Raw genomic sequence first — 57,671 nt, 5'->3', positions numbered from 1 at the left:
TCCCGTCCCCGGTTTCATCGGCGCAATCACTACATTAATGCCTTTATCTTTCATACGCTGAATGATTGGCAAAGGCGTGCCCTGATTGACGATCACTACGTCGAATTCTGCGAGGTTGGCAAAACTGTGCAGCGCGCGGCGTTCGAATTTGGTGTGGTCGATCAGCAGGATTCTTTTCTCGGAAGAGTCAAACATCGCGCGCTTTGTCTCGACCATTTCCGCAGATTGGTGATAAACGCGATCGTCGATAATCGCCGACATGCTGACAAAAAACATATCCGCCTGCAGATTGCCGATCTCTTTGCGCGTCATCTGGCCCATAAACGCATTGCACCAGTTATAAAACTGTCCGCCGAGGCCCATCAGCGTGATGTCGCGCATCTCTTTCAGTTCGCTCATCACGGTCAGAGAATTGGTGATCACCGTCAATGGCGCTTTGGATGGCAGATAGCGCGCCATCTGCAATACGGTGGTGGAGTCGTCAACGAAAATCGCCTGACCCGGTTCGATATAACCGGCCGCTACCTCGGCCAAGGCGCATTTTTCTTCTAACTGGCGGGTAGAACGGTAAACGTCGCTGGACTCGATCAGGCTAGTGGCCGTTGCCGATACCACGCCGCGTGATTTTCTTAGCAGTCCACGCTCGACCAGTTCGTCGATATCGCGGTGGGCAGTCATCAGGCTGATACTAAAACGATCGGTGATATCTTCTATACGAATCGCCCCTTCGGCCATCACCGCTTCGACGATCAGTTGGCGGCGCGCGAGCTGTCTGGCCTGGCGGCTGTCGCTGGGCAGTACTTCCGCCATGAAAACATCGACAGCATTATTTTGAGGAGCCTGAGCCATAGTGATATCCAAAAGACGTATTAACGTCACCCCTGACCATGTACCCGCCGTGGGTGTCCTGTAAAAACCGAGCCTATTACAGCGCTGATTTACCGGTTTGGCAAATCAGCGGAGTAAAAAAACCTGACAGATTGGAATGTTAAGCGCCTGAGCCGTGATTATTCGGACAGTTTAAATGCCGAAGTATATTTCGCCGCGTTGTCTTTATTAATCAACACGCAGTCGAAAAGCTGTTTCTCTTGTTTCGCCCCGGTTTTGCCGGTTTTCAGGAAGGTATCAGCCTCATCAATGGCTTTGGCGGCAAATACGGCCACTGGCTGCATTACGGTATATGCCAGAGTTCCGGCTTTAACCGCGTCAACGGCATCAGGCGAACCATCGAAAGCGCCAACTTTAACCTGATTCAGCTTGCCGGCTTCTTTCAAAGCGGCGATTGCACCCAGCGCCATTTCGTCATTACCGCTGATTACCCCTTTAATATCAGGATGAGCCTGCAACATTGACTGCATTTTGTTGTAGCCTTGAGTACGGTCCCAGTTGGCCACTTCTTTGGCAACCTGTTTCAAATCAGGATACTGCGACAGCACGGTGTCATAACCGTTGGCGCGGGTCGCGGCGTTGTTGTCAGACTGAGAACCCAGCAGCTCGACATAATTACCGCTGTCGCCGACCGCTTTAACCCATTCCTGAGCACCCAATGCGGCACCTTGCGCATTGTTGGAAACCAGCTGCGCCTTGGCCAGACCGCTCTGGTTTAGTTCGGCATTAATCACAAACACCGGTATGCCGGCGGCGATAGCTTTTTTAACCGATCCTACCGAGCCGTCGGCGTTGGCTGGATCAAGAATGATCGCTTTCGATTTGTTGGTGATCGCAGTATCAATCAGCTGGCTTTCGGTATTGGTATCGCCTTTGTGTGCGCTGACCGTCGCGGAATAGCCCAATTTTTCAGCCTGCGCTTTGGCAACCTGCCCCTCGGTGTACCAGTAAGGGTTGGATGGGTCGTTGACAATAATGGTCATCAGTCCTTTCGCCGCCCAGGAAGGGGTAGCGAACACGGTCATGGCAGCGACGGCGGCAATCGCAAGGTAACGCTTACTGTTATGGAACATGTGAGATACTCCAGTGTTGTAGGGTAGATTTTTGTCTTTTTATTAATGACTTATTACTTGCTACGTCTTCCGTATTGCAGGGTGTTGAGCAATACGGCCAGTACGATAACCGCACCGGTGAACACGGTTTGCCAGTAGGCTGATACGCCGATAATCACCAGGCCGTCGGAAAGGAAGCCGATAACAAACGCGCCGAGCAGTGTGCCGCGCACGTTGCCGCGACCGCCGGTCAGCGCTGCACCTCCTATCACTACGGCGGCAATCGCGGTGAGTTCATAGGTAGTCCCTGCGGTCGGGCCTGCGGAGGTCAGCTGGGAAGAAAGCACCAGCCCGGCAATTGCAGCACACACGCCGGAGAGCACGTAGACGATAATTTTGACGCGTTTAACCGGCACACCGGAGAGATCAGCGGCGCGTTCGTTACCGCCTGATGCGTACAGCCAGCGGCCAAACGCGGTGCGGCTAAGCAGAAAACCGCAGGCCAGCGCGATAACACACAGGGTCAAAACGCCGATAGGAATGTTGAAGATGCGGTTGAAGCCGAGCCAGTCAAAACCGGTATTGCCTAGCGCCTGTTCGCCTGAAAGTTTGTTGTAAGTCAGGCCGTTAGTCATCAACAGGGCAATACCGCGTGCAACATATAAAGAGCCTAAGGTTGCCACGAAAGCCGGAACGCGAAACACTGCGACCAGCACGCCGTTAACCAGCCCAACCACCGCGCCCAATGCAATGGTCAGGATGACTACCGCCCAGACAGGGAAATAGAGGATAACCCCGAAGGCTTGAAGGTTGACGCCTTGCATCAGAAAACCGGCAAATACTCCGGCTAAACCCAGCGTGGACCCCACCGACAAGTCAATGCCGCCATTGAGGATAACCAGCAGCATACCGATGGCGGGCAGCCCGAAGATGGCAACGTGCGAAGCCATCGTCAGGAAGTTGGCTGAATCGAAGTAATTCGGTGACATAAACGAAAACACGATGATTATCAGTACTAAAGCAAAGAATGCGCGTCCTTCCAGCAGCAGCTTGGCGATGCTGAAACCGCGATGGGCCGATTTTTTCCTGGCCTTCTCCGCCGGAGCCGGCGCGGTGTTAAGGGCATGGGTTCTGTTGTTCATAATTTTCGCTTCCCCTTATTTGTGAAGCCATATTCTGTTGGTCAGGCAACCAGCGATTCGCCCGAGGCGGCCATAATCTGTTCTTTGGTAGCACTGGCATCGAAGATGGCCGAAATATGCCCCTTGCTCATCACGATGATGCGATGCGCCACGCTCAAACATTCGCCCACTTCAGAGGTGGAATAAATCACCGCTAGCCCTTTTTTGGCATTCTCGGCCAGTAGCCTGAAAACTTCGGCCTTGGCACCGATATCAATCCCGCGGCTGGGCTCGTCAAGCAAGACAACTTTCGGATGCGTCGCCAGCATCTTGCCGATCACGACTTTTTGCTGATTCCCGCCGGACAGCGAGCCAATAGTGGCCTCGCCGCCGGAGGTTTTTACCGTCACATTACGAATGGAATCATTGACCAGCTGTTTTTCACGTTTGGGCGACAACACCATTCTTTTTACAAATTCCCCGATGCTGGCAAGAGACAAATTTTCACCGACACTCATGGTCTGAATTAGCCCATCGCGCTGACGGTCTTCTGGCACCAGTGCCAAACCGTTCTCAATTCTGTCGGCGATACTTAAACCTGAAATTTCTTTATTATTTAAAGTAATACTGCCTTTTTCCGCGTGAGTTCGGCCCGCGATACATTCCATCAACTCTGTGCGTCCTGCGCCCATCAGGCCATAAATACAAACAATTTCTCCGGCCCGTACTTCCAGTGACAGGTTGTCGACCACCTTGATTCCGGTCGGGCCTTTCACTGTCAGATCTTTCACCTGCAACGCCGGTTGCCCAAACTCGTAGCCGGTCGGAGGTGAACCGAGATCAAAATGCTCACCCACCATGTTGCGGACAATCCACTGCAAATCGATATCTTCACGTTTGGCATAGGCGGTCATCACGCCGTCACGCAGCACCACTGCGCGATCGGTGATTTCCAGCGCTTCTTCCAGATGATGGGAGATGTAGACGATCGCCACTCCTCGACTGGTGAGATCGCGAATGATCTTGAACAGGACTTCAACCTCTACCGCACTGAGCGCCGAGGTGGGTTCGTCCATAATCAAAATCCGCGATTTAACCGCCAGCGCGCGAGCGATCTCGACGATCTGCTGCTGGCCGAGGCGTAAGTCTTCTACCAGGGTCAGGGGGTCGATTTCCTCTTCCAACTCATCCATCAGTTCACGGGCGATTCGCTCTTCTTCGGCGAAATTCACCCCAGTGGCCTGATGCAGCTCACGGCCAACGAAAATGTTGTCGCGCACGTTCATATTCGGCGAAAGGTTAAGCTCTTGATGAATGATTGAGATCCCGCATTCACGCGCCTGATTGGTCGAATTGAAGATAACCGGCTCGCCGTTGAGCAAGATTTGTCCGGAGCTTGGCGTAACAACGCCAGACAAAATCTTCATCAGTGTCGATTTTCCAGCACCGTTCTCGCCAAACAGCGTAGTCACCTGGCCGCGTCGAATATCAAAATCCACATCTTTCAGAGCGTGGGTTGAACCATAAACTTTGCTGATATTGCGTGCCGACAGCACTATCTCGCCCCCGGTGAGGCTGGCTAATAACTTTTCAGTATTCATTGGACAACCATCTCCACCGGCGTTACCAGCCAGTTTTTCGGATTAAGCAGGCGGAAAACGCCAGTGACTTTGACGGTTTTTCCGCTGAGATTGGCGGTATCGATTTTGCTTAACACCACTTTTTTCATCTCGCGGTTAATACCCGAACCGGCATTTTGATACTCAATCTGGTTTTTGAAATCGCCAAACTGGATGGTGCCGGTGGCGTCGCGCAGGTCTGTGCCGTTAATCGCCGGGCCGGTTTGCAGACGGATTTTGAGATCATCCGGCAGTCCTGCGACCTTCACCTGATAAATTCCCGAGGAACCTGCGCCGACCACGCCGGTGAATGAAACTGAAAAAACCGGCAAAGCGTCGCCGACGCCGTATTTGGTTTTCGCTGCATTGGCATCAGCGTTTAGCGCCGTGGCCAGCGTGGCAGCATCCACCGCGCGGCCCATGACGCTTTTCTGAATTTCAGGAAACGCTTTTTCGCCGTATTTATCCGGTGCAAAAGCCTGTTCGGCTGCATCTTCTGCGGAACCGATTTTTACCACTTTCGTATTCAGGCCAATGGTAACCAGCAACGCCAGTGTGACGGCCAGCGTCACACCCCACCTTTTTAGGGTTCTTGGGCTGACCTGATGTGAAAAGGTGGAAAGGGTAGACATAGCATTGACCTCATAGTGACTGCCTGGTTTAAGCTAAATCACACAGTTAGTGTGATTAATATCATATCTAATCGCGTCTCATTGGCGGTGTAATGTTATAAGCTTGACAATAGTTAACATTAAAAATGTTGCCGCACCTACTTTCTGTCAATCGTTTCCGAGACTTTTTTTCTGGTAGGAGATCTGGATCTCTTTCCTGTTCATCAGGCTATTCAGCGCCTGCTGGTTATTAGACAATAAAGACTTTCCCACCAAATGTGATCATTTATGCAACAAAAATGTGATCGACAACGCTAACTTTAATGAAAAATTTTATTTGATATGAAATTTAATTCATTCTCTATGTTAGCTTAGTGATATGTTTGTTTTCCCCTTCAAACCTCGGGAGTAATACATGGATAACCGCGACATTATTCTCGGCATAGACTCCGGCACCTCGGTGGTAAAGGCCGTCGCGTTTGACCTTGAGGGTCAACAGTTAGGCTGTGCATCGGTCAGAAATACCTATCAACGTGGCGAAGACGGTTCGGCGTTACAGTCAATGGATCAAACCTGGCACGATTGCGTTGGCGCAATTCGCAAACTGGGGGATGACATCGAGAATCTGGCTTCGCGAGTGGTGGCTTTGGCCGTTACCGCGCAGGGCGATGGCACCTGGCTGGTGGGCAAAGACAACCGTCCTGTGGGGGACGCGTGGATCTGGCTCGATGCCCGCGCTGCCGAAACGGTGACTCGGCTCGAACGTTCCGAGCTTTCGCGTCAGCGATTCAGCGCCACCGGCACTGGGCTTAATACCTGCCAGCAGGGCGCGCAACTGGCGTATATGAATGTTCACCATCGCGAGCAGCTGGACAGCGCCGAGTCGGTAATGCACTGCAAAGACTGGCTGTACCTTAATCTCACTGGCGTGCGTGCGACGGATCCTTCCGAGGCCTGCTTTACCTTCGGTAATTTTCGCCATCGTGATTATGAGCCGGTAGTGATCGACGCTCTGGGGCTGAGCGATCGCCGTTATCTGCTGCCAGAAATTGTTGATGGTTCACAAATAACACACCCGTTAACGCCTGAGGCCGCCGAGGCAATCGGACTGCGCGCGGGAACGCCGGTGTGTCTTGGCTATGTCGATATGGTGATGACAGGGCTGGGCGCAGGAGTGCATACCGGCGCAGCCGGAGCCGGGAATAACAATACGGCGTGTTCGATTCTGGGCTCGACCGGCGTACACATGCGCTCGGTACATTCCTCCGAGGTTATCCTTAACGCCGAGCAGACCGGTTATGTCATCACGCTGCCGATTGCCAATCAGGTTACGCAGATGCAAACCAATATGGCTGCCGCACTCAATCTTGACTGGTTATTAAATATGACGCTGACGCTGATTGAAGAGTTTGGCGGCACGGCAGATCACCCGACGCTCGTGAAGCATCTCGATCAGTGGTTGAGCAAAACTCACGCCGATGGCCTGCTTTATCATCCTTATATTTCGCTGGCCGGGGAGCGCGGTCCGTTTGTTAACGCCGATGCCCGCGCCAGCTTTATCGGTTTGCGCTACAGCCACGGTTATGGCGATTTGCTTCGAGCAGTCATTGAGGGGATTGGCATGGCGGCGCGCGACTGCTATCGGGCCATGTCCGACGTCGCCCCGCACGAGCTTCGGCTGTCCGGCGGCGCAGTACGTTCGGCGCAGGTGCGACGGATCCTTTCAGCCTGCATTGGCACGCCGGTGAGAGTCAGTGGGCGCGATGAGGCTGGCGCAGCGGGCGCGGCAATGATGGCCGCAGTGGCTATTGGCGCGTATTCCGATATGGACAGCTGTATTGCCACTTGGGTTACGCCGCTGCTCAGCGCGGTAGAAGTGCCGCCGCCAGAGCTTGCCAGCCACTATGATCGGCTGTTTGAAACCTATCGGCAAACTCGGCAGGTTCTGCCGCCAGTGTGGTCCGAATTGCAGTCTATTAATCAGGCGGCACAGCGTCGCGCCTGCAAGGAGTAACCGATGAATGATATTGAACACTACGACGTAGTGGTGATTGGCGGCGGAATCAACGGCGCCGGGATCGCCCGCGATGCAGCGGGGCGAGGGCTGTCGGTATTGATGTGTGAAAAAGACGATCTGGCTCAGGGCACTTCCTCACGCTCCGGCAAGCTGGTACACGGCGGTCTGCGTTATCTGGAATATTACGAGTTTCGGCTGGTCCGTGAGGCGTTGATCGAGCGCGAGGTGCTGCTTAATTCTGCCTGCCACATTATCTGGCCGATGCGCTTTGTGTTGCCGCACAGCCCGCAGGACCGCCCGGCTTGGCTAGTCAGGCTCGGACTGTTCCTTTATGACCACTTGGGAGGGCGCAAAAAATTGCCCGGCACCCGCACGTTGAATCTGGATCGCAGCCCGGAAGGCACACCGCTGCTCGACAGCTATCACCGCGGTTTTGAGTATTCCGACTGCTGGGTCGACGATGCACGGCTGGTGGCGCTCAACGCATTGGGCGCGAAAGAAAAAGGCGCTACTATTTTGACGCGCACCACCTGCGTGTTTGCCAAACGCAGTCAGGACAAGTGGGAGGTTGCGCTGCGTGATGAGAAAAGCGGTGAGATGCGCACGGTGTTTGCCAAAGTATTGATCAACGCTGCGGGACCGTGGGTGCTGGATATCGTCAAACAGGTGACCCATACCACCAGTGCGCGCAACGTGCGGCTGGTTAAAGGTTCGCACATTATCGTGCCGAAATTCTGGGATGGGCAGCAGGCCTATCTGGTGCAAAACCACGACAGGCGAGTGATTTTTATTAACCCTTACGAGGGCGACAAGGCGCTAATCGGCACCACCGATATTCCTTATAAAGGACAAGCCGAAGACGTCGAGGCCGATGAGAGCGAAATCCAGTATCTGATGGACGCGGTAAACCGTTACTTCAAAGTCAAGCTGCGCCGCGACGATGTGATCCGCCATTACTCTGGTGTGCGACCCTTGTTTGACGACGGCAAGGGCAATCCATCCGCCGTAACCCGTGACTATGTGTTTGATCTCGATACCCAGGGCGGCGCACCGCTGCTGCACGTATTTGGCGGTAAAATCACCACGTTCCGCAAGCTGGCCGAGCACGCGATGCAAAAAGTGGCGAGCTTTCTGCCGAACATGGGGCCGGATTGGACCCGTGATAGCGTGCTGCCGGGCGGTGAAATTGAAAACGCCGATTTCGAGACGTTTACTCAGAAGCTTAAAAATGATTACCCGTGGCTGCCACAGCCGTTACGCAAACATTACAGCCGACTGTACGGTTCGCGCACCAGCAATTTGATTGGCGGCGCGGTTTCGCTTGCCGAGTTAGGGCAACATTTTGGCGGCAATTTGTATGAAGCCGAGGCGCGTTATCTGGTCAACAGCGAATGGGCGCAGCGTGCCGAGGATATTCTCCTGCGCCGCACCAAGCACGGCCTGCACCTGACTCGTGAACAGGCCAGGGCTTTCGAGCAGTGGTTCGAGCAAAACCTGCTTTCACATCCGCCGATTATTTTGCAGGCCAATGTAGGCTAGGAGGAGGCAATATGGCACTGACTCTGTCGTTAAACACCAATCCGCTGGTCAATCGCTTTGCCGAACCAGAGGATTTGATTCACACCGTGGCGCGCGATATCCGCATTCGCGACTTGCAGCTCACCCACGAGTTTATCAATCCATCGTGGCCAGCTTCGACCGTGCGTAACCTGACCCGTCGAATGAAAAATGCGATGGACGAGACCGGAGTCAGAGTGACATCAGGCATGACCGGGCCTTACGGGCGACTGAATCATTTTGGCCATCCCGATGCCGACGTGCGCCGCTATTACATCGATTGGTTTAAAACCTTTGCGGATATCATCGCCGATCTGGGCGGTAAGTCGGTGGGTTCGCAATTTGCTATCTTTACTTATCAAGATTTTGACTATACCGAGCGGCGTGAGGCACTGCAAAATAGGGCGCTGGAATGCTGGTGGGAAGTGGCAGAGCATGCCAAAGCCGCAGGGCTGGACTTCCTGTTCTGGGAGCCGATGAGCGTAGGCCGAGAATTTGGTGAGACGATTCAGAGCAGCCTTATGTTGCAAAAATGGCTGACTGAAGCCGGATTGCCGATCCCGATGTGGATGATGGCAGATATCGATCACGGCGACGTAACTTCTGAAAATCCAGGGGATTACGATCCCTATATCTGGGCTGAAGCGGTACCTCGCTACTCGCCAATCATTCATATCAAGCAAAGTATGTTAGATAAAGGTGGTCATCGCCCCTTCACTGCGCAGTATAATGCGCATGGCCGAATTCAACCCGAGCCGTTACTTAAAGCGTTTGCCCGCGGTGGCGCACGAGACAACGAAATCTGTCTCGAGCTAAGTTTCAAAGAGCGTGAGCCAAATGATCGACAAGTGGTCGCGGAAATTGCCGAAAGTGTGGCATTCTGGGCGCCGCACATTGATACCAGCAGCCAGCATCTATTGCTTTAACGGCGTAGTATCGTGGATGATAAGGGCGATACCCTTGATTATAATGATGATATCATCGAACCTTTACTGGAGTTTTTATGACCGCCCCAATTAAGATTGCCTATATTAAAGCTAACTGGCATGCCGATATTGTTAACCAGACGCTGGTAGGCTTTAAGCAGTATCTTGAGAGCAATCAACAGGCGTATGAGCTTGAAGTCTATGATGTTCCCGGTGCATTTGAGATGCCTTTGCTGGCCAAGCGCCTGGCAAAGCGTGGCAATGTTGACGCCATCGTATGTGCCGCATTAGTCGTCGATGGGGGTATTTATCGTCACGAGTTTGTCGCGCAGGCGGTTGTCAGCGGCCTGATGCAGGTTCAGCTTGAAACCGACGTGCCGGTATTCTCGGTTTCCCTGACGCCGCACAACTTCCAGCCTGAAAAAGAGTTCACTGACTTCTACACTCAGCACTTCATCAAGAAAGGCGCAGAAGCAGCCAGAGCAGTAACGGCAGTTCACGCAATTAAATGACAGGGTAGTTGTCGAGGTAATCCATGAAACATTCTTCCTCGCAGGCGGACGCAGACGAATCCCTTGCACTTCGGGCCGCATGGCTGCACTACGTGGGAGGATTGACTCAGGCAGATGTTGCAAAACGCCTTGGTTTACCTTCGTTAAAAACTCACCGAATGATTGCTCGGGTCGTGGCTGACGGCGCGGTAAAAGTGACTATTGACGGCGATATTGTCGAATGCGTAGAGCTCGAGAATCGCCTGAGAGAACGTTTTGGTCTCAACTTTTGCCGGGTCGCGCCCGATCTCGCTGAAACCGGGTTACCGGTTCGGGCTTTGGGCATGGCGGGCGCAGACTATCTCCGTGGCCTGCTTTCCTCTGACACGCTCACCACTCTTGGCGTCGGCCATGGTCGCACCCTGTCTTCTGTGGTTCATCAACTGCCACGTATCGATGCACAAAACATCCGTTTCGTCTCTTTGCTCGGTTGCCTGACGCGCAACTATGCCCTCAATCCGCACGATGTTATGCACCGTATTGCCGAAAAAACTGGCGCTCACGCTTACATAATGCCGGTGCCTTTTTTCGCCAATACTGTTGAAGATAAAGAGGTTTTACTCGCACAGCGCGGAGTAAAGGAAGTGTTTTCGATGGCAGAAGGCGCGGAGGTAAAACTGGTAGGCATCGGCACGGTAGAAGCGGCGGCTCAGCTGGTTGAGGCTGGAATGGTTGAAGAAGATGAGATGCGTGATATTTCAGCTTCCGGCGGTGTCGGCGAGCTAATCGGCCATTTCTTTGACTGCAACGGATACGCTATCAACACTCAGCTCACCGCAAGAACGTTGGCAGTCACTTTGGATGCCAACCGCAACGACAAAATTGTCGCCATCGCGGGCGGGGAAAACAAAGTCGAGGCAATCCGCGCAGTGTTGGCCAGCGGATTGCTGCACGGCTTAATCACCGATGAAACTACCGCCAACGCCTTAGTCTCAAATCAGTGATCCTCAAGGACGGGCAGCTTCATGCTATCAGTGAGTTTTGGCTGACGAAAGCAGGCTGCCATCTCACGTGACAAGCACCAGCCCAACAGATTAAAACGCCGTGCTGGTCTCGTGTAAATGCCGCCAGAAGATTTGCCCGAGTGCGCTGCGCTCAAACACGGCGGTGGAATGGCGCAGCGTCACTTTGCCCGCAAATGATTGTTTCTCCTGATATTGCACTACCGCGCCGTGCTGCCATTCGCTAACCAGCCGCAGATCAAACACTTTGATTTCCAGTCCCGCTTTAGTCCCGCCGTTTGCACGGAAGAATCCGCAAAGCCCGGCATAATCCAAAACATTCCCGGCGATACCCACCATGCTGTAGTTTTCACTGAAACGGGCGATTAATGGGTCACAAACCTCTTGCTTACTATGGCTGCCCAGCCACTGTTGGATTAAAACGTGGGCGTCGATGACTTCATTGAACCAGGGATTGCTGTACTGCATAAATTCTCCAGTATTTTTAACGTGATAAATAATTTGTCTGCTGGCTGGCTATGGGGATAACTTTGCTATCAGCGCACGATTGTCCAGCCGTAAACATAGCGCGATCGGCAGCAACGCAATCAGAGCGGCAATAGCAAAGCTGCTCCGATAAACCATCGCTGACGGCTCATGACTCATTTGAGCAAGAAAATTAAACAGCAGACTCATCGCTGTGATCCCAAAACAGAAGCTCAGCTGTCTGTTGATATTCCACAGCGCGCTGGCATCGCTCAACTGTGTATCGGCAATATCAATATAGGCGGCGCTTTGCGCGGTGCTGCTGCATAAGCTGCTGCCAAACCCCATCATGGCAAAACTGAGGATCTGCACCCAGCGCTGCTCTGCGTCGACGACAAGCGCCAACATGGCTATGCCGCAGCCGGTGACAAGGCAGCCGACAATAAACAGCGGGCGTGGGCCAAGGCGATTAAACTGCTTGCCAGTCAGGCTGATAGCGAAAAATGCCGCCAGCGCCCAAGGCAGCATCAATTCGCCGACCGCAGTCGCTGACATCGACAGGATGTTTTGCAGATACAGCATGGTTAGCAGGCTGACTCCGGTAAACACGCCGGGGATCAACTGGTAAATCAGCATTGAAGTCCGCAGAAGCGGTTGCTGCAGCAAGCGCAAATTTAGCAACGGATTCGTTTTACGCAACGACTGGTGGACAAAAACTGCCAGCAGCAGTAATCCGCTCAGCAATAATTCACTGCCTTGCAGTTTGTCTTCAGGACTGCCCAACTCCGTCAAGCCAAGTAAAATCAGCGCCAGCGCCGTGCATGAGGTCAGCAGCCCGATAATATCCAGTCTGGCAGCCACCTTCTCATTGGTATCTCTTTCGAGCCAAAGAGCGGCAAGGATCAGCGTGAGTGTTGCCAAAGGTATTGAGGCAAAAAATACCCAACGCCAGCCAAGATGGTCGGCAATGACTCCGCCAAGGGCCGGTGAGATAGCAGGAGCCAGCAGACCAACCAGCATAATTATCGCTGAAAGCCGGGCGCGCTGATTTGCCGGATATAATGAATAGACCAGCGTCTGGCCGATGGGGATTAGCAATCCTCCGCCCAGTCCTTGCAGCACACGCCAGCCAATCAGCTTTCCTAAATTTTCCGCCGAGCCAGCTCCCCAGGTCGCGATGATAAAAGTGGCCACAGAAAGCAAAAACAGTAGCTTCGACCCAAGGCGTGTCGCCATCCATCGGCTTGCGGGAATAATCAGAGTCAATCCCAGAATATAGCCGTTGCTGACCCACGCCATCTGCTCCACGCTAGCGTGAAAGCTGCGTGAGATCGCCGGATAAGCCACGTTGCTGATAAACATGTTAATCAGATCAATAAAGAATCCGAGCAGATACACAACCGCAACGCGCGTTCGATAATTCATGGCAATCTCCCTAATCAGGCAGCGAGTGTAAATAACTGAAGCTGGCAGATAAAGCCGTTGAGAGCAGTTACACTGTCAAAATAATTTTGACAGTGAGAGAGGGGAAGATGCTAAATTTCCAGCGTCTGGAGATCTTTGTTAACGTGGCGGCGAAAGGCAGTTTTACCGCTGCAGCCGAAGGAATGGGCCTGACGAAGGCGGTGGTGAGCTTCAACGTCAAACAGTTGGAGGCAGAACTGGGCGTGGCGTTATTGCATCGCACCACGCGAAGAGTCTCGCTGACCGCAGCGGGAGAACGGTTTTATCAGCGTTGCCTGCAGCTGTTACAGGATGCAGAAAGCGTGGTCGATGAGGTAAAACGCGATCATCAAGGACTGAGCGGAGTGCTGCGTTTAACAACCACGCCGGAGTACGGCGCGAAATTTGTTGTTCCGGCGCTGGCAAGCTTTGCGCAACGCCATCCTCAGTTGCGCATCCAGCAGGTTTCGTCTTCACTTCACCATGATCTGATTGCCGAACGCTTTGACGTTGCTATTCGTCTTGGACAACTTGCGGACTCCAGCCACCACGCGAGCCTGATCAACAGTTTTGCGATTTTGCCTGTGGCCTCTCCAGCGTGGTTACAGCGCTTCGCCCCACAGGGGATCCACAGTCTGGCCCAGCTTTCGCAGGCCAGATGGATTGCCCATAGTCGTTTGCGTACCCCGCTGAGCTGGGTGGTGGTCACGCCAGATAAGCAGAGTTGCCTGTTCAACGTTGAGCAAGGAGCCGCCATCATGGCCGATAATGCTGCGGCGCTATTATCGTTTGCGCTTCACGGTGCCGGTGTTGCGCTGTTGCCGGAATGGCTGGTCGCGGAGGAGATTGCTCAACAGCGTTTGTCCGTTCTGCTGCCCGGTTATACTTTTCCACGACAGGGCATCTATGCGGTTTATCCAAATACTCGCTACGTTGCCGATAAAGTCAGGTTGTTTATTGACCACTTGCGCGCTGAAACCTCGTTAAATGAAGTGTGATGCAGATCACATTTCATCGGTAATACTTATCCAATTCAAATAATGCATAGTTAATTCCTATTAGCCTGCTGTTAATTCCGCTTTGACAGAATAAATAATAGAAAATAATGACGATGCGAACACCTTAATTACACATTATCAAAATTGCCGAAATCACTCAGCTTATGGCCGCTTGCAAAGATTGATTAAGCAAAATTATGTCGAATAATTGCCCGTTAAAAGGCGTTAGCGGTTACACCGAGAGCCTCTTTTAGCAATAAATAACCGGCTAATTGATAATGTTAAATCACGATTTACAAATCCGGCGCGGCTGGATGACTTAATTGCGAACCTTTTGGTTCATAGTGAGAAGTGCGAAAGTGCATTCGATTGCTTAATTTCATGTATATGTTTTTATTGGTTTTTTTAATTATTATCAATTGATATAACTTCGGTAATAATCCCTGTTTTTTAAAAGGAAATATAAAAATAATTGTTTTTAATGGATTGGTGTAAGCGATTACACTCTTGTGTTATACATAATAGAAACTTCCACATAACGTTAAAAATCAGCTCCGTTAACCCTGCGTGCTATATTTTTTAAAACCACGCGATTCTGTAAAGTTCTGTATATACTATCCGATAGATAAATTTTATATTATGCGCCGACGAAACACGGCTCTGGGGATTACGACTCTTCTCTGACTTATTAATAGCAGACAACGAAAGCGTAAGCAGGCTTAACTGACAAATCGAAATCTTTCCGTGAATAACAAAACTTCATTTTCAACTCTCGTGTTGCTGTCGATTTTTACACCACTCACAGCCAGCTATGCGCAAACCACTGCGATGGCTGAAAACGCTGTTGCCAAAGAAAATGACAGCACAACGAAAGACAAGAAAGCTGCGGCGAAAGACAGCTCAGTCAAGTCCGATTCTTCTCAGAGCAACACGCTATTGATTGTTGCGCAACAGCAACAGGGCGGCTTGTCCGAACTCGACACGCCCGCAGCCGTCAGCGTGGTCGATGGTGACGATATTCGTAACAGCAGACCTCAGGTCAACCTTTCCGAAAGTTTGCTTGGCGTACCAGGTTTGCAGGTGCAAAACCGCCAAAACTATTCACAAGATCTGCAATTATCCGTGCGCGGCTTCGGTGCCAACTCAACTTATGGCGTCAGCGGCGTGCGCATCTATGTAGACGGCATTCCGGCGACGATGCCTGATGGGCAAGGGCAGACCTCCAACATCGATTTGGCATCGGTAGATAAAATTGAAGTTTTGCGCGGGCCTTTCTCAGCGCTGTATGGCAACGCTTCCGGCGGCGTGGTTAATGTCGAAACCAAATCTGGCAGCCAGCCGACCACGTTGACTGCCGGAACCTATTTCGGCAGCTATGGCTCATTTCGCAACAGCGTGACTGCATCGGGCGCTACCGGCGACGGCACTCACGCCGGTGACGTAAATTACACGATTTCTGCATCGCGCTTCACCACTCGCGGCTTTCGTGACGACAGTGCGGCGCGCAAGAATCTTGGCAACGGCAAGCTTGGCGTGCGTATCGACGATAAAAGTACTCTGACGCTGATGTTCAACAGTGTCGCGGTCGATGCCAACGATCCCGGCGGTTTGACCCAGTCTGAGTGGAAGGCTAACCCGACACAGTCGCCGCGTGCCGACCAGTACAACACTCGCAAGTCTATTGACCAGACTCAGGTCGGTTTGCGTTATCAGCGTGAGATAACCGATAACGACGAGCTGACCATCATGACTTATAAAGGTGTGCGCCACACCACCCAGTATCAGTCAATCCCCAAAGCAGTGCAGGCCAATCCGGCTTATCCGGGTGGGGTGATCGTGCTTGAGCGGCAGTATCAGGGAATCGATACCCGCTGGAAGCACGAGGACCAGTGGGGCAGTGTGCCGTTCACCATTATTGGCGGGCTGGATTATGAAACCATGACTGAACGTCGCCACGGTTATGAAAACTTTGTGGTGGACAACGGTGTGACCGATTATGGGGTCAAGGGTGACGAGCGTCGCAATGAAAGGAACAAGATGTGGAATCTTGACCCTTATTTGCAGACCACCTGGCATCTCACCGATCGCTGGACGTTGAACGCGGGGTTGCGCTACAGCACCGTGAGTTTCGACTCAAAAGACTATTACATCACCGCCGGTAACGGCGATGACAGTGGCAGCAAACGCTATCACAAAGCATTGCCGATGGCTTCGTTAAGCTACGCGCTTACCCCGGCCTGGAACGTTTATGCCTCGGCGGGGCGCGGCTTCGAGACGCCAACCATTAACCAGCTGTCATATCGTCCTGATGGCACAAGCGGCCTGAACATTAATCTGAAACCTTCGACCAGTAACACCGTCGAGATTGGCAGCAAGACCCGTATCGGCTATGGCTTGCTGACCGCAGCACTGTTCCAGACCGACACTCAGAACGATCTCGCTGTCGCCACCAGCGGCAGCGGTCGCAGCAGTTATACCAACGTCGGTAATACCCGTCGCCGTGGTCTGGAACTGTCGTTTGACCAGCAGTTCGCCTCGGACTGGCGAGTACATATGGCCTGGACGCTTTTGGATGCAACCTATCGTGATGACGTGACCACCGCCGTCAGTTCAATCCCGGCGGGCAACAAAATGCCGGGGATTGCGCGTAATTCTGCCTACGCCTCTTTGGGCTGGGAACCGGAAGAAGGTCCACACGCTGGCGCCGAGATTCGCTATATGAGCGATATTCAGGCCAACGATGCCAACACGGCGCAGGCCCCGGCTTACACCATTACCAGCCTGAATGCCGGATACCGCCTGAACTGGCGTAACAACTGGTCGTTGGATTTATTCACCCGCGTCGACAACCTGTTTGACCGCCATTACGTCGGTTCGGTCATCGTGAATGAAAGCAACGGGCGTTATTACGAACCGGCGCCGGGAAGAAATTGGGGCGGTGGCGCAACACTTACCTATACTTTCGATTAATTGTTTAAAAAAAGTACATTGGCTCCCGCCAGGGAACAGGACAGGGCCTTTAAAGAACCTAGAGCAAGCCACTCTCAGTATTGTTTTAACCGGGTATTGAGAGGGCTTGTCCGAGGAAGGACATTCCGTGTGACGCCGAATGTTTTTAAGATCTCATCTCAGTGCGAGATCGAAGACAATGAAAATCTTGTAAGGTTAATAATATGCAAACTAAAGCTCCGTTATCGCGCATAGTCGTAATAATTACCGCTTTGTTCGCCGCGTTAAGCGGATTATATTTATTGGTCGGCGGAATATGGCTGACAGCAATAGGGGGCTCCCTCTATTACATCATCGCCGGTGCTGTTTATCTGGTGACGGCATGGTTGCTTTTACGCCGCCGTGCTTCGGTTTTGCTGCTTTATGCTGTGTTCCTCTTTGCGACCACCATTTGGGGTCTCTGGGAAGTGGGCTCCGACTTCTGGGCTTTAACGCCGCGTTTAGACGTGACGTTCTTCCTCGGTCTGTGGATCCTGCTACCAATCGTTTATAACTACATGAGCAACAAGAATGGCTTCGCACGCGCTGCGCTGGCGACTTCTCTGGTGTTCACCGTAGTGGTACTGGTTTATTCAGTATTCAACGATCCACAGGAAATCAACGGGACAATCCCTGCAGCCGATACCGCAGTTCAGTCTACTCCAGGCGTTGCCGACAGTGACTGGCCTGCCTATGGCCGTACTCAGGGCGGTACTCGTTACTCTCCACTTAGCCAGATTAACGACAAAAACGTTGGCCAGCTGAAAGAAGCCTGGACCTTCCAGACCGGTGATGTGAAAACAGCACACGATCCGGGCGAGTTCACCGACGAAGTCACGCCGATCAAAATCCGCGACACCCTTTACCTGTGTACTCCACACCAGAAACTGTTTGCTCTGGATGCGGCTACCGGTAAAGAAAAATGGACTTTTGATCCACAGCTGAAAACTGACCCAACCTTCCAGCACGTAACCTGTCGTGGTGTTTCTTACTACGAAGATCCTGCTGTTGCACAGGGCAACGCGAACAACAGTACTGCTCCGGCAATCTGTTCACGCCGCGTTCTGCTGCCAGTGAATGACGGTCGTATGTTTGCGCTGGACGCAGAAACAGGGGCTCGTTGTGCCGACTTTGGCAACAACGGTGAACTGAATCTGCAAAGCAACATGCCTTACTCTTCTGCCGGACGTTACGAGCCAACTTCACCGCCAATCGTCACCAAAAGCGTGATCATTGTTGCCGGTGCGGTTACCGATAACTACTCGACCAAAGAACCTTCCGGCGTTATTCGTGGTTTCGACGTTCACACAGGTAAACTGCTGTGGGCATTCGATCCAGGCGCTGCTGAACCGAACAAGATCCCGGGTCCGGGCGAAAACTATACGCCTAACTCACCAAACTCTTGGGCTCCAGCGGCTTACGACGCGAATCTTGACTTGGTTTACCTGCCAATCGGCGTGGAAACTCCGGATATCTGGGGCGGAAACCGTACCCCGGACATGGAACGTTACGCGAGCAGCCTGCTGGCTCTGAACGCGACTACCGGTAAACTGGCCTGGGTTTATCAGACCGTGCACCATGACCTTTGGGACATGGACGTACCGGCTCAGCCTACCCTGGCAGACATCACCGACAAGAGCGGCAACAAAGTTCCAGTTATCTATGTTCCAACCAAAACCGGTAACATTTTTGTTCTCGACCGTCGTGATGGCAAGCTGGTTGTTCCAGCTCCGGAAAAACCTGTGCCACAGGGCGCAGCCAAAGGCGACCATACGTCTCCTACTCAGCCGTTCTCTGACCTGACTTTCCGTCCATCAGCCAAGCTGACCGGTAAAGACATGTGGGGCGCAACCATCTACGACCAACTGATGTGTCGTGTGATGTTCCACCGTCTGCGCTACGAAGGTACGTTCACGCCTCCTTCAGAGCAAGGTACGCTGGTATTCCCGGGTAACCTGGGGATGTTCGAATGGGGTGGTATTTCTGTTGATACCGATCGTCAGCTGGCTATTGCCAACCCAATCGCTCTGCCGTTTACCTCTAAGCTTATCCCACGTGGACCAGGCAACCCAATCGAGCCGCCAGCCGGTTCTACCGGGGGTAGCGGTACCGAGTCTGGTATTCAGACCCAGTACGGCGTGCCTTACGGCGTTGAGCTGAACGCATTCCTGTCTCCGTTGGGCTTCCCTTGCAAGCAACCATCCTGGGGCTATATCTCTGGTGTTGATCTGAAAACTAACGATATTGTCTGGAAAAAACGTATCGGTACGGTTCGTGACAGCTCACCAGTGCCATTGCCGTTCAAAATGGGTATGCCAATGCTGGGTGCGCCTACCTCGACTGCAGGTAATGTATTCTTCATTGCAGCAACCGCAGATAACTACCTGCGCGCGTTCAACATGAGCAACGGCGATCAGCTGTGGCAGGCACGTCTGCCAGCGGGCGGTCAGGCAACTCCGATGACTTATGAAGTGAACGGCAAGCAGTATGTGGTTATTGCTGCAGGCGGTCATGGTTCATTCGGCACCAAGCTGGGTGACTACATCATCGCTTACGCACTGCCAGACGATGCTAAAAAGTAATTAACTTAGCGATGGCGCAAGCTGTTTGTAAGTGAACGAGAAGGCCGCTGATTTTTTCAGTGGCCTTTTTTTATCTCTGCGAGTCATCAAATTCTACTTTTTAATATTTTAAATGATTGATATATGAGGGAATTACATTAGTACAACGAGTAAGGTAACGGCTCTCATCCTGAGTTGAACGGCATTGGCGCCGCTAATCGCTTTACAGAGAGCCTTTCATGTTAAAACCGGTTGCTTCAACGAGTCATGTTATTAATTCCTCAACCGTTCCTGCTACCAACACCATGACAGGAACGTTGCCCACGCCTTTTACATCCGTTGCTTATCAACGAGGCCCCATCGCGAATAGCGCAAAATCGCTAAAGTCGATTTCTGGCAAGTACAAATGCTCGACAAAAATAATTAAACAAAGTATTCGCGATAAAATTGCTGAGATGCCTCGCAGGGTCAGGGAGTCGCGGACTCAATACGCCAGAAGGATTAGCGATAAATTTCCGCAATTAACCCGCATGCAGTTGGCAGATTGCGTCGGTGTTGTGCCTGACACCATCTCTGGCTCTATTTTGTTCAGAGGGGAAACCTTAGGCTACAAGGCGATGAAACATGAGCAAAAAGATAAAGATGAAAGCAAGACGGATTTTGCAGTGCGATTGAAGAAGCTGTATCCGAACTTTTCATATCGGGACTATGCGCAGGTTTCGGGGGCGGTCAATAGCACCTTAGCTGAACACCCCAAATTTCAGACGGTGACCGAAAAGGTTTTATGGGCGCGAAACAGTGTCGAAGCTCAGCGCAGAACCGACAAGGAAGAAACCGTGACTGCCTGGGGGGTACGCCTTTATCGTGAGCATGGGCTGCGATGGGGCGAATGTTCAGCAGTGACCGGCAGGAAAGCTAGCTTGCATCGCAGTGCAGGGCTTAGAGCAGGGGCTAGGCTTGGTGATAGAATGAAAAAGGAACCTATGCCATTGCCGCTTAATCTTGGCGACAAGACTCGGCTTAATTCGCTGCCTGTTGTTACTCCTGAACTTCAGCGGGATCCTGAAGAGCAGGAAAGTCTCGCGATGGGCGCGGTTCAACATGCATTAACTCAGGCTGCCAAGCAGCCAAGCCTCGAAACTGATCAACTTCCAGAGCTTAACGCCGAAGCCTTACTCTTATCCCTGAGTTACGATAAACCTGTTGCGTCGTCAACAGTGCCAAATTTTAATATCAGGCCAAATCTTGTAGAGATAAATAATATCGCTAACTGGATGCTGCGAGCACCGGGAAGCTTCAATAACCAGCTTGGAGATCTGGTCATCCCTCTGTTGCTCAATTCAGGTGAGCTGCCGCCTAACACGGTTATTGCCGTAACGACAAAAGGGGAGGCCACCCATTATTTTCGCGGCGAAAATAGCCCAATCACGTTGCAGGAGGCTATGCATCACGAATATAAAATCGAGTTGCATCGCGTAGTCGGGGAGACTCATGTCGCTACAGGGAGCGCTTCCAATGCCCACTATAATTTGCTGCATAATGGTTTGCTGGTGCCCAATTTCCCGGATGGAGATTGTCTTTATCGTGCCATTTTGCAGCGCAGTCTGCTAATGCCGGGGTATCGTCAACAGCATCAAATACAAAAAAAGATCGCCGAACATGGCGATTTTGGCCCGGAGATTCAATATCTTCGCGATTGTGCAGCAAACGCATTTATTAATTCTCCCGATCGATATCTTGACCTGCTGGATCGGCAAATCCTGGCTGCCGAGTATGCGCAGATTGTAGCAAGACGAGCCGGTATCGATACGCCTGTACGGCTGAGCAATGCATCCTCTATTACTGATGTAGACTCATTAACCAGCAATGTCAGCACACTTTCTCTCAGTGAAGCTGATTCCCCGGCTTCTAATATCAAATCTGGCGCTAAAGGAAAAATCAGGCGTGGAATGACAGGATTGTTACCGAGAATTTTGGCTGATGTACGTGAGGCCGAGCCTGGCCAGCCCGAAATACTGCTTAATAAAATCCGTGATAGTCAGATCGTGGGTCGCGCGGCGTTTGGAGTGATGAGTGGTGAAGCAGAGACTGCCGGAACGCTTGTACTAATGGAGGTTGCCGATATCTTGCTAATCACTTTGGAGAAGTATCCCGAGCTTGCCACAAATGTATTTACGGCCCTGATGCCGGCCAATCTCGAGGAACAGGTCGAATTTATCAATACGTTGCCGCTGATTATGGGGCATCTGGCTGGCTTAAAGGTGACACAGCTGTTTAATCAACTCAGTAAGGACAGTGGTAGAAAAAAGGTGTTGCTGACCTCGCTGCACAAGAAACATATCGCTGACCGCCCTTCCCCGGTGGCTTACATTGGTAGTATGAATTTTTTTCAGCGCATGAATATTGCCTCCAGGCGCATTTCGTTATTGCTACCTAGACCCTCTCAATCGCAGCCCCTGGACGAGGTGATTAATACGCTGATGAAGAAAACTGATCAGATTTTTCTGTTATCAACTGAACAGTTGAAAAGCAGTGGGCTGGTGGAAAAACCTTCTTTTATGCGCCGCGTCAGATCCTCCCTGAGTCATCATAAGCCAAAAGAGGTCACTCCGCAGACTTCGCCGCTGGAGAACGTTGATGCCGACAAGTTAGTGGTGACGGGCGATATTCTGCGGCAGGCGTTAGAAACTGATAGCCGAAGTGTCGAGCGTTTTGAAAATCAACGTAACAGACTACGTGAAATCTATTATCAAAGCAGGGCGCAGATGGACGAGCGCGCTTCACAGAGTCTGCGCGCTTCTACTTCGTCAGCGGGACGGGTGGCTGGGGGATTATTAATGCAAAACGAAGGGTTAAGAAGGGAGAGCAACGCGGAAAGGGAAGAGCGCGATGCCCTCTATGATGCGCAAAAAAATGTATCGCGTGCAGAGCGTGATTATCATAATGATTTTCTGGGTCGGCAAGCCCCGAATCTGATACCGGTTGCAGCACAGCTGGCGATACATGTCCCGTCCTCGTCTAAGACATCTGTACCGCTGCCCCAGCATCCTTTTTCTATTCCGGCGCAAATAGTTGAAAATAATGAAGACATTCCATTTAATTTGTCGGAGTTTGAAAACTATCTGACCCAGGTTGAGGCGCAGTTTGGGATCGATGTAGAGGCTTTTGATCCGCAAATTTTCGAACAGCAAGTTGATAGATTAATGGAACAGTATCTGGAAGAAGATGGAATTGAAGTCAATCAGGCTCTTCCCGCTGTTCCGCTTTATGAGCCGCTGATGGAGATTAATATGCCTGATAGTGAGGCAGATTTATTACAGGCCCGTCACCAACGAACCCGAGAGGCGTTGTTGAAGGATTGATTTTCTTTTGCCGATAGCCGTCTACAGTTAAATTAACTCTAATTAATAACTGGCGAAAAATGAATTTACTGCATCCGCTCCAGCATTATTACCATTCCCGCCCAAGGCTGCTTGTCGCCCTGATATTGGCAATTGTCAGCTTCTTTCTTTTACCTGGCAATCAGCCGCTACTGCAGCGGCTGCTATTAAGCTGGAACGTGCTGGCCTGGCTGTATCTCGTGTTTCTGTGGTGGATGATGCTCAGAACCCCCGCCGAGGGTATCGCAAACATAGCGCGTCGGCAGGATGAAAGCGCAAAAACCGTACTGGCACTAGTCTGCGTGGCCTGTCTGGTGAGTATTTTGGCTATTCTATTTGAACTTGGCGCGGTAAAAAATCTGACCGGAGCCAGCAAGATTGAGCATATTACGCTGACCGCCGCCACGCTGGTGGTGTCGTGGCTATTACTCCCCACGGCCTTCACTATGCACTATGCGCACATGCACTATCTCCACAGCAACGGAGAAGAAAAGGTGCTGCTTTTCCCGGATAAAATCAAGCTGCCGGGATACTGGGATTTTGCCTATTACTCTTTCACCATCGCAGTTGCCGCGCAAACTGCTGACGTCGGCACGGGCAATACTGTGGTCAGGAAAATCTCGCTGCTACAGGCGGTTTTATCATTCATTTTTAATCTGGCGATCCTGGGACTTTCGATCAACGTCGGAGCGGGTCTAATGAGTTAATATTGCCTGATTGAAAAGATTCCGCTTGAAATTCAAGCTTTAAAAAAGGTATTTCTATTTATCTTTATTTTTTTCAGCGTATTTCAAGGCAGGGAAAGAATGAATCTTTGGGTTAAACACACCGTCGCGATTTTGCTGCTGGGATTTACCGTACAGGCGCTGGCAAAAAACTGTATTGAGGTGCGAGCCGGGATTGATATGGGTTCAGGTACCACAAAAATTCAGGTCAGCGAGGTCAATATTTGCACCAAAACCTTGGGTAAATTGCTGTTCTCGCAGGATAAGCCGATAGGTTTCAACGAAGATCTGGCAGAGTCGACAAACAATCAGCTGAGTCCGGCAATTGAACAGCAGGGCGCTGCGGCTTTAAAAGAGCTGGTTTCTGCGGCACAAAAATATCATCCAGTGCGCATCACTGGCGTAGCGACCGCGGTATTTAGAACGGCTGCCAACGGCCCGCAGGTGATTAAGCAATTTAATAAACAGGCGCATATTTCGCTGCGGGTGATTTCGCAGGCTCAGGAAGCGCAGCTGGGTTTCCTGTCGGCCAAGGCCGCGCTGAACAATCCTAAAATCAAGGATACTGACCTGCTGGTGTGGGATATTGGTGGTGGATCGATGCAGATGACGACCTATCAGCAGAAGAACGGCGTTAAAATGCCGGAGATTTATCTGGGAAAACTCGCCTCGGTCAGCCTGAAAGACATGGTGATTCAAGTGCTGATGGACAAAGATCTTAAGCAGGTAAATTCGCCGAACCCGCTAGGCCCGCTAGCGGCCGAGATTCTGCGGTTTGTGAATTTTTATGCTCGTACCCACGTTAATCCACAAATCGTTCAGGCGGCAAAAAGTAAAAAAGTTATTGGAATCGGTGGGGTACACGGCTATTCGATTAAAGATCAGCTGCATCCGACAAATAATCAGTACACGGTAGCCGACTTGCAACGAGTGGCGAAAGATAAAGTTAAACTGTCAGATGCTCAGTTGTCCGGCGATTACCGCGCGACTGATGTGACTAATCTTTTGCTGGTGGAAGGCTTTATGCAGGCGCTGAATATTTCAGACGTCACCATAGTGAAGGCCAATCTGATTCAGGGTATTTTGCTGCAATAACAACTCCTCCGAACGGCAAAATGTTTGCCGTCCGTTTATCCCCCTCTCTTCTGTGGGGTATTAATCACAGGCACAAGATTAGTGATAACAATATTTCGCGCAATCAGCTTTTGGCTGTTGTGCATAGTGATTAGTTTTTGCAGCGGCTGCAGTACCTTATCCAAAATGAAAACTGACCCGACCTCGGCCCAGGGATTGCGGCTGGCCCACACCGGCAATCTGGATGCTGAAGTCAACGAGTTGGCACAACCGCTTGTTGATCAACACCAAACGCCGGGTTTAGTGGTTGGCATCCTTTTCCCTGACGGGCAGACCCACGTTTACAGTTATGGCGTGACTGGCCAGGCCGATGGCGGCAAAGTAGGCGGTTCGACGCTGTTTGCCGTGGCCTCGGTCAGCAAAGGATTTTTGGCGGAAATCACCACGCTGATGGTACAGAAGGGCACATTAAGGTGGGATGAAACGCTGGTTACGCTGCTGCCTCGCGGCACACCGCTGAGCCCGGATGCGCGCAAGATTACTCTGCTGCAGTTGGTGACTCATACTTCGGGATTGCCGCGCCAGATGATGACCATTGAGATGCTGGGCGGACTGGTGCAGTATCTGTTTACCGGCGACAATTTCTATCATGCTCTCGACCGGCGGAGTCTGGTGGACTATCTCGCCAGCTACAGCGCGCCTGCCGACAAATCCCCGCGCTATTCAAATATTGGTTACGGCCTGCTCGATTATATTCTGGAACTTCGCAGCGGTAAGCCCGTTCAGGCGCTGCTGGTGGAGAATATTACCGGGCCGCTGCGGCTGTCGCACACCGGCTATCAACCGATTTTATTACCGGGTTATGCGCAGCGGGCAATGGGCCACGCAGGCGATCAGCCAAAGTTTATCCGTCGCGGTAGCCCAGTTCCCGACTGGCATTTTTCCTCATTGATGGTGGGTGCCGCAGGGCTGTATACCAATGCCAATGACCTGCTTGTCTACGCCTGCGCGCATCTTCATGCCACCGGTTTTCCGGCACTGGATGATGCTTTGCACGACTCTCTTCGCGTTCGCTACCGGCGCAACAGCGAGGCGGCGGCCAGCGGCTGGATTGTAGATCAGGTAGGCACGCAAACTATTACCTATCAGGTTGGATTTATCGGCGGTTTCTCAAGCTATATCGGTCTCGACACCCGCCATAAAACCGCCGTTGTCGTGCTGCAAAACAGCTTTAACTGGACCAATAATATCGGCCATAAAGTTTTGCAAAGAATGGGCGAGGCCATGGATGCCAAAAGCGACTATGATGAAAACGGTAAGGTAGAAAGAGGATGCTACCAGGGCAAGGCATTGAATCATGTGATCTTCCCTGTTTATTGATTGCAGTGGCTTTGATTGGAACGCTTTCATCAGATTGCTTATATTTGCTAAAAACACGCAGGAGCAGGTTTTATGTCATCAGGCACTTTTACGTCATCAAATTCAGAGGATTTCCAGCAAGCCGCGGACGATTTTGTCTGGCTGGAAGAGATCAATGGCGAAACTGCCGTAGATTGGGCCATTCAGCAAAGTCAGCAAACTCGCCGTGAATTTGCCGAGAGCGATCGATTTGAAACCATCCGCAGCGATGTATTTGACTGTCTGAATGCTTCGACGCAAATCCCGATGGTCAACAAATGCGGGCACTATTTTTACAACTTCTGGCAGGATGAAAAAAATCCGCGTGGCCTGCTGCGTCGTACCAGTTTTGCCTCTTATCGTACAGAGTCACCCGTTTGGGAAACCGTGCTGGACATCGATGCTTTGGGCGCGGCAGAAGGCACCGACTGGGTTTATCACGGCATTCAGACTCTTGCGCCAGAGTATCGGCGCGGGCTGTTGCATCTCTCTCCCGACGGAGGAGATGCCTCGGCAATTCGCGAATTTGATTTAACTACGCTGAGTTTTGTCGAGGACGGTTTTAACCTGCCGTCGGCTAAAAGCCGCGTAACGTGGATTGACCACGACCGTTTGTTTATCGCTACCGATTTCGGTCCGGGTTCAATGACTACCTCGGGTTATCCGCGTATTGCCAAAATCTGGCAGCGTGGGACGCCCCTCGAAAGTGCGATAACCCAGTTCAGCGCCGAGCCTACCGATATGTCGGTAATGATCGTGCGCGATGACACGCCGGGCTATGAACGTAATTTCGTCGGCAGAACCCTTGATTTTTATCATCGCGAAGTCTTTCTGCTCGACGAAACTCAGCAGGAACAAGAGAAAAAGCTGCTGCCGCTCGAGATCCCGCAAGACGCCCGTTTCAGTACCTGGAGGCAGTGGCTGTTGCTTTCTCTGTCATCAGAATGGACTGTCGGCGAGGAAACCTATTCTTCCGGCAGCTTGCTGGTTACTGAATTCGACCGCTTTATGGCGGGCGATCGCAAGTTCAAGACCCTGTTTACGCCGGGTGAGACCACGACGCTGTCAAACTTCTCGATGACCCGTGATTATCTGATCCTCAGCATTATGGACAACGTGGTCAATCGTCTGGAAGTGCTGAAATCCGAGGCCGGACTTTGGACCCGTCAGGGGCTGGGCGATGCGCCGGAGCTTAGCAAAATCAGTGCCTCGGGCATCGATGAAGACACCAACGAGTACTTTATGACGGTGACCGGTTTCTTGCAGCCGACCTCGCTGTATTACGGCGTGCTGGGTGAGCAGCACGGGAAGGCCGCGGAGATAATCAAGCAGGCACCGAGCTATTTTGATGCGTCGAAGTATCAGGTAGCACAGCATTTTGCCGCCTCGGATGACGGCACGGCGGTCCCGTATTTTGCCATCTCGGCCAAAGACATGGTGCTGGATGGCAGCAATCCGACTCTGCTGTATGGCTATGGCGGTTTCCAGGTTTCTCTCGATCCTTACTACCTCGGCGTGACCGGCACTGCGTGGCTCGAACGCGGCGGGGTGTTTGTGATTGCCAATATTCGCGGCGGTGGAGAATTTGGCCCGCGCTGGCATCAGGCTGCATTGAAAGAGAAACGCCTGCGCGCCTATGAGGATTTTTCTTCGGTAGCTAAAGACTTGATTACTCGTAAAATTACCTCAGCGGCGCATCTCGCGGCACAGGGCGGCAGCAACGGCGGCCTGTTAGTCGGCAATATGTTGACACTTTATCCTGAGCTGTTTGGGGCGATTGTCTGCGAGGTGCCATTGCTGGACATGCTGCGTTATACACAAATTTCTGCCGGTGCCTCATGGATTGCCGAGTATGGCGATCCGCAGAAACCGGAAGAGTGGGCGTTTATTAAAGCGTTTTCGCCGTATCAGAATATCGATCCGCTAAAAACCTATCCTCCGGTGTTGTTCACTACTGCGACCAGCGATGACCGCGTGGGTCCAGGGCACGCCAGAAAGATGGCCGCTAAAATGCAGCAATCTGGCATCGAGAATGTTTATTTTTACGAAAACACCGAGGGGGGCCACAGTGCTGCGGCAGACAAAGCGCAAAACGCCTTCAAGCGTGCGTTGGTCAGCGAGTTCTTATGGCGCTATCTCGGAGAGTAAAAACACTTAATTGTTTCCGAAAGGGTGTTTTTAATCAAAACTGGCGCGAAATCTCGCGTCAGTTCTTTTTCTGCAATCACAAAATTATGTTGTTTAATCAGGCTAACTTCATGAATTTAATTGTTTTATGAATTTGTGGGACTTGCCAGTCAGTTTGACTTTTCCTAAAAACATTGCCCGCAACGCCGTTAAATGGTTATTATTTGCACCTGTTTGATAATGGTTATCAGAATCATTTCTATTTGTAAATCAACTGCCTGGATACCTTTATTTTGAATAAAATCCTGCTTAACAATGCCACACGCGTACTTGCCGCAGCGGGCCTGATGGCGGCTTCTTTCGCCTCCTTTGCCACGACTTACCCGCTGACTGTTACCGATCTTTCGGGCCAGAAAATCACCATTAATAAAGAGCCTGAGCGGGTCATCGTGCAGGATGGCCGTGACATTTTGTCGTTGGCGTTGTTGGATAAAAGCGATCCTTTCAAGCGCGTAGTGGCGTGGAATAACCTGCTGAAAACAACCGATGCCGGTACCTGGGATATGCTGAAAGGCAAATGGCCTGAATCGACCAAAATCCTCGACATGGGCTTTAGCGACCAGGGGCAGGTTGATTTAGAAACGGTGATTGCCAAGCATCCTGATCTGATGATTGCCCAGCTGCGGGCGAAAAAGTCACTGCAACAGGGCGGGGTGATCGACAAGCTGAATGCCTTGCATATCCCAATCGTTTTCGTTGATTACGATATCAACCCAGCCCAAGACACTGCGCCAAGTATCGAGCTTTTAGGTAAGGTATTGAATCAGGAGAAGAATGCTTCTGCCTATACCACTTTCTATAAAGCGCATTATCAACACATTCAGGATGCAATTGCTGCAATCAAAGACCGTCCTAACGTGTTTATCGAACCGCTGGCGGGTCGTTCCGACTCTTGCTGTTTTACTCATGGTGAAACCGGCTGGGGGAAACTGATTGAAGCGGTCGGTGCGAAGAATATCGGTTCAGCGCTGCTGCCGGGTGCAACCGGTGAAGTCGCGCTGGAAAAAGTGATCAGCATGAAACCTGACGTCTATATCTTTACCGGCTCTATCCATCCGGGCAAAGGCCAGACGACCATGATGCCGTTTGGCTACTCCGCAACTCAGGCTGAGGTCGATAAGGAAGCTAAAGTGTTGACCTCGCGCACCGGTGTAGCACAGGTTCCAGCAGTTATGGACCAGCGCGTTTATGCAATTTATCATCAGTTCTATAACCATCCGTACAATATTGTCGGCATGGAATATCTGGCAAAAGATATTTATCCGCAGCAGTTTAAAGATTTGGATCCGTCCAAGACTTACCATGAAATTGTGCGTAATTTCACCCAGTTGCCGGACAAGAACTTTATCTTCGGCTGGCAGCCGAAGAAATAACCGTACACAACTTTACGCCGATCACATTTGTTGACACTCAGTTAATTCATAGATGAAACTATTTGTATTAGTGTGAGTGTCAACTTGGCCATGCTTTCGCGTGGCCAGTAATAAACAGTGATAAGGTGATTCTATGCAATCCGAAGAACAGCGTTTGATTGAAGGGCTATTCAGCCGTTTACAACAGGCAGAATCCAATACCGCACCGCGTGACGCTGAGGCTGAGCGCCTCATTCAGTCTTGTGTGAGCAAGCAGCCTTCCGCGCCTTATTACATGGCGCAGTCCATGATCATTCAAGAAGCCGCGCTCAAGCGAATGAATGCTCAGGTTCAGGAATTGCAACAGCAGGTTGCGCAGCTGCAAAGTCAGGCTCAGAACAGTAAACCGCAAAGTACTGGCTTCCTGGCTGGACTGTTTGGCGGTGGTAACAGCCAGCCGCAAAATAGCCAATCTTCCGGTAATGCGCCCATTCCAGGCACCCAGAATAACGGCTGGGGTAACAATGCTGCACCGCAACAGCCGGCATATCAGCAAGCACCTCAACAACCGGCATACCAGCAGGCCCCTGCTGCGCCAATCGGTTCTGGCTTTATCGGTGGCGCATTGAAAACTGCCGCAGGTGTCGCGGGTGGGGTAGTGCTGGCAGACATGCTGACCGGCATGTTCCATCACAGCCAGCCTTCAGAAATCGTCAACATCGTTGAAGATAACTCGGTAAACAACACGACCGAGAATTTCAACCCGGCAACCGATCCGTTGTTGAGCGGCGACAATTCCTGGGATAACCCGGTGTATAACAACGATAATGACAACAGCAATAGCAGTGACAATACTTATTCAGGCTTCCTGAATGACTCTGATGACAGCTTCTTTGGCGGGAATAACGACGACGACGACGATTCATTTTTCTAAAAAATGAAGCCTTGGCGCTCGGTAAAATTGGCATTGCACAATATTTATGTTTGTTCAAAATCGAAGAGTGAGAACTTTATCGCTTTTTGCAATCGGATTTCTGGACAAAACTTAAATCTATTGCTGTACTGTCAATGACACACTTTTTGTGTTTTACATTCACGTTAAGGTAAGTTTGATGTCTAAGATTAAAGGTAGCGTTAAGTGGTTCAATGAATCAAAAGGTTTTGGTTTCATTACCCCTGAAGATGGCAGCAAAGATGTTTTCGTTCATTTCTCTGCTATTTCAAGCAACGGTTTCAAGACCCTTGCTGAAGGCCAGCGTGTAGAGTTCGAAATCACCAATGGCGCCAAAGGCCCGTCGGCTGCTAACGTTATCGCTATCTAACTTTAGCCGAATTCTAAAAAACCCGCAGATGCGGGTTTTTTTTTGCCTGTTGCTCAGATATCTCAAGTTTGGGGAATCAGGCTTTTTCGGAATGTCGGACGGGCCAGGAATACAAACATCAGGATTGCGATAAAGAAGCAGCCGCAAATGGTCAGCCCCATCGACAGCGCCGAGGTGCCGCCGATACCGGTAAACGGTACGGCGATTGCGCCTAGAGCAAACATGCAAACACCGAGCAAGGCAGAGGCACTTCCCGCATTACGACCTTGGCTTTGCATCGCCAGAGAACCGGCGTTAGGTCCAATAATCCCGATATTCATGATTGAGAAGAACAGCGGAACCAGCAGGGCAACCAGCGGTGCATGCACCATCCCGGCAATAACCAGCGCGACTGATGCAACCGCGGCAATACAAAGGCCAATCTTCACCATCATTAGCTCGCCCCACACCGCCGCAAGGCGAGTAGAAATCTGTGCGGCAATCACCAGCCCCATACCGTTTATGGCAAAACACAGGCTGAAGGCTATTGGGCTAAGGCTGTAAATCTGCTGAAGTACAAACGGCGATGCGCCAATGTAAGAAAACATTCCGGCCATAACAAAGCCCTGAGTCAGGCACAGCCCCATAAACTGACGTTCACTTAACAGCATCATTAATGATTTCAGCATCGCTCCGGCACCCCCTGAAGATCGCCGTTCTACGGGGAGGGTTTCGTGCAATTTTGCGTAGGATGCAATAAACAGCATCACTGAAATGACTGCCAATGCGCCGAAAATTCCGCGCCAGCTGAGGAAAGTCAGCAATCCGCCACCAAGAACGGGGGCAATGATTGGTGCCAATCCATTAACCAGCATCAGCAAACCGAAGAACTTAGTCAGTTCGTGTCCGCTATACAGGTCACGCGCCACCGCACGAGACAATACTGCGCCACCCGCTCCGGCAATGCCCTGCAGCAGACGGGCAATAATCAGCTGGTCGATGTTAGGTGCCAGCGCACACCACAGTGATGCGGCCAATAGCAGAAACAGAGAAAATAACAGCGGCCGAATACGACCAAAACGGTCACTCAGCGGACCAAAAATTAGCTGACCCGCGCCTAACCCCAGCAGTCCGGTGGTGAGGCTAAGCTGGCTGGTTGCAGTAGTAGTATCTAATTCATGCGCCAAAGTGGGCAGAGCCGGTAGATAAAGATCGGTACAAAGGGGTCCAAGTGCCGCCAGTGACCCCAAAACCAAGGCATAGCCTAGGCGCTTGTTTACCAAATGATCGCTCATTAATTTTCCGCTGTGTTTGAAGGAGAATAGTCATTAAAGACTTTGCAAAATAATTGATTATAAATAGATTTTAATATTTCCGAGTCAGCGTGCTTATGCGTTAATCGACGAAATGCCGTGCCCTCGCATAATACTGCCATCATTTCCAGACGCGCCGTGAGTTCTTGTTCACTCATGTCGGGATAATAAGGCGTCATCATCGCCTTGGCTTCATTAAACAATTTTGCTTCGGCATCTCGTAGAATTTTAGCGACAACCTGATTGCGTGTGGCCTCAGCCGTTACTTCCAGCATCAGAGCGTGATCGATTTCGTTCTGCTCCGGGCTAAGTTCCGGGCAATCACCGAACTGACTGTGGTCAATGTTTTGAACACCAATCACTCGATACGCCAAGTTACTCGCCATTTGTTTCAGGTTGTGCGCGCCACCGGTCATGATTTGTATTTTTTTGAAGACGATACGCCGTACTATTTCTTCAATAATGGCGTCTTTGTTTACGAAATAACGGTAGATTTGGCCCACGCTGAGTTGTGACATCTTAGCTATCTCAGCCATGCCTGCACCGTGAAATCCGTGCTTGCGAAAACAAAGTCGTGAAGCGGCGACGATCTGGTCCCTGCGCGCACAAACGCGTTGATCTTTAGTTTGGTTAGCGGGATGCATAGTGGCACCTGACAAGTAAAAAATAGCTTCTTGTCTCAAAATCAATAGGTTAACTATGAATATAAGCTTGAGATTAGAAGTGTGAACGTTCATTCTCAATTATAGGGAAGATAGAAGGTAAGGTAAATATTTGTATTATAAATGTAGCAAAAAGAGCTGCGATCGATTGACAGCAGCTCTTTTATATAAGGTTTACGCTAAGACTAGTGTGCGCTGTACCAACTCACCAGCATAAACCCGAGCATGGTCATAGCTATCGAGCCGATAAGGTTGAGGGCGATATTTAACAGCGCAGCGCCGAAGCGGCCGTCTTGCAACATATACACTACTTCCAGCGAGAAGGTCGAGAAGGTGGTCAAGCCGCCGCACAAACCGGTGGTGAGCAGCATTTTCCACACTGGATCCCACTGAGTCATGCGGTTAAACAGGGCGATCATCAGGCCGATAATCAACGCCCCGGTTAGATTCACGACTAGCGTCCCAATGGGGATTAGCGAGCTGGTCGGATTTAATTTCAGGCTGATATACCAGCGCGACACGCTGCCCACGCCGCCGCCAATGAAAACTGCCAGGAGGGTATTAAACATAAATGCCTTTCAATATAGGAGTTAAAGTTTAGAAAGGTTCCGGCGTCATGCTACGAACCTCTCGCGAGATTGCGTAGACATCATTAGCCGGTCAGGGCGGTTTGGGAGGAATGTCATCTCCAGAAAACGGCACGCCAGACAGCGCGCCGCAGTGATTTTAGCGAAATCGAGTCTCAATTTGTAGTGTTATCTGGCCTCTATCCCATCGCTAACAGAATCGCATCGGCGATAGTTTCAACCTGCTCAAGACGCATCAGGCTAGTGCTGGCGCGAATAAACTGCCCCGGTCCAATGCGACTCCGCTCGCCGGGCAACACGGCAATACCGCGTGCCGCCAGAGTGACCAGCGCAAACTGTTCGGAAGGCACGGGGATCAGCACTGATAATCCCTCGCGCGTTGGCAGGTGAATACCGCGCACCGCCAGCGCATCGACCAGTGCCTGACGTCGCTCGGCGTAGACTCTTTTCGCCTCAACAATACCTGCTTGCGTCACCGGATCGTTAATCAACCACGCCAGTGCGTGTTGCAAGATGCGGCTCGACCACCCTGCACCGAAATTGCGGAACGATTTGATTTGTTTGATTAAATCATGAGAGCTGGAAATAACCGCCATCCGCAGGTCAGGCCCATAGGCCTTGGAATAGGAGCGTACATGCACCGTGCGTTTTGGCAGATAAGTGCCGAGGCTCAAAGGCTCGGTACTGGCCAGTTCACCAATGCCATCGTCTTCGATAATCAGGGCCTGACTACTGCGCAAAATCTCCGCCATTTCCGCCATACGCTCGGAGTTAACGATATGTCCGCAGTGAGAATGGGTGCGCGGCTGGTAGATAAAAGCAGCCGGATTCTTGCCTAACGCCAGCTGCAATGATTCGGGAATGGGACCAAACTCATCGCATTTTACTGCAATGACCTGCGCACCAATATTATCCAGCATGTCCAGCAAGCGCGTAGCCGTTGGGTCTTCGATAGCCACCACTGAGCCTTGCATGATCAGCGTTTGCAGCGTGAGATTCATGGCATCAAAACCGCCGTCGGCAGCCATAAATGCGTCTGCCGCATAGGGCCAACTGGGTAAAACCGCATCAACCAATACCTGCGAGATAGCCTCGCGTTGATAACTGTTAAGATTTTCGGCTTCTACGCTGCTCAACAGCGCCTGATTGAGACGTGGCAAAAGCTCGGGATCGGGGGAGGCCAGCGTCATATCGGCCATGATATGGTCGCCAAAATTGCCGATTTTTTCGAATCTTGCCGGGCGCGGAGAAAGAGTATCGCCGCAGACCCAGACACCGTTACGGCCTCGGCCAGCGATGACTTTTTGTCTTCTGAGCTGTCCCCAGGCGGCGGAAACGGTAGCCGGGCTGACCCCAAGTGTTTGGGCGAGTTCACGTACTGCAGGCAAATGGGTGCCAATCTCGATAACGCCTGAGCGGATCATGGCGGCGGTTTCAATCGCGATGCCGCGCATGGAGCGGTCCTGCAAATGGCCAGCGAACCACTCAGCATCAAGCGTTTTTTCTTTCAGGGTTTCACCCATCAAATCACCTTTTGTTCAGTAACAAAGATTCTATTGTACATATTAATTTATGCTATTAGTATCAAACTTAGTCAACGGAGGCGATAAAATAATCACATCTAGATGAATGTGATCACTCTCCGCTCGGGCATGCAGTATTTGTGAAGATGCAATTTTGCAGACATAAGGGGAAAAACGTGGCGATTACTATCAGGCTGGCCGTTCGTGACTGGGATTATTTTACGCCGCTGGCGTTGGGCGATATCAAACCTGAAGGCTTCAATCTCGAGATTGAACGCATCGGGACGCTGGTGGGTGATTTAGGCACCAGCGACAAATACGACGCCGCTGAGATCTCCTTCAGCCGTTACGCACAGGGCCGCGCCAAGGGCGAAGATGACGTGTTTGCCGTGCCGCATTTTCTGATGCGTGGTTTCCGTCAGCGCTGCATTATCACCCGTGATGACAGCCCGTTGACCAAAATTTCCGAGCTGGCGGGTAAACGCATTGGCGTGACCGGTTGGCAAGATTCGGGCAATACCTGGACCCGCACCGTGCTGGGCGTAGACGGCGTGGGTATTGACGATGCTTATTGGTGTGCCGGCCGACTGACCGAGGCACACCCGATTGTCGATCGCCTTAACGGCTTCGGTCGCGAAGGGCGTATCGAAGCCTGTCCGGGCGAACGTCCGATGATGGATCTGTTGAAAGAAGGCTGGCTGGACGCGGTGTTCACGCCGTTTATGCCTGAAGGTTTCTTCAAGCCGGGCTCAGGTTTCCGCCAGTTACAGCCTGATTTCCGCCAGTCAGAGCTCGAATATTTTAATCGCGTTGGTTACGTTCCCGGCATGCACATCCTGGCTATCAAGTCCGATGTCGCCGCCGAGCACCCGTGGTTGGCCGCAGCATTGAGCGAAATTATCGACAAGTCTTATCAGGTTTGGATGGACAAGCGGGCGAAATATGCCGATACCACACCGTGGTTGCTGGATGATATTCGTCGCACTGTGGTGGATTTGCCAGTGACCTGGAATGACAACGGCTTTGAGCAAAACAAAAAAATGATCGACGATTTTGCTAATGAGCTTTATGTTCAGAAGATCACTGCAGTGCGTTTGACGCCAGCGGATCTCTTCCCGGCTTACGCCAAATAACCTGAGCAGGCCGTTTTAACCCTATAGGGCAGAGGAATTAGAATGAAAGTTGCAATGGGCCAATTTGCCGTTTCCCGCGAGTGGGAAACAAACGTCGAAACTTGCCTGACACTGATGGAAAAATCGCTGGAGGCTGGTGCCGATCTGCTGGTTTTGCCGGAAGGTATTTTGGCGCGTGATATCACCGATCCAGATTTGGTACTGAAAGCCGCACAGCCGCTCGACGGCCCGTTTGTCAGCAAACTCGTCGCCGCCAGTAAAGGCAATCAGTTGACCACCATGATGAGCATCCACACTCCGGCTCCAGATGGTCGTGCATGGAACGTATTGATTTCTATCCGTAATGGCGAAATTATTTCTGAATACCGCAAACTTCACCTGTACGATGCTTTTGCCAACAAAGAGTCAAAAAACGTCACTCCGGGCACTGAAGTGCCGCCGCTGGTCGAGGTGGCAGGCTATAAAATTGGCCTGATGACTTGTTATGACGTGCGTTTCCCCGAGCTGGCGCGTCGTCTGGTTCTTGACGGTGCCGAAGTGCTGGTTCTGCCTGCGGCCTGGGTTAAAGGTCCGCTGAAAGAAATGCATTGGGAAGTCTTGGTCACAGCTCGCGCGCTGGAGAACACCAGCTATATCGTGGCAGTCGGCGAGTGCGGCGAACGTAATATCGGTAACAGCATGGTGGTTGACCCACTGGGTGTGGCGATTGCTCGTGCCGCCGAAGCGCCAGCACTCGTGTTTGCCGATATCAATCGCGATCGTTTGGCCTACGCTCGTAAAGCGTTGCCAGTACTTGAAAATCGCTGCTTTGGTGTTCCGCAGTTGAAATAGTTTTGGCGTTCAGCAAATGAAATAATCTAAAGATACTTCGCCATGGCGATGCAATAAATAAGTAAACCGTTTAACTGAAAACAGTTTGCTCAAAGATAGCGGGTCGTTGGCGTCAACCTAACGATAGCGGCCAGCTAAGCAGCAAGAGTGCGAACCAACACCAGGGAGCACTTTCTAAAAGCCACGATATCAGCGCCGGAAATTGTGGTTAAAAAACTCTAAGGCGCCCAGGATTTCATCACCATGGAAGGTGCAAAAAAATAAGAAATTCACATTCACAACACCAACGCTTGCTTTTACACAGAGGAAATTAAGATGATGGTAAAACAAATTCGTCGTGCCGCCGTTCTGTCTGCTGCATTGCTTTCCGTAAACGCGTTTGCTGCTGAAACCGTTGCTATTCCAGTTGTAAAAATGGACCCGGCCCTGCACGCCAAACTCCCTGCCGATATCCAGAAATCGGGCGTGCTGACTTCGGTCAATAATGGTTCGTTTCCTCCTTATGAAATCGTTACCGGTACAAACTCTTTGGACGGTGCCAGCGCCGACCTGGCAACGTCTATGGGCCAGCTGTTGGGCGTCAAGGTTGAACACGCCTCTGTAAGCGGCCTTTCCGGTATTCTGACCGGGATTTCTTCGGGGCGTTATCAGATGGGCATCGGTCCGATTGGCGATTACCCAGAGCGCCAGGCGAAAAACGACTTCGTTGATTTCGTTAAAGAATATGTGGCCTTCGCGGTACCCAACGGTAATCCGAAAAACATTCAATCTCTGGCCGATACCTGTGGCTTACGCATTGCCGTGATGGCTGCTGGCTCTGCCGAGAAAGTGATTAAACAGCAGTCTGAAGACTGTGTGAAAGCGGGAAAACCTGCCGTTACCGTGCAGTCATTTACTGACCAGCCAACCTCCATTTTAGCGGTTCGCTCCAAACGATCTGATGCTTTCTTCTCATCTCAAGCCCCTTTGACTTATTTCATCAAAGAGTCCAACGGCCAGCTAACACTGGCAGGCGCTGGCAAGTCTAACGGCTTCAATGACATTTTCCAGGGAACCGTAGTGCCTAAAGATTCCGAAATCGGCAAAGTTGTCCTGGCTGCCTATCAGGAACTCTTTACCAACGGCACTTATGCGATAATCATGAAAAAATGGGGTCTCGAGGGCAACATGCTGCCAGCACCGGGCATTAACCTGGGAAAACCAACTAAATGACCGAGAAAACTACCCCTGACCCACGACGTAATGTTGAGTTTGCACACGCGCCGCGTAATTACGGTCGTTGGGTAGCCTGGATTGTGGTGCTGATCATCGCCCTTGATGTGATTATCAGCGTCGCGCGCAATCCTAACTTTGAATGGCACGTTGTCTCGCAGTGGTTTACCGAGGCTTCGGTGATCCACGGGCTTGGCGTGACGCTCGGTCTTACTGTGATATCGATGCTGCTGGGTACTCTTTTGGGCCTGCTACTGGCGGTAGGGCGGTTGTCGCAAAGCATGCTGCTGCGTCGCCTGTCTGGCCTGTATGTCTGGTTCTTTCGCGGCACGCCGCTGCTGGTTCAGTTGTTATTCTGGTACAACATGTCGACGCTGTTTCCTCACGTGGCAATCGGTTTGCCGTTTATCGGGCCAACCTTCGCCAGCTGGAATACCAATGATCTGATCACGCCGTTAACCGCGGCAATTGCCGGTCTTGCGTTGAACGAAGCTGCTTATATGGCCGAGATTATCCGCGCCGGTTTGCTTTCCGTTGACAATGGCCAGGCTGAAACTGCACAGGCTTTCGGTATGAGCCGTGGCCGCGCGCTGCGCCGAATTATCATTCCTCAGGCAATGCGTTCGATTATTCCTCCGACTGGTAATCAGTTGATTAGCATGATTAAAGCGACGTCATTGGTGAGTGTTATCGCCATGGGTGATCTGCTTTACTCGGTACAAACTATTTATAATCGCACCTTTGAAGTGGTGCCGATGCTGATGGTTGCGGTGATTTGGTATCTGTTAATCACCTCGGTACTAAACGTCGGTCAGTCATTTATTGAACGCTTTTATTCTAAAGGCACTCGCCGAACCGTGGCGGCCAAGCGCCGTCAGCCAGGCGCAGCCCAGAAAGCGGTCGTCTCCCACCCAAATCTTGCTCAGAAGGAGGACTTATGAGTCAGAGCCCATCCGATGCGCAAAATTTGCTGGTTACTGCGCGTAATGTGCACAAAAGTTATGGCGATAATGAAGTACTAAAAGGCATCGATCTTGATGTGAAACAAAGTGAAGTCGTGGTAATACTCGGGCCATCTGGCTCAGGTAAATCGACCTTTTTACGCTGTATCAATCACTTGGAAGATATCGATCGCGGTACGATTATGGTCGGCGGGGAGCAAATCGGTTATGAATTGCACGGCGACCAGCTGCGTAAACTCTCCGAGCGCGGCATTGCTCGCCAGCGTCGCGATATCGGCATGGTTTTTCAGCAGTTTAACCTTTATCCGCACATGACCGTGTTGCAAAACATTGTCGAAGCGCCGATTGGCGTGCATAAGCAAAGCCGTCATGAGGCCGAGAGTTATGCGCGCGCCCTGCTGGAAAAAGTCGGGTTGAGTGATAAAGCCCATGCTTATCCTCGGCATCTTTCCGGCGGCCAACAGCAACGCGTGGCAATTGCCCGAGCGCTGGCGATCAAACCCAAACTGATGCTGTTCGATGAGCCAACTTCAGCGCTGGACCCTGAACTGGTAGGGGAAGTACTTGCTACCATGCGCAGCCTTGCCGATCAGGGCTTGACCATGATTGTCGTCACCCACGAAATAGGTTTTGCCCGTGAAGCAGCAGATCGCGTGGTATTTATGGACGGCGGTTTTGTAATTGAAGAGGGACCACCGGAAGAGGTGCTCTTAAATCCACAGCATCCACGTTTCCAGGCTTTTCTGAGCCGGTTTATCTAAATAGTTGAAAAAAATAAAGGTGTGGGAAGATGGATGAAGTTTTTTCATCTTTCCTCGTCTTTTATTGTTGTAAATGTGTTGGTTTCTGGTTAAAGGTAGCACTCAAGGTTTGTTTCAACCAAGGTCACGGGCGTATAATCCCCCCACTTTTTATGTCCCATGGCGCTTTGTAAAATAAAATAATTAAACAAAGAAATGCTTTAACGTGCGGCCCTACAGGCTCATAATGGCTGTATGGTTATAATCCGTACAGGGATGGAATTCAGGTCGCCATGCGCGGCAATTTTATTCTCCAGCTGTTTAAATCAGCAACCAGTGTAAAGAAGGTATTTATGGAAGGTTTGAGTATTACTAAACTGTTAGTTGTCGGCGTGCTGATTGTGCTGCTTTTTGGTACCAGCAAACTTCGTTCACTTGGCGGCGACCTTGGCGCAGCGCTGAGAGGCTTTAAAAAGGCCATGAATGACGATCCGGCTCCAGTAGCCAAAGCTGACGCGCAGGTTGAACAGCGTGTAGAGCATAAAGACTGATTCATTCTTGAATGAATTTGCTGAAAAAAAGCTGCTTTGATAAGCAGCTTTTTTTATGAGTTTGTGCCAATAGTTTTCAATTAATTTATTTTATAACTCACGGATGCGGTGATATTCTTCTGCGCGTAATTATATTTTACGTTGTGATTTAGGGTGAAAACCTTGCCACTGTAGTGAATGAGAACATTAAAATTATTGTCGGCTTCAATTTTATAAACTGTCCCGGTACCTTCCAGAATCAGAGTTTTACTATTTAATTGGCTAAGTATTGCTGAGTCATTGACCTTTAGATCTCCAGCCAGATAGTATCGATAAATAATGGGTAATGTGGCTCCGCCATGTGAGTTTTTAGTCATGTAAAGCCACATTTGGTCATTTATTTTATATCTTCTCTGAAGTTCTTCTTTAGCATAATTATTGGGATAACTAATTATTACCCAAGCGACGGTTAAGGGAAAAAGGAGCGACAAAGTTATTTTATATTTCCGCTTAATAGCCATTTTGTATTGCATACGCTATTCCATCTCTGATGTATCCTTGGTCGGTAGGATCGTCACCGAATGGCGGCTCGCTATACCATCTGCCCCATTCCGGGTTAGATGTGCCGGCTCGCTCTTGAGCAAAACCTGCGCCCATAAGGAGTATTTCACTCGGTATTCCTGCCGCCGTACCCGCTGCCCCGTAATTGAAATTGCCAAATTTATCCCAGTATGGATCGAACTGTTTATAATCCCAGGGGCCGCGATTCCTGACCTTTTGATAGAACCAATAATAGGTTTCAGCAGTGGCCATATCTCGTGAGTTTCCGTTTTCACGTGCTTCACGCATATTATTTTTTAAAACTTCCCCGTCAGGCCCTAATATTGGAGGATATGCCATTATAATTAGTATCCTTTCTAATTAATGGTGAGGGCGTTAGTGTATCAGTACTTTATTAATTTAACTGGCGTGAGTTCACATGATTAATATTGAGCTGGAAATGGGCTAGTGCAGTGAGTTAATGTAATTTGATTGTTTGGAATTATTGAAGTCTAAATGGAAAAGCTGCTTTGATAAGCAGCTTTTTTTATGCAGGCTCGATGATTAATTAACGAATCACTTAACTTCGATGCCTTTGGCCTGCAGGTCGGCGTGATAAGAGGAACGAACGAAAGGTCCGCAGGCGGCGTGGGTAAAGCCCATCGCCAGCGCTTCTTCTTTCATATATTCAAACTCATCAGGACTGACGTAACGCTGAACCGGCAGGTGGTGACGGCTAGGCTGCAGGTATTGTCCTAGCGTTAGCATGGTCACACCGTGACGACGCAGGTCACGCATAACCTCAAGAATTTCTTCATTAGTTTCGCCCAGACCCACCATTAAACCTGACTTGGTCGGTACTTCAGGATGCGCTTCTTTGAAACGTTCAAGCAGCTTCAGTGACCACTCATAGTTGGCACCGGGACGAACCTGGCGATAAACACGCGGCACGTTTTCGAGATTATGGTTGAACACGTCTGGCGGAGTTTCGTTAAGAATTTCCAGAGCGCGATCCATACGTCCACGGAAGTCGGGAACCAGCGTTTCAATCTTGATGGTCGGATTCTTCTCGCGGATAGCACTGATACAGTCGGCAAAGTGCTGAGCACCGCCGTCGCGCAGGTCGTCGCGGTCAACCGAGGTGATAACCACGTAGCGCAGGCCCATATCGGCAATGGTTTGCGCCAGTTTGCCAGGTTCATTGGTGTCAGGGGCGATAGGGCGGCCATGGGCAACGTCACAGAATGGGCAACGGCGAGTACAGATAGCGCCGAGGATCATAAAGGTTGCGGTACCGTGGTTAAAGCATTCTGAAAGGTTAGGGCACGCGGCCTCTTCACAAACGGAGTGCAGACCATTCTTGCGCAATGCCGCTTTAATGCCCTGAATACGAGAGGAGTCGGCAGGAAGTTTAATTTTCAGCCAGGCCGGTTTGCGAAGCATTTCCTGCCGGTCTGTGACCACGGTTTTCACCGGGATTAACGCCATCTTATCAGCATCGCGGTATTTGACGCCGCGTTCCATTTGGATCGGTTTACTCATAATCTTGCAGTTTCCAGTTTCGTCTCTCGCAGGCGAGATTTTTTATGACATTCAATGAACTAGCTGCTTCATTAAAAAATTGCTAGAAATTATATCATTGAAGCGGGGCTGCATTCAGCCCTCTCACGAAGATAAAGCGCGAAATTATGTTATTTATTTGTTGAAAAATTATTAATTTTATAAATTTACTTATAATTCATGAGGTTATTTTAAGGTTACGATTGCGAAATCGGCGAGTATTTTCTCCGTACTCGGGCCGCTTAAAACGCTGACGTTGGGCTGAGTCGGCGCAACGAGAGGCAAAAGAGTGAGAGTAGGGGCGTAGGCAGAGCCGTTTAGCGTCCCACTTATACCAATAGCTACGCCACCGACAGCAAAGCTGCCCTAAAAACGGTAAGCCTATGCTGTAAGTGGTGTTTTTCCACTTATTTTATAGTCGATAGCGCTGCAATAATGGGGTAAGTAATCCTCTTATAGAAACCGTGAGTTCATCATGTATAAAAATAAATCAATGCCATCAGCGAGCACATCTGCACAAGCTAAACCGATAAAATTGTTTTATGGTATGGAAGCAGCCAGGGGAGATTATGAACATAAATATAAAAATCAGCACGGAAACCTTAATAATCTCAGATGGATTAGAATAGATAATTTAAATGCTAGTTTGGGCTTGTCACCAGATAAACTTATGACAACCAACATAATCGATGATTTAAAAAAAGGTATTAATGTTGGAGCGATAAATGCTACCGATCTTATGCAAGAATACCGATGGCTCACCCTAGTAGAAGCTACAGATCTTTTAAAGAGTTGGTCTAGCTTTCTTAAAAAGAATTATGATTATTTAAGTTTTTCTCGTATGGACAAAACTGTGTTAGATTTTTTAGGGAAAAATACTGATTCTACTAATATGGGAATTAATGGTTTAAATACAAATAACTATGAAATGATTTTCGATAATTTAAAAACAGCATTCAAAAGCAGCAATAAATATGGACACAAAGTAATGCGCAAGCTGATATACGATCACCAACACATAAGACGGAGATCTGTAGATCATGTAACAAATGCATTTATAAATGCATTTTTTAGAAAAACCTCTAAATTGGGACTTGATTGGGCTAATAGTAATAGTTCTAAACTCTCAGGCGTGAGTTTTATGAACTATTATGTCAACCAAAGAGGCTATTCTGATATTATGCGGGATGCGCAAATAAAACGTGAAAGGTACACAAATAGTAATATTCAGGCTTTTAATCAATCTGATGAAATTTACCCCATAACCTTTTCCGAGATTAGGCATGCTATGAGGAAAAAATATAAATATGATAGTGTCGACCATTTATAATGAAGTTTATATTTTCGCTATTTAATATTGTGCGAATAAATACCCAACTACGTAATTAAAAATTATATAGTTGGATATTAAACGGTTTTACTCAGTCGCATTTTCTGTCGGTAATCCGAACGAATAATCTACCTGGTGATAACCCAGCTGCTTGTTAAATGCTTTAACTAATACTGGCATCACCTCATCCAGCGTAAGCCCTGGTTTTTCTAGGCTCGCCTGCGTCATTTGCAGTCCGGCATAGCCACAGGGATTAATGCGCTGGAAAGGTTCTAAGTCCATATCAATATTCAGAGCCAGCCCGTGCAACGAGCAACCTTTACGGATGCGTAAACCCAGCGAGCAGATTTTTTTACCGTCGACGTAAACGCCTGGCGCATCGGCTTTCGGGTAAGCATCGATGTTGAAATGGGCCAGGGTATCGACCACGGTTTGTTCAATGGCGGTGACCAACTGACGTACGCCGATTTTTCTGCGTTTGATATCAATCATCACGTACATGACCTGCTGACCTGGCCCGTGATAGGTGACCTGGCCGCCACGATCGCTTTGCACAACCGGAATATCGCCGGGGAAAAGCACGTGTTCTGCTTTACCGGCCTGACCCTGAGTAAAAACTTTTGGGTGCTCAACCAGCCAGATTTCATCCTGGGTTTCGGGAGTACGGCGATCGGTAAAGACGTGCATGGCATGCGAAACGGGTTCATAAGATTGCAGGCCAAGCTGGCGGAGGGTAATACGTTGTTGCAGTTTTTCTCGTTGCACGGCAGTCATCGTCATTCTGAGAATAGGGCAATATAAAGAAAATCAGCGTAACGCGATGCGCTACGCTGACTCATGTTCTCTAATCTTTAGAGAACCATACGTACAATTTCAATGTTTCCCAGCTCATCATACAGGGTTTCTACCTGATCGATATGCGTTGCCGTGATGGTAATTGAAACTGAATGGTAGTTGCCTTTGCTGCTTGGCTTCACCTGCGGGTTGTAATCGCCAGGCGCGTGACGTTGCACGACTTCCACAACCTGGTCAACCAACTCGGGCTGCGCCAGACCCATCACTTTATAAGTGAATGAGCAGGGGAATTCGAGCAGTTCGTTAAGTTTGGTTTTCATGTGCACTCCCGCGTAGTTACTGCTATTAAAATGTATAAATCACAACTCCCGACAAAGCGGGAGTTGTGAGTAGAATTATATACTATTCATGTGGGGTTAAAGCGCACATTTTCAACCCCATTAGCAGGGTTTTAGCCAAACCAATGATGGAACATCAGTTTAATATAATCCACGATGCGGCTGACGAAGCCACCTTCTTTGACTTCGTTCAACACTACCAGCGGGCGTTGGTCGATAGTTTTGCCATCAAGCTGGAAGTTAATCGAGCCAACTACCTGATTCTTCAACAATGGTGCATGCAGCTCAGTGTTATTAAGCACATAGCTGGCTTTCAGATCTTTCATCCGACCGCGTGGGATAGTCAGGTAAGCGTCTTTATCTACGCCCAACTCTACGCGATCGGTATTGCCAAACCAGACTGGCTCGGAAGCGAAATCTTTCCCGGCTTTCAGCGGTGCAACAGTTTCAAAGAAGCGGAAGCCCCAAGTCAGCAGTTTTTTACTCTCGACTTCACGACCTTTGTAGGTGTGACCCCCCATTACTGCAGAGATCAAACGCATCTGACCTTCAGTGGCAGAGGCAACCAGGTTATAACCGGCAGATTCAGTGTGACCGGTTTTAATACCGTCAACTTGCAGGCTGGAATCCCACAGCAGACCGTTGCGGTTCATCTGGCGGATATTGTTGAAAGTAAACTCTTTCTCTTTATAGGTTGCATACTCTTCAGGCACGTCGCGGATCAGCGCCTGGCCAATCAACGCCATGTCGCGCGCCGAGCTGTATTGACCTTCTGCGTCAAGGCCGTGAACGGTGCCAAAATGAGTGTTTTTCAGACCCAACGCATTCACGTAGTTGTTCATCAGGCCAACAAAGGCGTCTTGGCTGCCCGCGACATAATCGGCCATCGCGACACAGGCATCATTGCCTGATTGCAGAATAATGCCGCGGTTAAGCTCGGAAACCGGTACGCGATCGCCAGGCTTGAGGAACATCAGAGATGAGCCTTTGAACACCGGATTGCCAGTCGCCCAGGCGTCTTTACCTACGGTAACCACGTCACTGGGAGTGATTTTTCCTGATTTAATGGCTTGCCCGATGACATAGCTGGTCATCATCTTGGTCAGGCTGGCAGGATCGCGACGGGCATCGGCGTTCATTTCGGCAAGAACTTTGCCTGAGTTGTAGTCAATCAGAACGTAGGCTTCGGCATCGATTTGCGGAACGCCAGGGATCATCGTCTTCAGATTAATATCGTCAGCAAAGGCGGCAGACGCTGAGCTTAGAGAAATGACGGTGCCAAGCGCAATGCCCTTGACTAAACGAGAAGGAGTAGCAAGTTTCATGATTGAGACAACAACATCCGTAGGGTAAATTAAAAACGTGCCACACTATAGCAGAACAGACACAATCAGACATCTGGCAATACGTGGGGTTGCGGTAATTTACTGAATTTTACAACCGGTTACCCACTTCGTTCTTGGCACCGTGACTGCGTTGGCTGCGCGAATTTTGCCGAATCACTTACCTGTGTAAGCTCATCGGATAAATCCGCTGGCCGCCTTGCCACGGCACCAATAACGTTGTGGGCTTTATGTTCTTGGCACCGTGACTGCGTTGGCTGTTCGAATTTAGCCGAATCACTTACCTGTGTAAGCTCATCGGATAAATCCGCTGGCCGCCTTGCCACAGCACCAATAACTTTGTGGGCTTTATGTTCTTGGCACCGTGACTGTGTTGGCTGCGCGAATTTAGCCGAATCACTTACCTGTGTAAGCTCATCGGATAAACCCGCTGGCCACCTGGCCACAGCACCAATAACTTTGTGGGCTTTATGTTCTTGGCACCGTGACTGCGTTGGCTGTTCGAATTTATCCGAATCACTTACCTGTGTAAGCTCATCGGATAAACCCGCTGGCCGCCTTGCCACAGCACCAATAACTTTGTGGGCTGCACCCAACTTTTATGAGGGCTGTTGTTTTTGGCGCTAAAGTCCCGCTACTTTCTTTTTTACATCGCCGAAGCTGAAACTACAAACGACTGCTGCTGGGCTTCGCTCGACAGGCGCTGCTGGAACTGGGCGGCCTGCTGGCGAGTAAACGGCCCTAACTGTACGCGATAGGTGCTGCCGTTAGGCTGTACTTTTCCCGGCACGCCAAAACGTTTGCTCAGGCTTTTCTGCCACAGCTCTGCATTTTGCGGATTGCTCAACGCGCCTACCTGTACCATGTAATTACCGCCGGAAACCGGCGCAGACTGGCGAGTCGCGGGGCGAGTCACCGCGGGTGCTGCAACTACCGGAGCCGCGGCTGCAACAGCCGTGGAGGAAGAGCCCGAATCTGCTGCAGAATCATCGGCAACCGCAGCCGGTTCGCTACTTTCCAGCACACCTGATGGCAACGGTTTCGGCGCTCCCAGGAAGCTGCTACCGCCGGTTGCAGCGGTGGTACCTTGCGCGCTGTCGCCACCGGATGAATCATCTTGTGTATTCAGCGTACTGTTATCGATCGGGCGAACAGCCGCACCGATAGCCGGAGGAGCTGACTGCGTCGGCGTGCCTAAACCTGTTGCACCCAGACTCGGACGAGCGGGCAGGGCATAGGTTTGTTTGGCAACAGTCGTCCCGATGGTGCCGGGGCCAGACATCGTGCCGTCAGGCGCGACGTTGATAATGTCGAGTTTGACGCGGGTGCTGTTGGTCAGATTCAATCGCTCAAATGCTGCCTGTGACAAGTCAATGATTTTGCCGGGAGTGAACGGGCCGCGATCGTTGATGCGCACGACAAGCATACGGCCATTGGCCATGTTGGTAACGCGCACGTAGCTCGGGATTGGCAGCGTCGGGTGTGCCGCGGTCATTGCCGATGGGTCAAACTCTTCGCCGCTGGCTGTAACATTGCTGCCGGCTTCGTTGCCATACCAGGTTGCGGTGCCGGTCTGGGTAAAGCGCGAAGCATCCTTGATGATTTTGTAGCTGTTACCGTTGGCGCTGTAATCGTTGTTGGCATTCGCGTTCAACGGTTCATAGACGGGATCGGCACCGCCAATCTCAACTACCGGACCGTTGTAGGCGGGCTCTGGTGCGGCCTGCTGCGGTTGGTTGTCTGGAGAACTACAGGCACTCAATAACAGCCCGGCGATAATCGCCCCTACCCACTCCTTGCGCATTGCTCACCCCTATAGATTTTTTGATAACATTTTTCGATGAGTATGTATCGACATGACGATACCAAACCCAGCCATTAGCACGATTAGCGCTGACCCACCATAACTTACCAAAGGCAAAGGCACCCCGACTACCGGCACTATACCACTCACCATGCCTATGTTAACGAAGACATAAACAAAGAATATCAGCATCAACCCTCCCGACATCACTCGGCCGAAAGTCGTTTGTGCTTTGGCGGCGATCACCAGACCACGAGTGATCAGGCCCAGATAGAGCGCCAGCAGCACCAGTACGCCTTGCAGGCCTAGCTCCTCGGCCAATACGGCGAAGATAAAGTCGGTGTGGCGTTCGGGCAGGAACTCAAGCTGGGACTGAGTACCGTGCAGCCAACCTTTACCGGAAAAACCGCCTGAACCGATGGCAATTTTTGACTGAATAATATGATAACCGGCTCCGAGCGGGTCACTTTCCGGGTTGAGCAGCATCATCACGCGGTCTCGCTGATAGTCGTGCATCAGGAAGAACCATAGAATCGGAATAAAGGCGGCAACCAATACCGCAGCACAGGCAATCAGTTTCCAGCTCATGCCGGACAGGAACAGCACGAAAATACCGGATGCGGCAATCAGTATCGCCGTACCGAGGTCAGGCTGTGCGGCAACCAGCAGCGTCGGAACAAACACCAGCACCAGCGCGATTGCGGTATTTTTTAACGACGGCGGGCAGATATCACGGTTGATAAAGCGCGCCACCATCAGCGGAACGGCGATTTTAGCCAGCTCCGAGGGCTGGAAACGCACGAAGCCAAGATCCAGCCAGCGCTGTGCGCCTTTACTGACCTGTCCAAAGACATCAACCAATACCAACAGGAAGATGCAAAAAATATACAGGTACGGCGCCCAGCTTTCATAAACCCGAGGCGGAACCTGCGCCATAACCAGCATGATCACCAGACCCCCGGCAATCTGGGCAAGTTTGCGTTCCATCATGCCGACGTCCTGACCGCTGGCGCTCCAGATAACGAAAGCGCTATAGGCCAGCAAGGCCAGTACAATCAACAGCATAGTAATGTCGATGTGCATCTTGTGCCACAGCGACCCTTGTTTTTGGCTTTCAGTCATTCTACGTTAATCACCTTCGATGCCGGGCGGAGCAGGAGCTTCGGCCGGTAATGTCGTCGTATTATCGCCCAATAGGATATGGTCGAGGATCTGCCGGGTAATCGTGCCCACTGCTGGTCCGATACCGCCGTTTTCCAACACTACGTTAACGGCAACGGTAGGGTTGTTATACGGCGCAAAAGCGTTCATCAGCTTGTGGTCACGCAGATGCTCTGCGATTTTATGTGCGTTATAGGTCTCATTGGCTTTCAGGCCATAAACCTGTGCTGTACCGGATTTCGCCGCCGCTTTGTATGGCGCATCCATAAAGTATTTGCGTGCCGTGCCGTTTGAACGGTTTGCCACCCCGAACATGCCGTCTTTGGCCAGTTCCCAGTAACCGGAGTGAATATCACCAATCTGTTTCACTTCCTGCTGTTGGTAAGGCACTTTCGTCGCGCCATCCTGGGTACTGAGCAACAGGTGCGGCGTTTTAACGTTACCGTCGTTGATAAGCGTAGTCAGCGCTTTGTTATTCTGAATTGGCGTGGCGGTCCAGTAACCCTGACCGATGCCCACCGGGATGGTATCGCCTTGATACCAAGGCTTTTTAAAGCGTTTCAGTTTCCATTCGCGAGTCGGCATATTGCCGTTGCGCTCTTCTGAAAGATCGATACCGGTGTATTCGCCGTAACCAAACTTACTCATCCACTCCGACAGGCGATCAATCCCCATGTCGTAGGCCACCTGATAAAAGAAGGTGTCAGCAGACTCTTCCAACGCTTTGGTGACGTTTAATCTGCCGTGGCCCCAGTGTTTCCAGTCACGATAGCGTTTGTCCGAGCCGGGAAGTTGCCACCATCCGGGGTCAAACAGCGAAGTATTTTTGTTGATAACCCCTGCTGTGAGCGACGACACGGCGATGTACGGCTTGACCGTCGAGGCCGGAGGATAAAGCCCCTGGGTCGCCCGGTTAATAAGCGGACGATCCGGGTCGTTCAGCAACGTGTTGTATTCCTTGCTGGAAATGCCGTCAACAAACAGGTTCGGATCATAACTCGGGTTAGATACCAGTGCGCGAATGCTGGCATCTCGCGGATCGGTCACCACTACCGCCGCGCGGCTGCCACTGAGTAGCTGCTCGATATACATCTGCAGCGGCAGGTCCAGCGTTAACGTAATGTCTTTGCCGGCCTGCGGTGGCGCTTCGTGTAGCTGCCGGATCACTCGGCCGCGATTGTTGACTTCAACCTCGGCATAGCCGGTTTTACCGTGCAGCGTGCTTTCGTAATAGCGTTCTATGCCGAGCTTGCCGATGTCATGCGTGGCGGCGTAGTTAGCAAGAATACCGTCTTTGTCCAGCCTTTCAACGTCGCGATCGTTAATTTTTGAAACATAACCAATCACATGTGTCAGGGCAGAACCATAGGGATAGTAACGGCGCTGATAGCCTTTGACTTCAACGCCGGGGAATTTGAATTGATTGACGGCGAAACGCGCCACTTGCACCTCGTTCAAACCGACCTTAACCGGGATCGAAGTGAAGCGCCGAGCGCGCTTGCGTTCTTTATAAAAGTTATCAATATCTTCAGAGGTGAGATCGACAATCGCCGTCAACGCAATCAGCGTATTTCTGATGTCATCGACCTTTTCCGGCATCATCTCAAGTTGGTAGATGGTGCGGTTTAACGCCAGCGGTGTGCCGTTTCTGTCGTAGATAATGCCACGGCTGGGAGCAATGGGAACCAGCTTGATGCGATTATCGTTGGATCGCGTTTGATAATCCTCAAAACGCACCACCTGGATAGTGTACAGATTGTAAATCAGTATGCTACTAAGTAGCAGAATGCCAAAAAGCGCCACCAGTGCACGGCGCACAAACAGGGCTGACTCAGCCGTATAGTCGCGAAAAGGGTTACGATCTATTTTCATCCCACTACTTAATTTACTGTGCTGCTGATATTGACCAACCGCTTACTCGCGGTGATACGGATGATTAGTGGTAATACTCCAGGCACGATAAAGGCTTTCGGCTACCAGAACCCGAACCAGCGGGTGTGGCAGCGTGAGCGGAGACAGCGACCAGCTCTGTACCGCAGCCTCTTTACATGCCGGTGCCAGCCCTTCAGGACCGCCAATCAGCAAACTGACATCTCTGCCATCCTGCTTCCAGCGCTCAAGCTGTTGGGCCAACTGTGGCGTTTCCCAGGGCGTCCCGGGAATATCCAGCGTAACGATCCGATTGCCTTTTCCAACCACAGACAGCATCTGCTCGCCTTCTTTTTCAAGAATGCGTTTGATATCAGCGTTTTTCCCGCGTTTACCCGCGGGCACTTCAATCAGCTCAAACGGCATGTCTTTTGGGAAACGACGAAGATAATCGGTGAAGCCAGTCTGCACCCAATCGGGCATTTTCGTACCTACGGCGACGAGTTGCAGCTTCACAAATTAACCCCAAAGCTTCTCAAGTTCGTACAGCACGCGGCTTTCTTCTTGCATGACGTGAACGATCACTTCACCCAGGTCAACGACAACCCAGTCAGCTTCGTTAATACCTTTGATACCGTGCGCATCAAGGCCCGCGGCCTTTGCTTCTTCAACCAGGTGCCCGGCAATAGAAACAACGTGGCGGCTTGAAGTACCGGTACAAATCACCATGCAGTCAGTGATGCTTGATTTGCCAGCCACATCGATAGTTACGATGTCCTGGGCTTTTAGGTCATCAACTTTGTCGATGACGAATTCTTGGAGCGCTTTACCTTGCAAAGATTCCCCCTGGGGATATTGAGTAGTTCTGGAACCGAAAATGAAGCGGCGGAGTATAACACGCGATGCTTACACGCGTAATTTATTCACGACGTAAAGTGTTCGCTATACAGCCCCTGAGATTCGATATAGCGCTCAACCGAGAAGGGAAGTAAATCTGAGCAATCGCGGCCCTCGTGACGACGCTGACGAATTTCTGTAGCAGAAATATCCAGCAGCGGAGTATTGGCCTGATAAATAAAGCCATGAGGACGTTGCCTGAGCTGACCGGCATCTTCTATTTTGTGCGCATCGTACCAACGCTGTAACTCTGGAGTTTCCAGCTCGCTGGCATATCCCGGACGAGCTAGAACCGCCAGATGACACACGTCGAGTAAAGACTCCCAGCGGTGCCATTTGTAAAGCGTAAGTAATGAATCTTGACCAATGATAAACGCCAATGGCTGTTTTGTGCCATGTTCTTTACGTAACGTTTCAAGAGTTTCGATGGTGTACGAAGGGGTATCGCGCTGCAGCTCGCGTGAATCCACTGAAAACAATGGGTTACCTTCAACTGCCAGTTGAGCCATTCTCAACCTTTGCGCCGAAGTTGCCTCGGGTTGCGGGCGATGGGGCGGCACGTTATTAGGCAGTAAAATCACTTTTTCGAGCTGGATCTCATGGGCAAGCTGTTCAACTGGTCGTAAATGACCGTAATGAATGGGGTCAAAGGTGCCGCCAAACAGCGCCATCAGTTCAGTTTTATCACCATCAATGGGGGTCATCACAGGGTTCCTGAATCAATAAAGCTCGGCGGAAGCGGTTTTCCACACAGCAGCATTGAAAGGCTCTCAAGTTCGGGCCAGACCGATTGACCATAGTCCTGTTTCAAGCGGATTTCCATTTGCGTCAGCAATTGAACGGCCTTGTTGAGCTGTTGCAACGATAAACGTTGAAGCGCCTGAGTAACCAGTGCACGACGGTTTTGCCACACTTTGTACTGATCGAAAAGGTTACGCAGCGGCTGATCATCCATTTTACGACGCAGGTTGAGCAGCATTAGCAATTCGCGTTGCAGAGTACGCAGTAAAATTACCGGCTCGCTGTCTTCTTGCTGTAACTGACGCAAAATATGCCAGGCGCGTTTGCTTTTACCGGCCAGGACGGCATCAAGCCAATGGTAGGGCGTGAAGTGTGCTGCGTCGTTGACCGCCTCTTCCACGCGGGGCAGCGTCAGTTTGCCATCAGGATAAAGCAGGGCCAATCGTTCAAGCGACTGCGCCAGTGCCAGCAGGTTACCTTCATAGCAATAACACAGCAGCTGATTGGCCGGATCGTCAAGCTCAAGATCCAGCGACTTGGCGCGTTTGGCGACCCAGCGCGGCAACTGTGCCTGTTCGGGAGTCTGGCAGGTGACAAAAACGGTACGATCGCTGACCGTTTTAAACCAGGCGGCATTTTCCTGCGCTTTGGTGATTTTACTGGCCCGTAGAATCAGCAGAATATCGTCGTGCAGCAGGCTGACCAGCGTTTTCAGCTGTTCGGCGATGGGCGCGGTTGGCCCGTTTTCCGGGAGATGCAGTGTCAGGGTCTGGCGACTGGCAAACAGGCTTAGCGCCTGACAGCTGCTGAATATAGTGTCCCATTCAGTATGGGCATCGAGGATAAAGCTGAAATGTTCGTTAAATTCTGCAGCATTTGCGGCCTGACGCACAGCGTCCTGGCTCTCCTGCAACAGAAGGGGATCGTTGCCACAAAGCAGATAACAAGCGCGCAGCCCCTCTCGGAGCTGCGCGGCAAGTTGTTCAGGGTAAATACGAATCATTGAGCAGTAGTGCTGGCCGCAGGGGCTTTTCCAATACTGATCACTTCAGGCTTCTCGCTAACCTGCGCTTTTTTCGACATCTCGGCGGCGTGAACCGTCAGGAATTTACGAATCAATTGCTCGGAAGCCTGCTCGCGCATTTCCTTGTCGATGATATCCTGCTCGGCATCTTTTGCTAACGCTGCCAATGGGTTATCAAAGAACGCGCGGTAAACGGTTACGCTAATCGGATAAATATCTCTACCCGGCATCACAACCTGAGCCCTGACGACCATCTGTTTCGAGTATTCAGCCGTTTTACCGTCTTCAAATATCGATGCCGTTACCTGACTCTCCGACGCGCCTACAATACGCAGCTCAGGGAGGCTTTTCTTCGTAGAAGCCGTTGGTTCAACTACCGTGACGTCGCTCAGTCTTAACTGATTGCGAATTTCACGTGTAAGCGGGCCATACGGGTCATAGCTGTTGAGCGTAATGGTTTTAAGCTCATCAGGTACGTTACCAGAACCGCGCAGGTGAAAACCACAGCCCGAAGTTACCAGAACGATAGCGCCTAACAACAGCATCAAAATACGATGTCGCATAATATTTTCTCGCAAAAAAAGCCTCCTTGGCTTAACCCACTACCAGATTAAGCAGCTTGCCTGGCACGTAGATTACCTTGCGGACTGTAACCCCATCCAGATATTTTGCGACCAGATACTCTTGTGCCGCCAATTCGCGAACCTGTTCTTCTGTCGCGTCTGCGGCAACGGTTATCTTGGCACGTACTTTACCATTTACCTGCACAACTACCAGTTTAGAGTCTTCGACCATGGCTTTTTCATCTGCCAGCGGCCATGGCGCGGTATCGACATCACCTTCGCCACCCAGAATCTGCCACAGGCTGAAGCACACGTGCGGAGTGAATGGATAAAGCAGGCGAACCACGGCCAGCAGGGCTTCTTGAATCAGCGCGCGATCCTGGGAAGTTTCCTGAGGCGCACGGCCCATTTTGTTCATCAGCTCCATAATTGCCGCAATAGCAGTGTTGAAAGTCTGACGACGGCCGACATCATCGGTCACTTTAGCAATGGTTTTGTGCAGATCGCGACGCAGGTCTTTTTGCTCAGCGGTCAGAGAGGCAACATCCAGAGCCGGTGCTGCGCCTTTTTCGCTGTGCTCGTAAGCCAGTTTCCACACACGTTTCAGGAAGCGGTTAGCCCCTTCAACGCCAGACTCTTGCCATTCCAGCGTCATTTCTGCCGGAGAAGCAAACATCATGAACAGACGTACGGTATCAGCACCGTATTTCTGTACCATGACCTGCGGGTCGATACCGTTATTTTTGGACTTGGACATTTTGCTCATGCCCGCGTACACCAGCTCGCGCCCTTCAGGGTCGGTGGCTTTAACGATACGGCCTTTCTCGTCACGCTCAAGGGTAGCATCGATTGGGGAAACCCAAACGCGTGCGCCACCTTCGTTGAGATAGTAGAAGGCATCAGCCAGTACCATGCCCTGACACAGCAGGCGTTTGGCAGGCTCGTCGGACGTTACCAGGCCAGCATCGCGCATCAGCTTGTGGAAGAAGCGGAAGTACATCAGGTGCATGATGGCGTGTTCAATACCGCCAACGTATTGGTCAACCGGCAGCCAGTAATTGGCCGCGGCCGGGTCCAGCATGCCTTGGTCGTAGTCTGGGCAAGTGTAACGTGCGTAGTACCACGACGATTCCATAAAGGTATCGAAGGTATCGGTTTCACGCAGGCCAGGCATGCCATTAACGGTGGTTTTTGCCCACTCGGGATCGGCTTTGATCGGGCTGGTGATGCCGTCCATAACGACGTCTTCCGGTAGAATAACCGGCAGCTGATCTTCTGGCGTTGGAATAACGGTACCGTCTTCCAGTGTGATCATCGGGATTGGCGCGCCCCAGTAACGCTGGCGTGAAACACCCCAATCGCGCAGGCGATAGTTAACTTTACGCTCACCGACGCCCAGGCTAACCAGCTTGTCGGCAATGGCGTTGAAGCCTTGTTCGTGGTCCAGGCCGTCAAACTCGCCGGAATTACACAGCACGCCTTTCTCGGTCATGACTTCAGCCTGAACATCAGGCACGCTGCCATCGGCGTTCAGAATCACAGCTTCGATCGGCAGATTGTATTTGGTAGCAAATTCCCAGTCGCGTGCATCGTGGCCAGGAACGGCCATGACCGCGCCGGTGCCGTATTCCATCAATACGAAGTTGGCGACCCAGATTGGGATATTTTTGCCAGTCAGCGGATGCACGGCGAACAGGCCCGTTGGCATGCCTTTTTTCTCCATGGTCGCCATTTCTGCTTCGGCTACCTTGGTATTACGGCATTCATCGATAAAGTCGGCCAGCGCTGGCTGTGAAGCCGCTGCCTGCAATGACAAAGGATGACCCGCCGCAACGGCTGCGTAAGTGGCACCCATAAAGGTGTCAGGACGCGTGGTGTAAACGGTGAGTTTTTCATCGCTGTTCTCAACGTCGAAAGTGATTTCGACGCCTTCGGAGCGGCCAATCCAGTTACGCTGCATGGTTTTGACCTGTTCAGGCCAGCTCTCAAGCGTATCCAGATCGTTCAGCAGTTGGTCGGCATAAGCGGTGATTTTGATAAACCACTGTGGGATCTCTTTGCGTTCCACCTTGGTATCACAGCGCCAGCAGCAGCCGTCAATAACCTGTTCGTTAGCCAGAACGGTCAGGTCGTGCGGGCACCAGTTAACCGCCGAGGTCTTTTTATAAACCAGACCTTTCTCGTAAAGCTTGGTGAAAAACCACTGTTCCCAGCGATAATATTCTGGCTGACAGGTCGCCAGTTCGCGATCCCAGTCATAGCCGAAGCCCAGCAGTTTAAGCTGGTTCTTCATGTATTCGATGTTTTCGTAAGTCCACGGAGCGGGTGCCGTATTGTTTTTAACGGCTGCGCCTTCAGCAGGCAGACCAAATGCGTCCCAGCCGATCGGCTGTAGAACGTTTTTACCAAGCATGCGCTGATAACGGGAAATCACGTCACCGATGGTGTAGTTACGCACGTGGCCCATGTGTAGACGGCCTGATGGATAAGGCAACATGGAGAGGCAGTAGTATTTCTCTTTGCCTGGCTGCTCGGTAACTTTGAAGGTCTGCTTCTCTTGCCAGTGAAGTTGAACCTGTGACTCTATATCTTCTGGACGGTATTGCTCTTGCATGGCGGCCGATGGTCCTGTGAGTGAAAAACAGCTACATCCGTAGCCCTATTTCGTTAATCAATTAACAAATGATGCGTTAATAACAAAAGTTTCAAACAGATCCGCATAGCATAGCTGATAAGCGGCAACGGCAACAACACCAAGCGTTGTGCCAGAGACTTTTTATCCTGATCTGTCGGGATTTATTTTTAGGACAAAACGGAAACTGTGCTCTGCCTCCGCCTGATTCAGTTATTCACGACTAAAATAAATTGATGAGGTTCAAAGTGAAAGCATTGTTTTGAGCCACAAACCGTTTTATGAGCATTAAAAGTATGTGTGTGCAACAAAACGGTACGCGTTAAGCCGCACTCAAAGGAGAAGCTATGACTACTGAACAACAGGACTATCGCCAACTAATGGCATCATTGACTGAACGCCTGC

The 57,671-nt window shown here is 50.9% G+C and carries 50 protein-coding genes and 1 riboswitch (2 of these 51 running past the window's edge); of the genes, 24 read left to right on the top strand and 26 right to left on the bottom strand.

Annotated elements, in window-relative coordinates; genetic code table 11:
- From AB3G37_RS19120 to AB3G37_RS19100, 5 genes are all read right to left on the bottom strand, one after another.
- A protein-coding gene (locus AB3G37_RS19120; RefSeq protein ID WP_369788800.1) for a DeoR/GlpR family DNA-binding transcription regulator crosses the window boundary here: on the bottom strand, positions 1-849 show its 5' portion. It extends 24 nt beyond the left edge of the window; the window shows 849 of its 873 coding nt (coding positions 1-849); the start codon lies at positions 847-849; its stop codon lies off the left edge, out of view.
- 158 nt (positions 850-1,007) lie between these two features.
- Positions 1,008-1,961 (bottom strand): D-ribose ABC transporter substrate-binding protein, encoded by a 954-nt coding sequence (locus AB3G37_RS19115; protein WP_009636933.1) that lies wholly within the window; start codon positions 1,959-1,961, stop codon positions 1,008-1,010.
- Positions 1,962-2,014: 53 nt separating this feature from the next.
- A complete protein-coding gene (locus AB3G37_RS19110; protein WP_009636932.1) occupies positions 2,015-3,082 on the bottom strand; it encodes an ABC transporter permease in 1,068 nt (355 codons plus the stop codon).
- 41 nt (positions 3,083-3,123) lie between these two features.
- Entirely contained in the window at positions 3,124-4,662 is a 1,539-nt protein-coding gene (locus AB3G37_RS19105; protein WP_369788799.1) for a sugar ABC transporter ATP-binding protein, read from the bottom strand.
- Positions 4,659-5,312: a DUF2291 family protein gene (locus AB3G37_RS19100; protein ID WP_369788798.1), complete on the bottom strand. Its 654-nt coding sequence runs from the start codon at positions 5,310-5,312 to the stop codon at positions 4,659-4,661. The genes AB3G37_RS19105 and AB3G37_RS19100 overlap by 4 nt, the downstream gene beginning before the upstream one ends.
- Positions 5,313-5,706: 394 nt before the next feature.
- Between AB3G37_RS19100 and AB3G37_RS19095 the strand changes: the two genes are divergently transcribed.
- From AB3G37_RS19095 to AB3G37_RS19075, 5 genes are all read left to right on the top strand, one after another.
- The gene (locus AB3G37_RS19095; RefSeq protein WP_369788797.1) at positions 5,707-7,305 is read left to right on the top strand and encodes an FGGY-family carbohydrate kinase; all 1,599 of its coding nucleotides are present in this window, start codon (positions 5,707-5,709) and stop codon (positions 7,303-7,305) included.
- A 12-nt stretch (positions 7,306-7,317) separates the two neighbouring features.
- Positions 7,318-8,847: a glycerol-3-phosphate dehydrogenase gene (locus tag AB3G37_RS19090; protein WP_369790997.1), complete on the top strand. Its 1,530-nt coding sequence runs from the start codon at positions 7,318-7,320 to the stop codon at positions 8,845-8,847.
- Positions 8,848-8,858: 11 nt separating this feature from the next.
- The gene (locus AB3G37_RS19085; protein WP_369788796.1) at positions 8,859-9,791 is read left to right on the top strand and encodes a TIM barrel protein; all 933 of its coding nucleotides are present in this window, start codon (positions 8,859-8,861) and stop codon (positions 9,789-9,791) included.
- Between the two features lie 77 nt (positions 9,792-9,868).
- On the top strand, positions 9,869-10,303 hold the full coding sequence (locus tag AB3G37_RS19080) for a 6,7-dimethyl-8-ribityllumazine synthase (RefSeq protein ID WP_009636926.1): 435 nt from the start codon (positions 9,869-9,871) through the stop codon (positions 10,301-10,303).
- Between the two features lie 23 nt (positions 10,304-10,326).
- Complete coding sequence (locus AB3G37_RS19075) at positions 10,327-11,286, top strand: sugar-binding transcriptional regulator (protein ID WP_009636925.1); 960 nt, start codon at positions 10,327-10,329, stop codon at positions 11,284-11,286.
- Between the two features lie 90 nt (positions 11,287-11,376).
- Here AB3G37_RS19075 and AB3G37_RS19070 read toward each other — a convergent pair whose 3' ends face one another.
- The gene (locus AB3G37_RS19070; protein ID WP_369788795.1) at positions 11,377-11,772 is read right to left on the bottom strand and encodes a DUF4440 domain-containing protein; all 396 of its coding nucleotides are present in this window, start codon (positions 11,770-11,772) and stop codon (positions 11,377-11,379) included.
- A 48-nt stretch (positions 11,773-11,820) separates the two neighbouring features.
- The gene (locus AB3G37_RS19065) at positions 11,821-13,194 is read right to left on the bottom strand and encodes a DHA2 family efflux MFS transporter permease subunit (protein WP_369788794.1); all 1,374 of its coding nucleotides are present in this window, start codon (positions 13,192-13,194) and stop codon (positions 11,821-11,823) included.
- Positions 13,195-13,301: 107 nt separating this feature from the next.
- Here AB3G37_RS19065 and AB3G37_RS19060 point away from each other — a divergent pair, with 107 nt between their 5' ends.
- From AB3G37_RS19060 to cspE, 11 genes are all read left to right on the top strand, one after another.
- Positions 13,302-14,210 carry a LysR family transcriptional regulator gene (locus tag AB3G37_RS19060; RefSeq protein WP_369788793.1) on the top strand — a complete coding sequence of 303 codons (909 nt, stop codon included), beginning with the start codon at positions 13,302-13,304 and terminating at the stop codon, positions 14,208-14,210.
- 744 nt (positions 14,211-14,954) lie between these two features.
- A complete protein-coding gene (pqqU, locus tag AB3G37_RS19055) occupies positions 14,955-17,180 on the top strand; it encodes a TonB-dependent receptor PqqU (RefSeq protein ID WP_369788792.1) in 2,226 nt (741 codons plus the stop codon).
- 203 nt (positions 17,181-17,383) lie between these two features.
- Positions 17,384-19,780, top strand: a complete 2,397-nt coding sequence (locus AB3G37_RS19050) for a glucose/quinate/shikimate family membrane-bound PQQ-dependent dehydrogenase (protein ID WP_369788791.1) — start codon at positions 17,384-17,386, stop codon at positions 19,778-19,780.
- Between the two features lie 218 nt (positions 19,781-19,998).
- Entirely contained in the window at positions 19,999-23,121 is a 3,123-nt protein-coding gene (locus tag AB3G37_RS19045; RefSeq protein WP_369788790.1) for a hypothetical protein, read from the top strand.
- 59 nt (positions 23,122-23,180) lie between these two features.
- The gene (locus AB3G37_RS19040) at positions 23,181-23,846 is read left to right on the top strand and encodes a DUF1345 domain-containing protein (RefSeq protein WP_009636918.1); all 666 of its coding nucleotides are present in this window, start codon (positions 23,181-23,183) and stop codon (positions 23,844-23,846) included.
- 99 nt (positions 23,847-23,945) lie between these two features.
- Positions 23,946-24,959: a Ppx/GppA phosphatase family protein gene (locus tag AB3G37_RS19035; RefSeq protein ID WP_369788789.1), complete on the top strand. Its 1,014-nt coding sequence runs from the start codon at positions 23,946-23,948 to the stop codon at positions 24,957-24,959.
- A gap of 165 nt (positions 24,960-25,124) precedes the next feature.
- Entirely contained in the window at positions 25,125-26,318 is a 1,194-nt protein-coding gene (locus AB3G37_RS19030; protein ID WP_369788788.1) for a serine hydrolase domain-containing protein, read from the top strand.
- A gap of 72 nt (positions 26,319-26,390) precedes the next feature.
- On the top strand, positions 26,391-28,484 hold the full coding sequence (locus AB3G37_RS19025; RefSeq protein WP_369788787.1) for a prolyl oligopeptidase family protein: 2,094 nt from the start codon (positions 26,391-26,393) through the stop codon (positions 28,482-28,484).
- A 284-nt stretch (positions 28,485-28,768) separates the two neighbouring features.
- Positions 28,769-29,896, top strand: a complete 1,128-nt coding sequence (locus AB3G37_RS19020; protein ID WP_369790996.1) for an ABC transporter substrate-binding protein — start codon at positions 28,769-28,771, stop codon at positions 29,894-29,896.
- Between the two features lie 133 nt (positions 29,897-30,029).
- On the top strand, positions 30,030-30,809 hold the full coding sequence (locus tag AB3G37_RS19015) for a DUF2076 domain-containing protein (RefSeq protein ID WP_369788786.1): 780 nt from the start codon (positions 30,030-30,032) through the stop codon (positions 30,807-30,809).
- Positions 30,810-30,987: 178 nt separating this feature from the next.
- Complete coding sequence (gene cspE / locus AB3G37_RS19010; RefSeq protein WP_009636912.1) at positions 30,988-31,197, top strand: transcription antiterminator/RNA stability regulator CspE; 210 nt, start codon at positions 30,988-30,990, stop codon at positions 31,195-31,197.
- 62 nt (positions 31,198-31,259) lie between these two features.
- Here cspE and AB3G37_RS19005 read toward each other — a convergent pair whose 3' ends face one another.
- The 4 genes from AB3G37_RS19005 to AB3G37_RS18990 form a co-directional block, all read right to left on the bottom strand.
- Positions 31,260-32,471: a multidrug effflux MFS transporter gene (locus tag AB3G37_RS19005; RefSeq protein WP_009636911.1), complete on the bottom strand. Its 1,212-nt coding sequence runs from the start codon at positions 32,469-32,471 to the stop codon at positions 31,260-31,262.
- Complete coding sequence (locus AB3G37_RS19000) at positions 32,471-33,133, bottom strand: TetR/AcrR family transcriptional regulator (RefSeq protein WP_009636910.1); 663 nt, start codon at positions 33,131-33,133, stop codon at positions 32,471-32,473. The genes AB3G37_RS19005 and AB3G37_RS19000 overlap by 1 nt, the downstream gene beginning before the upstream one ends.
- Before the next feature lie 203 nt (positions 33,134-33,336).
- The gene (gene crcB / locus AB3G37_RS18995; protein WP_009636909.1) at positions 33,337-33,720 is read right to left on the bottom strand and encodes a fluoride efflux transporter CrcB; all 384 of its coding nucleotides are present in this window, start codon (positions 33,718-33,720) and stop codon (positions 33,337-33,339) included.
- A gap of 67 nt (positions 33,721-33,787) precedes the next feature.
- Positions 33,788-33,850: riboswitch (Fluoride riboswitch) on the bottom strand.
- A 67-nt stretch (positions 33,851-33,917) separates the two neighbouring features.
- On the bottom strand, positions 33,918-35,261 hold the full coding sequence (locus tag AB3G37_RS18990) for an aminotransferase class I/II-fold pyridoxal phosphate-dependent enzyme (protein WP_369788785.1): 1,344 nt from the start codon (positions 35,259-35,261) through the stop codon (positions 33,918-33,920).
- Between the two features lie 176 nt (positions 35,262-35,437).
- Here AB3G37_RS18990 and AB3G37_RS18985 point away from each other — a divergent pair, with 176 nt between their 5' ends.
- The 6 genes from AB3G37_RS18985 (at position 35,438) to tatA (ending at position 40,690) form a co-directional block, all read left to right on the top strand.
- Complete coding sequence (locus AB3G37_RS18985; protein ID WP_369788784.1) at positions 35,438-36,394, top strand: nitrate ABC transporter substrate-binding protein; 957 nt, start codon at positions 35,438-35,440, stop codon at positions 36,392-36,394.
- Between the two features lie 42 nt (positions 36,395-36,436).
- The gene (locus tag AB3G37_RS18980; RefSeq protein ID WP_009636906.1) at positions 36,437-37,225 is read left to right on the top strand and encodes a deaminated glutathione amidase; all 789 of its coding nucleotides are present in this window, start codon (positions 36,437-36,439) and stop codon (positions 37,223-37,225) included.
- A 315-nt stretch (positions 37,226-37,540) separates the two neighbouring features.
- Complete coding sequence (locus AB3G37_RS18975; protein ID WP_009636905.1) at positions 37,541-38,437, top strand: ABC transporter substrate-binding protein; 897 nt, start codon at positions 37,541-37,543, stop codon at positions 38,435-38,437.
- Positions 38,434-39,378, top strand: a complete 945-nt coding sequence (locus AB3G37_RS18970; RefSeq protein ID WP_369788783.1) for an amino acid ABC transporter permease — start codon at positions 38,434-38,436, stop codon at positions 39,376-39,378. The genes AB3G37_RS18975 and AB3G37_RS18970 overlap by 4 nt, the downstream gene beginning before the upstream one ends.
- The gene (locus AB3G37_RS18965) at positions 39,375-40,160 is read left to right on the top strand and encodes an amino acid ABC transporter ATP-binding protein (RefSeq protein WP_369788782.1); all 786 of its coding nucleotides are present in this window, start codon (positions 39,375-39,377) and stop codon (positions 40,158-40,160) included. The genes AB3G37_RS18970 and AB3G37_RS18965 overlap by 4 nt, the downstream gene beginning before the upstream one ends.
- A gap of 332 nt (positions 40,161-40,492) precedes the next feature.
- The gene (tatA, locus tag AB3G37_RS18960; protein WP_009636902.1) at positions 40,493-40,690 is read left to right on the top strand and encodes a Sec-independent protein translocase subunit TatA; all 198 of its coding nucleotides are present in this window, start codon (positions 40,493-40,495) and stop codon (positions 40,688-40,690) included.
- 80 nt (positions 40,691-40,770) lie between these two features.
- On the opposite strand, the gene AB3G37_RS18955 is transcribed toward tatA, so the two are convergent.
- The 3 genes from AB3G37_RS18955 to lipA all read right to left on the bottom strand — a co-directional run bounded on the left by AB3G37_RS18955 (position 40,771) and on the right by lipA (position 42,751).
- Positions 40,771-41,202, bottom strand: a complete 432-nt coding sequence (locus AB3G37_RS18955) for a hypothetical protein (protein WP_369788781.1) — start codon at positions 41,200-41,202, stop codon at positions 40,771-40,773.
- Positions 41,180-41,569, bottom strand: a complete 390-nt coding sequence (locus AB3G37_RS18950) for a polymorphic toxin type 44 domain-containing protein (protein ID WP_369788780.1) — start codon at positions 41,567-41,569, stop codon at positions 41,180-41,182. The genes AB3G37_RS18955 and AB3G37_RS18950 overlap by 23 nt, the downstream gene beginning before the upstream one ends.
- Positions 41,570-41,785: 216 nt before the next feature.
- Complete coding sequence (gene lipA / locus AB3G37_RS18945; protein WP_369788779.1) at positions 41,786-42,751, bottom strand: lipoyl synthase; 966 nt, start codon at positions 42,749-42,751, stop codon at positions 41,786-41,788.
- Between the two features lie 493 nt (positions 42,752-43,244).
- Between lipA and AB3G37_RS18940 the strand changes: the two genes are divergently transcribed.
- The gene (locus AB3G37_RS18940) at positions 43,245-44,099 is read left to right on the top strand and encodes a hypothetical protein (RefSeq protein WP_369788778.1); all 855 of its coding nucleotides are present in this window, start codon (positions 43,245-43,247) and stop codon (positions 44,097-44,099) included.
- Between the two features lie 87 nt (positions 44,100-44,186).
- Here AB3G37_RS18940 and lipB read toward each other — a convergent pair whose 3' ends face one another.
- From lipB to leuS, 12 genes are all read right to left on the bottom strand, one after another.
- Positions 44,187-44,879 carry a lipoyl(octanoyl) transferase LipB gene (lipB, locus tag AB3G37_RS18935; protein WP_369788777.1) on the bottom strand — a complete coding sequence of 231 codons (693 nt, stop codon included), beginning with the start codon at positions 44,877-44,879 and terminating at the stop codon, positions 44,187-44,189.
- A gap of 71 nt (positions 44,880-44,950) precedes the next feature.
- Complete coding sequence (gene ybeD / locus AB3G37_RS18930; protein ID WP_009636895.1) at positions 44,951-45,214, bottom strand: DUF493 family protein YbeD; 264 nt, start codon at positions 45,212-45,214, stop codon at positions 44,951-44,953.
- Positions 45,215-45,345: 131 nt separating this feature from the next.
- Positions 45,346-46,557 carry a D-alanyl-D-alanine carboxypeptidase DacA gene (dacA, locus tag AB3G37_RS18925; RefSeq protein WP_009636894.1) on the bottom strand — a complete coding sequence of 404 codons (1,212 nt, stop codon included), beginning with the start codon at positions 46,555-46,557 and terminating at the stop codon, positions 45,346-45,348.
- Positions 46,558-47,221: 664 nt separating this feature from the next.
- Complete coding sequence (gene rlpA, locus AB3G37_RS18920) at positions 47,222-48,379, bottom strand: endolytic peptidoglycan transglycosylase RlpA (protein WP_369788776.1); 1,158 nt, start codon at positions 48,377-48,379, stop codon at positions 47,222-47,224.
- 9 nt (positions 48,380-48,388) lie between these two features.
- Positions 48,389-49,501: a peptidoglycan glycosyltransferase MrdB gene (gene mrdB / locus AB3G37_RS18915; RefSeq protein ID WP_369788775.1), complete on the bottom strand. Its 1,113-nt coding sequence runs from the start codon at positions 49,499-49,501 to the stop codon at positions 48,389-48,391.
- A gap of 6 nt (positions 49,502-49,507) precedes the next feature.
- On the bottom strand, positions 49,508-51,412 hold the full coding sequence (gene mrdA / locus AB3G37_RS18910) for a peptidoglycan DD-transpeptidase MrdA (RefSeq protein ID WP_369788774.1): 1,905 nt from the start codon (positions 51,410-51,412) through the stop codon (positions 49,508-49,510).
- Between the two features lie 42 nt (positions 51,413-51,454).
- Complete coding sequence (rlmH, locus tag AB3G37_RS18905; RefSeq protein ID WP_009636890.1) at positions 51,455-51,925, bottom strand: 23S rRNA (pseudouridine(1915)-N(3))-methyltransferase RlmH; 471 nt, start codon at positions 51,923-51,925, stop codon at positions 51,455-51,457.
- 3 nt (positions 51,926-51,928) lie between these two features.
- Positions 51,929-52,246, bottom strand: a complete 318-nt coding sequence (gene rsfS / locus AB3G37_RS18900) for a ribosome silencing factor (protein ID WP_009636889.1) — start codon at positions 52,244-52,246, stop codon at positions 51,929-51,931.
- An 86-nt stretch (positions 52,247-52,332) separates the two neighbouring features.
- A complete protein-coding gene (gene nadD, locus AB3G37_RS18895; RefSeq protein ID WP_369788773.1) occupies positions 52,333-53,010 on the bottom strand; it encodes a nicotinate-nucleotide adenylyltransferase in 678 nt (225 codons plus the stop codon).
- The gene (gene holA / locus AB3G37_RS18890) at positions 53,010-54,050 is read right to left on the bottom strand and encodes a DNA polymerase III subunit delta (RefSeq protein ID WP_369788772.1); all 1,041 of its coding nucleotides are present in this window, start codon (positions 54,048-54,050) and stop codon (positions 53,010-53,012) included. Before holA ends, nadD begins: the two co-directional genes overlap by 1 nt.
- Positions 54,047-54,634: an LPS assembly lipoprotein LptE gene (gene lptE, locus AB3G37_RS18885; protein ID WP_369788771.1), complete on the bottom strand. Its 588-nt coding sequence runs from the start codon at positions 54,632-54,634 to the stop codon at positions 54,047-54,049. The genes holA and lptE overlap by 4 nt, the downstream gene beginning before the upstream one ends.
- 31 nt (positions 54,635-54,665) lie before the next feature.
- Positions 54,666-57,248 carry a leucine--tRNA ligase gene (gene leuS, locus AB3G37_RS18880; RefSeq protein ID WP_009636885.1) on the bottom strand — a complete coding sequence of 861 codons (2,583 nt, stop codon included), beginning with the start codon at positions 57,246-57,248 and terminating at the stop codon, positions 54,666-54,668.
- A gap of 365 nt (positions 57,249-57,613) precedes the next feature.
- Between leuS and AB3G37_RS18875 the strand changes: the two genes are divergently transcribed.
- Positions 57,614-57,671, top strand: partial view of a zinc ribbon-containing protein gene (locus AB3G37_RS18875; protein WP_369788770.1) — the start only. Its footprint extends 464 nt past the window's final position; 58 of the gene's 522 nt are visible here — the first part of the coding sequence; the start codon lies at positions 57,614-57,616; the stop codon falls past the right edge of the window.

The sequence above is a fragment of the Rouxiella sp. WC2420 genome (assembly GCF_041200025.1).
In the GTDB taxonomy this organism is placed as follows: domain Bacteria; phylum Pseudomonadota; class Gammaproteobacteria; order Enterobacterales; family Enterobacteriaceae; genus Rouxiella.
Note: the sequence above shows the minus strand (reverse complement) of the source record. Positions and strands in the feature narration are given on the sequence as shown.

Excerpts from the sequence above, each read along its gene's own strand:
- AB3G37_RS19115 (WP_009636933.1), bottom strand. The coding sequence starts at position 1,961 with ATGTTCCATAACAGTAAGCGTTACCTTGCGATTGCCGCCGTCGCTGCC.
- AB3G37_RS19110 (WP_009636932.1), bottom strand. The coding sequence starts at position 3,082 with ATGAACAACAGAACCCATGCCCTTAACACCGCGCCGGCTCCGGCGGAG.
- AB3G37_RS19105 (WP_369788799.1), bottom strand. The coding sequence starts at position 4,662 with ATGAATACTGAAAAGTTATTAGCCAGCCTCACCGGGGGCGAGATAGTG.
- AB3G37_RS19100 (WP_369788798.1), bottom strand. The coding sequence starts at position 5,312 with ATGTCTACCCTTTCCACCTTTTCACATCAGGTCAGCCCAAGAACCCTA.
- AB3G37_RS19095 (WP_369788797.1), top strand. The coding sequence starts at position 5,707 with ATGGATAACCGCGACATTATTCTCGGCATAGACTCCGGCACCTCGGTG.
- AB3G37_RS19085 (WP_369788796.1), top strand. The coding sequence starts at position 8,859 with ATGGCACTGACTCTGTCGTTAAACACCAATCCGCTGGTCAATCGCTTT.
- AB3G37_RS19080 (WP_009636926.1), top strand. The coding sequence starts at position 9,869 with ATGACCGCCCCAATTAAGATTGCCTATATTAAAGCTAACTGGCATGCC.
- AB3G37_RS19075 (WP_009636925.1), top strand. The coding sequence starts at position 10,327 with ATGAAACATTCTTCCTCGCAGGCGGACGCAGACGAATCCCTTGCACTT.
- AB3G37_RS19070 (WP_369788795.1), bottom strand. The coding sequence starts at position 11,772 with ATGCAGTACAGCAATCCCTGGTTCAATGAAGTCATCGACGCCCACGTT.
- AB3G37_RS19065 (WP_369788794.1), bottom strand. The coding sequence starts at position 13,194 with ATGAATTATCGAACGCGCGTTGCGGTTGTGTATCTGCTCGGATTCTTT.
- AB3G37_RS19060 (WP_369788793.1), top strand. The coding sequence starts at position 13,302 with ATGCTAAATTTCCAGCGTCTGGAGATCTTTGTTAACGTGGCGGCGAAA.
- AB3G37_RS19050 (WP_369788791.1), top strand. The coding sequence starts at position 17,384 with ATGCAAACTAAAGCTCCGTTATCGCGCATAGTCGTAATAATTACCGCT.
- AB3G37_RS19045 (WP_369788790.1), top strand. The coding sequence starts at position 19,999 with ATGTTAAAACCGGTTGCTTCAACGAGTCATGTTATTAATTCCTCAACC.
- AB3G37_RS19040 (WP_009636918.1), top strand. The coding sequence starts at position 23,181 with ATGAATTTACTGCATCCGCTCCAGCATTATTACCATTCCCGCCCAAGG.
- AB3G37_RS19035 (WP_369788789.1), top strand. The coding sequence starts at position 23,946 with ATGAATCTTTGGGTTAAACACACCGTCGCGATTTTGCTGCTGGGATTT.
- AB3G37_RS19030 (WP_369788788.1), top strand. The coding sequence starts at position 25,125 with ATGAAAACTGACCCGACCTCGGCCCAGGGATTGCGGCTGGCCCACACC.
- AB3G37_RS19025 (WP_369788787.1), top strand. The coding sequence starts at position 26,391 with ATGTCATCAGGCACTTTTACGTCATCAAATTCAGAGGATTTCCAGCAA.
- AB3G37_RS19015 (WP_369788786.1), top strand. The coding sequence starts at position 30,030 with ATGCAATCCGAAGAACAGCGTTTGATTGAAGGGCTATTCAGCCGTTTA.
- cspE (WP_009636912.1), top strand. The coding sequence starts at position 30,988 with ATGTCTAAGATTAAAGGTAGCGTTAAGTGGTTCAATGAATCAAAAGGT.
- AB3G37_RS19005 (WP_009636911.1), bottom strand. The coding sequence starts at position 32,471 with ATGAGCGATCATTTGGTAAACAAGCGCCTAGGCTATGCCTTGGTTTTG.
- AB3G37_RS19000 (WP_009636910.1), bottom strand. The coding sequence starts at position 33,133 with ATGCATCCCGCTAACCAAACTAAAGATCAACGCGTTTGTGCGCGCAGG.
- crcB (WP_009636909.1), bottom strand. The coding sequence starts at position 33,720 with ATGTTTAATACCCTCCTGGCAGTTTTCATTGGCGGCGGCGTGGGCAGC.
- AB3G37_RS18990 (WP_369788785.1), bottom strand. The coding sequence starts at position 35,261 with ATGGGTGAAACCCTGAAAGAAAAAACGCTTGATGCTGAGTGGTTCGCT.
- AB3G37_RS18980 (WP_009636906.1), top strand. The coding sequence starts at position 36,437 with ATGAAAGTTGCAATGGGCCAATTTGCCGTTTCCCGCGAGTGGGAAACA.
- AB3G37_RS18975 (WP_009636905.1), top strand. The coding sequence starts at position 37,541 with ATGATGGTAAAACAAATTCGTCGTGCCGCCGTTCTGTCTGCTGCATTG.
- AB3G37_RS18970 (WP_369788783.1), top strand. The coding sequence starts at position 38,434 with ATGACCGAGAAAACTACCCCTGACCCACGACGTAATGTTGAGTTTGCA.
- AB3G37_RS18965 (WP_369788782.1), top strand. The coding sequence starts at position 39,375 with ATGAGTCAGAGCCCATCCGATGCGCAAAATTTGCTGGTTACTGCGCGT.
- tatA (WP_009636902.1), top strand. The coding sequence starts at position 40,493 with ATGGAAGGTTTGAGTATTACTAAACTGTTAGTTGTCGGCGTGCTGATT.
- AB3G37_RS18955 (WP_369788781.1), bottom strand. The coding sequence starts at position 41,202 with ATGCAATACAAAATGGCTATTAAGCGGAAATATAAAATAACTTTGTCG.
- AB3G37_RS18950 (WP_369788780.1), bottom strand. The coding sequence starts at position 41,569 with ATGGCATATCCTCCAATATTAGGGCCTGACGGGGAAGTTTTAAAAAAT.
- lipA (WP_369788779.1), bottom strand. The coding sequence starts at position 42,751 with ATGAGTAAACCGATCCAAATGGAACGCGGCGTCAAATACCGCGATGCT.
- AB3G37_RS18940 (WP_369788778.1), top strand. The coding sequence starts at position 43,245 with ATGTATAAAAATAAATCAATGCCATCAGCGAGCACATCTGCACAAGCT.
- lipB (WP_369788777.1), bottom strand. The coding sequence starts at position 44,879 with ATGACGATGACTGCCGTGCAACGAGAAAAACTGCAACAACGTATTACC.
- ybeD (WP_009636895.1), bottom strand. The coding sequence starts at position 45,214 with ATGAAAACCAAACTTAACGAACTGCTCGAATTCCCCTGCTCATTCACT.
- dacA (WP_009636894.1), bottom strand. The coding sequence starts at position 46,557 with ATGAAACTTGCTACTCCTTCTCGTTTAGTCAAGGGCATTGCGCTTGGC.
- rlpA (WP_369788776.1), bottom strand. The coding sequence starts at position 48,379 with ATGCGCAAGGAGTGGGTAGGGGCGATTATCGCCGGGCTGTTATTGAGT.
- mrdB (WP_369788775.1), bottom strand. The coding sequence starts at position 49,501 with ATGACTGAAAGCCAAAAACAAGGGTCGCTGTGGCACAAGATGCACATC.
- mrdA (WP_369788774.1), bottom strand. The coding sequence starts at position 51,412 with ATGAAAATAGATCGTAACCCTTTTCGCGACTATACGGCTGAGTCAGCC.
- nadD (WP_369788773.1), bottom strand. The coding sequence starts at position 53,010 with ATGACCCCCATTGATGGTGATAAAACTGAACTGATGGCGCTGTTTGGC.
- holA (WP_369788772.1), bottom strand. The coding sequence starts at position 54,050 with ATGATTCGTATTTACCCTGAACAACTTGCCGCGCAGCTCCGAGAGGGG.
- lptE (WP_369788771.1), bottom strand. The coding sequence starts at position 54,634 with ATGCGACATCGTATTTTGATGCTGTTGTTAGGCGCTATCGTTCTGGTA.
- leuS (WP_009636885.1), bottom strand. The coding sequence starts at position 57,248 with ATGCAAGAGCAATACCGTCCAGAAGATATAGAGTCACAGGTTCAACTT.